At 45.5% G+C, this 57,671-nt stretch carries 55 protein-coding genes and 1 pseudogene (1 of these 56 running past the window's edge); 36 read left to right on the top strand and 20 right to left on the bottom strand.

The window, feature by feature from the left end:
- Nucleotides 1-1,212, top strand: partial view of an efflux RND transporter permease subunit gene (locus tag DPF93_RS03795; RefSeq protein WP_114764897.1) — the 3' end only. It extends 1,938 nt beyond the left edge of the window; only the last 1,212 of its 3,150 coding nucleotides appear in the window; its start codon lies beyond the left edge, outside the window; it ends in the stop codon at nt 1,210-1,212.
- 70 nt (nt 1,213-1,282) lie between these two features.
- Here the strand turns inward: DPF93_RS03795 and DPF93_RS03790 are convergent, their stop codons facing one another.
- The 3 genes from DPF93_RS03790 to DPF93_RS03780 all read right to left on the bottom strand — a co-directional run bounded on the left by DPF93_RS03790 (nt 1,283) and on the right by DPF93_RS03780 (nt 3,629).
- Nucleotides 1,283-1,903, bottom strand: a complete 621-nt coding sequence (locus tag DPF93_RS03790) for a glutathione S-transferase family protein (protein WP_114764896.1) — start codon at nt 1,901-1,903, stop codon at nt 1,283-1,285.
- 9 nt (nt 1,904-1,912) lie between these two features.
- Nucleotides 1,913-2,944, bottom strand: a complete 1,032-nt coding sequence (locus tag DPF93_RS03785; protein WP_114764895.1) for an NADP-dependent oxidoreductase — start codon at nt 2,942-2,944, stop codon at nt 1,913-1,915.
- Between the two features lie 100 nt (nt 2,945-3,044).
- Nucleotides 3,045-3,629, bottom strand: a complete 585-nt coding sequence (locus DPF93_RS03780) for a TetR/AcrR family transcriptional regulator (protein WP_114764894.1) — start codon at nt 3,627-3,629, stop codon at nt 3,045-3,047.
- Nucleotides 3,630-3,885: 256 nt separating this feature from the next.
- Here DPF93_RS03780 and DPF93_RS03775 point away from each other — a divergent pair, with 256 nt between their 5' ends.
- A complete protein-coding gene (locus DPF93_RS03775; RefSeq protein WP_114764893.1) occupies nt 3,886-4,215 on the top strand; it encodes a hypothetical protein in 330 nt (109 codons plus the stop codon).
- Between the two features lie 2 nt (nt 4,216-4,217).
- Nucleotides 4,218-4,712: a GNAT family N-acetyltransferase gene (locus DPF93_RS03770; protein WP_114764892.1), complete on the top strand. Its 495-nt coding sequence runs from the start codon at nt 4,218-4,220 to the stop codon at nt 4,710-4,712.
- Nucleotides 4,713-4,796: 84 nt separating this feature from the next.
- Here DPF93_RS03770 and DPF93_RS03765 read toward each other — a convergent pair whose 3' ends face one another.
- Complete coding sequence (locus DPF93_RS03765; protein WP_114764891.1) at nt 4,797-5,465, bottom strand: CatA-like O-acetyltransferase; 669 nt, start codon at nt 5,463-5,465, stop codon at nt 4,797-4,799.
- A gap of 48 nt (nt 5,466-5,513) precedes the next feature.
- Complete coding sequence (locus DPF93_RS03760) at nt 5,514-6,404, bottom strand: LysR family transcriptional regulator (protein ID WP_114764890.1); 891 nt, start codon at nt 6,402-6,404, stop codon at nt 5,514-5,516.
- Nucleotides 6,405-6,538: 134 nt separating this feature from the next.
- Here DPF93_RS03760 and DPF93_RS21260 point away from each other — a divergent pair, with 134 nt between their 5' ends.
- The 8 genes from DPF93_RS21260 to DPF93_RS03720 all read left to right on the top strand — a co-directional run bounded on the left by DPF93_RS21260 (nt 6,539) and on the right by DPF93_RS03720 (nt 15,258).
- Complete coding sequence (locus DPF93_RS21260) at nt 6,539-6,793, top strand: DUF1656 domain-containing protein (protein WP_279628044.1); 255 nt, start codon at nt 6,539-6,541, stop codon at nt 6,791-6,793.
- Nucleotides 6,794-6,811: 18 nt separating this feature from the next.
- Nucleotides 6,812-7,717, top strand: a complete 906-nt coding sequence (locus DPF93_RS03750) for an HlyD family secretion protein (protein WP_114764888.1) — start codon at nt 6,812-6,814, stop codon at nt 7,715-7,717.
- Nucleotides 7,718-7,719: 2 nt separating this feature from the next.
- The gene (locus tag DPF93_RS03745) at nt 7,720-9,930 is read left to right on the top strand and encodes an FUSC family protein (protein ID WP_114764887.1); all 2,211 of its coding nucleotides are present in this window, start codon (nt 7,720-7,722) and stop codon (nt 9,928-9,930) included.
- 268 nt (nt 9,931-10,198) lie between these two features.
- Nucleotides 10,199-11,008 carry a sugar-phosphatase gene (gene yidA / locus DPF93_RS03740; RefSeq protein WP_114764886.1) on the top strand — a complete coding sequence of 270 codons (810 nt, stop codon included), beginning with the start codon at nt 10,199-10,201 and terminating at the stop codon, nt 11,006-11,008.
- Between the two features lie 567 nt (nt 11,009-11,575).
- Nucleotides 11,576-11,872: a 2TM domain-containing protein gene (locus DPF93_RS03735; protein WP_244204668.1), complete on the top strand. Its 297-nt coding sequence runs from the start codon at nt 11,576-11,578 to the stop codon at nt 11,870-11,872.
- Between the two features lie 520 nt (nt 11,873-12,392).
- Nucleotides 12,393-13,280, top strand: a complete 888-nt coding sequence (locus tag DPF93_RS03730) for a DUF4238 domain-containing protein (protein WP_164675309.1) — start codon at nt 12,393-12,395, stop codon at nt 13,278-13,280.
- 589 nt (nt 13,281-13,869) lie between these two features.
- Entirely contained in the window at nt 13,870-14,517 is a 648-nt protein-coding gene (locus DPF93_RS03725) for a LysE family translocator (protein ID WP_114764884.1), read from the top strand.
- 24 nt (nt 14,518-14,541) lie between these two features.
- Complete coding sequence (locus tag DPF93_RS03720; protein ID WP_114764883.1) at nt 14,542-15,258, top strand: class I SAM-dependent methyltransferase; 717 nt, start codon at nt 14,542-14,544, stop codon at nt 15,256-15,258.
- Nucleotides 15,259-15,311: 53 nt separating this feature from the next.
- On the opposite strand, the gene DPF93_RS03715 is transcribed toward DPF93_RS03720, so the two are convergent.
- The 3 genes from DPF93_RS03715 to DPF93_RS03705 form a co-directional block, all read right to left on the bottom strand.
- Complete coding sequence (locus DPF93_RS03715; RefSeq protein WP_244204667.1) at nt 15,312-16,637, bottom strand: sensor domain-containing diguanylate cyclase; 1,326 nt, start codon at nt 16,635-16,637, stop codon at nt 15,312-15,314.
- A gap of 556 nt (nt 16,638-17,193) precedes the next feature.
- Nucleotides 17,194-19,092, bottom strand: coding sequence for a PhoX family protein (locus tag DPF93_RS03710; RefSeq protein ID WP_114764881.1), 1,899 nt, complete (start codon nt 19,090-19,092; stop codon nt 17,194-17,196).
- Nucleotides 19,093-19,336: 244 nt separating this feature from the next.
- Nucleotides 19,337-20,965, bottom strand: a complete 1,629-nt coding sequence (locus tag DPF93_RS03705; protein ID WP_114764880.1) for a methyl-accepting chemotaxis protein — start codon at nt 20,963-20,965, stop codon at nt 19,337-19,339.
- A 323-nt stretch (nt 20,966-21,288) separates the two neighbouring features.
- On the opposite strand from DPF93_RS03705, the gene DPF93_RS03700 reads away from it, so the two are divergent.
- The 6 genes from DPF93_RS03700 (at nt 21,289) to DPF93_RS03675 (ending at nt 26,237) form a co-directional block, all read left to right on the top strand.
- A complete protein-coding gene (locus tag DPF93_RS03700) occupies nt 21,289-21,714 on the top strand; it encodes a hypothetical protein (RefSeq protein ID WP_114764879.1) in 426 nt (141 codons plus the stop codon).
- Nucleotides 21,715-21,881: 167 nt separating this feature from the next.
- Complete coding sequence (locus tag DPF93_RS03695; protein WP_114764878.1) at nt 21,882-22,499, top strand: LysE family translocator; 618 nt, start codon at nt 21,882-21,884, stop codon at nt 22,497-22,499.
- Between the two features lie 11 nt (nt 22,500-22,510).
- Nucleotides 22,511-22,861 carry a Rid family hydrolase gene (locus DPF93_RS03690; RefSeq protein ID WP_114764877.1) on the top strand — a complete coding sequence of 117 codons (351 nt, stop codon included), beginning with the start codon at nt 22,511-22,513 and terminating at the stop codon, nt 22,859-22,861.
- A 337-nt stretch (nt 22,862-23,198) separates the two neighbouring features.
- The gene (locus DPF93_RS03685; RefSeq protein ID WP_114764876.1) at nt 23,199-24,035 is read left to right on the top strand and encodes a TonB-dependent receptor; all 837 of its coding nucleotides are present in this window, start codon (nt 23,199-23,201) and stop codon (nt 24,033-24,035) included.
- 12 nt (nt 24,036-24,047) lie between these two features.
- A complete protein-coding gene (locus tag DPF93_RS03680; protein WP_114764875.1) occupies nt 24,048-25,166 on the top strand; it encodes a BamA/TamA family outer membrane protein in 1,119 nt (372 codons plus the stop codon).
- A gap of 9 nt (nt 25,167-25,175) precedes the next feature.
- Nucleotides 25,176-26,237: a DUF4056 domain-containing protein gene (locus DPF93_RS03675; RefSeq protein WP_114764874.1), complete on the top strand. Its 1,062-nt coding sequence runs from the start codon at nt 25,176-25,178 to the stop codon at nt 26,235-26,237.
- A gap of 90 nt (nt 26,238-26,327) precedes the next feature.
- Here the strand turns inward: DPF93_RS03675 and DPF93_RS03670 are convergent, their stop codons facing one another.
- Nucleotides 26,328-27,074 (bottom strand): phosphatase, encoded by a 747-nt coding sequence (locus tag DPF93_RS03670; RefSeq protein ID WP_114764873.1) that lies wholly within the window; start codon nt 27,072-27,074, stop codon nt 26,328-26,330.
- A 312-nt stretch (nt 27,075-27,386) separates the two neighbouring features.
- On the opposite strand from DPF93_RS03670, the gene DPF93_RS03665 reads away from it, so the two are divergent.
- Nucleotides 27,387-28,892, top strand: a complete 1,506-nt coding sequence (locus tag DPF93_RS03665; protein WP_114764872.1) for a glutathione synthase — start codon at nt 27,387-27,389, stop codon at nt 28,890-28,892.
- Nucleotides 28,893-29,131: 239 nt separating this feature from the next.
- On the opposite strand, the gene DPF93_RS03660 is transcribed toward DPF93_RS03665, so the two are convergent.
- Nucleotides 29,132-29,560, bottom strand: a complete 429-nt coding sequence (locus DPF93_RS03660; RefSeq protein ID WP_114764871.1) for a PACE efflux transporter — start codon at nt 29,558-29,560, stop codon at nt 29,132-29,134.
- Nucleotides 29,561-29,676: 116 nt separating this feature from the next.
- Here DPF93_RS03660 and DPF93_RS03655 point away from each other — a divergent pair, with 116 nt between their 5' ends.
- Nucleotides 29,677-30,555, top strand: a complete 879-nt coding sequence (locus DPF93_RS03655; protein WP_114765149.1) for a LysR family transcriptional regulator — start codon at nt 29,677-29,679, stop codon at nt 30,553-30,555.
- A gap of 84 nt (nt 30,556-30,639) precedes the next feature.
- Here DPF93_RS03655 and DPF93_RS03650 read toward each other — a convergent pair whose 3' ends face one another.
- The 4 genes from DPF93_RS03650 to DPF93_RS03635 all read right to left on the bottom strand — a co-directional run bounded on the left by DPF93_RS03650 (nt 30,640) and on the right by DPF93_RS03635 (nt 34,263).
- Nucleotides 30,640-31,305, bottom strand: a complete 666-nt coding sequence (locus DPF93_RS03650) for a GntR family transcriptional regulator (RefSeq protein ID WP_164675308.1) — start codon at nt 31,303-31,305, stop codon at nt 30,640-30,642.
- Nucleotides 31,306-31,400: 95 nt separating this feature from the next.
- Entirely contained in the window at nt 31,401-32,399 is a 999-nt protein-coding gene (locus tag DPF93_RS03645; protein WP_114764869.1) for a TRAP transporter substrate-binding protein, read from the bottom strand.
- 95 nt (nt 32,400-32,494) lie between these two features.
- A complete protein-coding gene (locus tag DPF93_RS03640) occupies nt 32,495-33,781 on the bottom strand; it encodes a TRAP transporter large permease (protein ID WP_114764868.1) in 1,287 nt (428 codons plus the stop codon).
- A gap of 2 nt (nt 33,782-33,783) precedes the next feature.
- The gene (locus DPF93_RS03635) at nt 33,784-34,263 is read right to left on the bottom strand and encodes a TRAP transporter small permease (RefSeq protein ID WP_114765148.1); all 480 of its coding nucleotides are present in this window, start codon (nt 34,261-34,263) and stop codon (nt 33,784-33,786) included.
- A gap of 209 nt (nt 34,264-34,472) precedes the next feature.
- Between DPF93_RS03635 and DPF93_RS03630 the strand changes: the two genes are divergently transcribed.
- Genes DPF93_RS03630 through DPF93_RS03615 form a run of 4 tightly spaced genes read left to right on the top strand, consistent with a single transcriptional unit; the run spans nt 34,473 to nt 37,878 of the window.
- Entirely contained in the window at nt 34,473-35,489 is a 1,017-nt protein-coding gene (locus DPF93_RS03630) for a C-terminal binding protein (protein WP_164675307.1), read from the top strand.
- Nucleotides 35,489-36,145: a bifunctional 4-hydroxy-2-oxoglutarate aldolase/2-dehydro-3-deoxy-phosphogluconate aldolase gene (locus tag DPF93_RS03625; protein WP_114764866.1), complete on the top strand. Its 657-nt coding sequence runs from the start codon at nt 35,489-35,491 to the stop codon at nt 36,143-36,145. Before DPF93_RS03630 ends, DPF93_RS03625 begins: the two co-directional genes overlap by 1 nt.
- Nucleotides 36,146-36,147: 2 nt before the next feature.
- A complete protein-coding gene (locus tag DPF93_RS03620) occupies nt 36,148-36,837 on the top strand; it encodes an RraA family protein (protein WP_114764865.1) in 690 nt (229 codons plus the stop codon).
- A 57-nt stretch (nt 36,838-36,894) separates the two neighbouring features.
- Complete coding sequence (locus DPF93_RS03615; protein WP_164675306.1) at nt 36,895-37,878, top strand: 2-dehydro-3-deoxygalactonokinase; 984 nt, start codon at nt 36,895-36,897, stop codon at nt 37,876-37,878.
- 81 nt (nt 37,879-37,959) lie between these two features.
- On the opposite strand, the gene sodC is transcribed toward DPF93_RS03615, so the two are convergent.
- Together sodC and DPF93_RS03605 are read right to left on the bottom strand one after the other, a co-directional pair.
- Nucleotides 37,960-38,472: a superoxide dismutase family protein gene (gene sodC / locus DPF93_RS03610; RefSeq protein WP_114764863.1), complete on the bottom strand. Its 513-nt coding sequence runs from the start codon at nt 38,470-38,472 to the stop codon at nt 37,960-37,962.
- Nucleotides 38,473-38,600: 128 nt separating this feature from the next.
- Entirely contained in the window at nt 38,601-40,091 is a 1,491-nt protein-coding gene (locus DPF93_RS03605; RefSeq protein WP_114764862.1) for a UxaA family hydrolase, read from the bottom strand.
- Between the two features lie 333 nt (nt 40,092-40,424).
- Here DPF93_RS03605 and DPF93_RS03600 point away from each other — a divergent pair, with 333 nt between their 5' ends.
- From DPF93_RS03600 to DPF93_RS03575, 6 genes are read left to right on the top strand one after another with little or no spacing between them, the layout of a single operon-like run.
- Complete coding sequence (locus DPF93_RS03600; protein WP_114764861.1) at nt 40,425-41,858, top strand: tagaturonate reductase; 1,434 nt, start codon at nt 40,425-40,427, stop codon at nt 41,856-41,858.
- A gap of 36 nt (nt 41,859-41,894) precedes the next feature.
- Nucleotides 41,895-42,887 carry a C4-dicarboxylate TRAP transporter substrate-binding protein gene (locus tag DPF93_RS03595; protein WP_114764860.1) on the top strand — a complete coding sequence of 331 codons (993 nt, stop codon included), beginning with the start codon at nt 41,895-41,897 and terminating at the stop codon, nt 42,885-42,887.
- 54 nt (nt 42,888-42,941) lie between these two features.
- Nucleotides 42,942-43,472 (top strand): TRAP transporter small permease, encoded by a 531-nt coding sequence (locus DPF93_RS03590; RefSeq protein WP_114764859.1) that lies wholly within the window; start codon nt 42,942-42,944, stop codon nt 43,470-43,472.
- A gap of 2 nt (nt 43,473-43,474) precedes the next feature.
- A complete protein-coding gene (locus DPF93_RS03585; protein WP_114764858.1) occupies nt 43,475-44,761 on the top strand; it encodes a TRAP transporter large permease in 1,287 nt (428 codons plus the stop codon).
- A gap of 10 nt (nt 44,762-44,771) precedes the next feature.
- The gene (locus tag DPF93_RS03580) at nt 44,772-45,731 is read left to right on the top strand and encodes a sugar kinase (RefSeq protein WP_114764857.1); all 960 of its coding nucleotides are present in this window, start codon (nt 44,772-44,774) and stop codon (nt 45,729-45,731) included.
- Entirely contained in the window at nt 45,728-46,357 is a 630-nt protein-coding gene (locus tag DPF93_RS03575) for a bifunctional 4-hydroxy-2-oxoglutarate aldolase/2-dehydro-3-deoxy-phosphogluconate aldolase (protein WP_114764856.1), read from the top strand. Before DPF93_RS03580 ends, DPF93_RS03575 begins: the two co-directional genes overlap by 4 nt.
- 60 nt (nt 46,358-46,417) lie before the next feature.
- Here DPF93_RS03575 and DPF93_RS03570 read toward each other — a convergent pair whose 3' ends face one another.
- Nucleotides 46,418-47,326 carry a GntR family transcriptional regulator gene (locus tag DPF93_RS03570; RefSeq protein ID WP_114764855.1) on the bottom strand — a complete coding sequence of 303 codons (909 nt, stop codon included), beginning with the start codon at nt 47,324-47,326 and terminating at the stop codon, nt 46,418-46,420.
- 137 nt (nt 47,327-47,463) lie between these two features.
- Here DPF93_RS03570 and DPF93_RS03565 point away from each other — a divergent pair, with 137 nt between their 5' ends.
- The 4 genes from DPF93_RS03565 (at nt 47,464) to DPF93_RS03550 (ending at nt 51,713) form a co-directional block, all read left to right on the top strand.
- A complete protein-coding gene (locus tag DPF93_RS03565; protein WP_114764854.1) occupies nt 47,464-48,483 on the top strand; it encodes a zinc-binding alcohol dehydrogenase family protein in 1,020 nt (339 codons plus the stop codon).
- Nucleotides 48,484-48,633: 150 nt separating this feature from the next.
- On the top strand, nt 48,634-49,797 hold the full coding sequence (locus tag DPF93_RS03560; protein ID WP_114764853.1) for a MerR family transcriptional regulator: 1,164 nt from the start codon (nt 48,634-48,636) through the stop codon (nt 49,795-49,797).
- 27 nt (nt 49,798-49,824) lie between these two features.
- On the top strand, nt 49,825-50,364 hold the full coding sequence (locus DPF93_RS03555) for a GNAT family N-acetyltransferase (protein ID WP_114764852.1): 540 nt from the start codon (nt 49,825-49,827) through the stop codon (nt 50,362-50,364).
- Nucleotides 50,365-50,726: 362 nt separating this feature from the next.
- A complete protein-coding gene (locus DPF93_RS03550; protein ID WP_075650234.1) occupies nt 50,727-51,713 on the top strand; it encodes a cytochrome-c peroxidase in 987 nt (328 codons plus the stop codon).
- Between the two features lie 79 nt (nt 51,714-51,792).
- Here the strand turns inward: DPF93_RS03550 and DPF93_RS03545 are convergent, their stop codons facing one another.
- From DPF93_RS03545 to DPF93_RS03535, 3 genes are all read right to left on the bottom strand, one after another.
- A complete protein-coding gene (locus DPF93_RS03545; RefSeq protein WP_114764851.1) occupies nt 51,793-53,151 on the bottom strand; it encodes a ferredoxin reductase family protein in 1,359 nt (452 codons plus the stop codon).
- 183 nt (nt 53,152-53,334) lie between these two features.
- Nucleotides 53,335-54,732 carry a glycoside hydrolase family 1 protein gene (locus DPF93_RS03540; RefSeq protein WP_114764850.1) on the bottom strand — a complete coding sequence of 466 codons (1,398 nt, stop codon included), beginning with the start codon at nt 54,730-54,732 and terminating at the stop codon, nt 53,335-53,337.
- Nucleotides 54,733-54,764: 32 nt separating this feature from the next.
- Nucleotides 54,765-55,058 carry a PTS sugar transporter subunit IIB gene (locus tag DPF93_RS03535; RefSeq protein WP_114764849.1) on the bottom strand — a complete coding sequence of 98 codons (294 nt, stop codon included), beginning with the start codon at nt 55,056-55,058 and terminating at the stop codon, nt 54,765-54,767.
- A gap of 336 nt (nt 55,059-55,394) precedes the next feature.
- Between DPF93_RS03535 and DPF93_RS03530 the strand changes: the two genes are divergently transcribed.
- The 3 genes and pseudogenes from DPF93_RS03530 to DPF93_RS21255 form a co-directional block, all read left to right on the top strand.
- Nucleotides 55,395-56,378, top strand: coding sequence for a 3',5'-cyclic-nucleotide phosphodiesterase (locus DPF93_RS03530; protein ID WP_164675305.1), 984 nt, complete (start codon nt 55,395-55,397; stop codon nt 56,376-56,378).
- Nucleotides 56,379-56,469: 91 nt separating this feature from the next.
- The gene (locus DPF93_RS03525; protein ID WP_123777507.1) at nt 56,470-56,736 is read left to right on the top strand and encodes a hypothetical protein; all 267 of its coding nucleotides are present in this window, start codon (nt 56,470-56,472) and stop codon (nt 56,734-56,736) included.
- A 13-nt stretch (nt 56,737-56,749) separates the two neighbouring features.
- Nucleotides 56,750-57,671, top strand: a pseudogene (locus tag DPF93_RS21255) (IS3 family transposase); the annotation flags it as partial.

Below are 57,671 nucleotides of genomic sequence, written 5' to 3'. Positions count from 1 at the left end.
GCGGGTCGCACAATGGCTGCGTTTATGCAGATCAAAGAAGCGATGGTATTTGCGTTTGTACCGCCAGCGGTAATGGAACTGGGTACAGCAGGTGGTTTTGATTTCTACTTACAAGACCGTAGTGGTCATGGTCACGAAGCGCTAATCGCAGCTCGTAACCAAATGCTAGGTATGGCAGCGCAAGATCCGAACCTTGTCGGTGTACGTCCAAATGGTCAAGAAGATGCACCAATTTACCAATTGTACATCGACCATTCTAAACTGCGTGCGCTTAACCTAAACATTGCCGAAGTAAACTCTGTGTTGGCTTCTGCGTGGGGTGGCTCTTACGTTAACGACTTTATCGACCGTGGTCGTATCAAGAAAGTAATGGTGCAAGGTGAAGATCAATACCGCATGCAACCAGAAGACCTTGATAAGTGGTTCGTACGTAACAGCATGGGTGAGATGGTGCCATTCTCTGCATTCGCAACCGGTTCATGGGAATATGGTCCACCACGTCTAGAGCGTTTCAACGGTCTACCAGCGGTGAACATCCAAGGTGCGCCAGTTCCGGGTTACAGTACCGGTGCGGCGATGACTGACATCGAAAATATGGCGGCGAAATTGCCAACAGGCTTTGGTATCGAATGGAACGGTCTATCTTATGAAGAACGTCTATCTGGTAACCAAGCACCAGCGCTTTACGCTCTATCAATCCTAGTTGTATTCCTAGTATTGGCGGCGCTATACGAGAGCTGGTCAGTGCCTATCGCGGTAATTCTGGTTGTGCCTCTAGGTGTAATCGGTGCAATCGTCGCGATGAACGCACGTGGTCTGCCAAATGACGTATTCTTCCAAGTAGGTCTTCTAACGACTGTTGGTCTAGCGACTAAGAACGCGATCCTAATCGTTGAGTTTGCGAAAGAGTACTACGAGAAAGGTGCAAGCCTACGTGATGCAACATTGCACGCTGTACGTGTTCGTCTGCGTCCGATCCTAATGACATCACTAGCGTTCGGTCTTGGTGTTGTGCCACTAGCGATCAGCTCGGGCGTAGGTTCTGGTGCACAAAATGCTATCGGTACTGGTGTACTAGGTGGCATGGTGGGCTCTACCTTCCTAGGCATCTTCTTTGTACCGCTATTCTTCGTTGTGGTTGAGCGCTTGTTTAGTAAGCGTGAGCGCGAAGAGTACCGCCAAAGTAAACTGGAAAAAGCTGAAGCGAAATAATCTTTAGTTAACAGCAAAGTAAAAGGGTCGACACTGTCGACCCTTTTTTATGCGTGAAAACAAAACCCGTTTACATGTCGTATTGTGCTTCTAGCTGTTGTGCTTTTTGATAAGCCGGATGGCTTGCTAGTTGCTTGGCATAGCGGCTGATATGGGCATAGCGCTCAAGAGCATTGAACTTGGCTAAAATATCAATGATAAATGACATCATAATATCGGCACCGGTGAGCTTGTCTGCGACTAAGTAGCGCTTACCCGCCAAACGTGCGTCAACATAGCTCATCACTTTATCTAGCTCTGCTTCTGCGTAATCAGCCAAGAAATTGGTTGGCGCGCCATCTTTGGCGATAAACACTTTGAGCAATAGCGGTAGTGCAGCCGAGCTTTCGGCAAAATGCAGCCATTGCAGGTACTCAGTGTAGTCTTCGCTATCTCGCTCAGGCGCGAGTTCGTTCGGCGCGTATTTAGCAATTAAGTGCTCGGTAATCGCGCCAGATTCGGCAATCACTACGCCATCCTCTTCAATCACCGGAGATTTGCCTAATGGGTGGACCGCTTTAAGCTCTGGCGGAGCAAGGAAGGTCACTTTGTCTCTCAGATATGGGGTAATTTGGTACTCGATATTGAGTTCTTCTAGCAGCCAAATAATGCGCTTTGAGCGCGATTGATTTAAGTGATGTAAGGTGATCATTTGGCACTCCTAAAGTGGTTGATTGGTTTGGATAACGAGCTTGCCAAAGTTCTTACCTTCCAGCAGACCGATGAAAGCTTGGGGCGCATTTTCCAGTCCTTCCACAAGATGCTCACGGTAGTGAATTTTGCCCTCAGCTAGCCATTTCGACATATCAGCCGCAAATTCGCCGTAGCGGTGTGCGTAGTCATCAAAGATGATAAAGCCTTGCATCTTGATGCGTTTGATCAGCAGTTGCGCCATCAGCATCGACATGCGATCTGGACCATCAGGAAGCGCAGTAGCGTTGTATTGTGAGATTAACCCACATAGAGGAATACGCGCGCCAGTATTAAGTAGTGGCATCACAGCATCAAACACTTTGCCGCCAACGTTCTCATAATAGATATCAATGCCGTTCTCACATGCAGCGGCGAGCTGCTCGGCAAAGTTATCGGCTTTGTGGTCGATACAATGATCAAAGCCAAGTTGTTCAACCGCATAGCGGCATTTATCTTCACCGCCAGCCACGCCGATGACACGACAGCCCTTAAGCTTACCGATTTGACCCACCATAGAGCCTACCGCGCCCGTTGCAGCTGCAACCACTAATGTGTCACCTTGCTTTGGCTGACCGATATCTAATAGCCCCATATAGGCAGTAAAACCTGGCATACCCATGACGCCCAGTGCGTAGGAAGGATGGGTTGGGTTCATACCGAGCTTAATCAATCCTTCGCCATTTGAGATGCCGTAATCTTGCCAGCCTGTGTAGGCAAGTACCCACTCGCCTTGCTCAAAATCGGCGTGTTTAGATTCAACCACTTGGCACACTGTGCCGCCGACCATGACCTCATCCAGCTCGACAGGATCGGCGTAAGATTTGGTATCGCTCATGCGTCCACGCATGTATGGATCAAGTGAGAGGTAAACGCTGCGCAGTAACATTTCGCCATTATTTGGGCTTGGTCTCGCTGCATCTTCGAGGCGAAAATTCTCTTCAACAGGCGCTCCAACTGGGCGAGAGGCGAGTACGATACGGCGATTTACTGGGTCTGTCATTTGAGTTTACTCCATGTCATTAACTGTAAAATAGACCAGTCGTCTAGTTTTCAATTCAAAAAAATCCCGCCACACAAACTGAGGTTATGGCGGGAGGGTTTTAAGCTTTGAGTAGCTGTTTGGTGGTGATCAAACTTAGCTCAAGGTGGGCTTGATCAGGCATCAGTTTGTTAAGCAGGCTCGCGCCTAACCACTGTTGATACAGCTGGGAAGCAATCTGATTACTGTTTGGTACGTTAATAGAGCCATCTTGGATCCCTTGCTCAATACAGTTTTCAAGTGCTTGGATTATTTGCGAAGCACCATTGGCTAGCGAGATGCGCATGGCATCAGAGAGATCGGACACCTCGGCGCTTAATTTCACTACCAAGCATTTATTGGCATTGCAGACACCGTTGTTTACTTCTAGCCACATCGAGAAGTAGTTAATCAGGCGTTGGTAAGCGGGCAATTCAGGGTTGTTGAACAAGCCATCAATACGCTGCAAATAGCTACGGAAGTACTCTTCGATCAGCGCTTCACCAAATTGCTCTTTGGATTTGAAGTAGTGATAGAAGGAACCTTTAGGTACATCAGCCGCTTTGAGCAGCTCGGACAATCCGACTGCGGTAAAGCCTTTGTTGACGATAAGTTGATAGCCAACCTCTAAGATATGTTGGCGTGTGTCGTTTGTTTTTGCGTTCATGCCCAATACCATACAATCAATTAGACCAGTCGTCTAGTCTTGAATTGGTGGTGGCAGGAGGGGAGGTATTGATTTGGACTTGCTCGCTGGCTAAAACAGTAAGTCGTTCATCTTGCGAGTACGGCTTGCAAATATTGATGAAGATCTCTGAATTAAGATTTTGTTATGTAAGTTATTGAATAATTTAAGCTGTTCTATTGTTGCTTGGGGGCTTTCGTGCTCATATAAGTTTTGCCTAAATTAGGAGCTTTACTTGATGTCTAAAGAAAATGCGGTGCTTAACGAGTTAACTGAACTCAAGTCTAAATTTGATAGAGTGATGGACAAACTGACACTCACGGATATGGATCTTACCGTTATCTCGGCGGAATATGGTCAGTTGAAAAAGCGAGTCAAATCACGACTTGATGAGCTTCAGCAAGCTGCTGCGATAAATGTTGATGAGCAGAACTATTTGTTGCCAGCATTAAGAGAGGTTCATTTACATTGTGTGGCGAGAGGCAATACTCAAAATCGCCAAACGCTGTCTGACTCGCTTGGTGATGCGCAAGATTATCTGAGTCATTACTTGAGCCAAAAACGCTAAGGATGAAAACCATACGCACCCAACTTAGAGCCTTCACTACAACGGATTATCAGTGTCTAGTTGATTGGATTGATAGCGATGAGCTCAATTACCTTTGGGGTGGTCCTAAATTCTGTTTTCCACTAACTCAACAGCAATTGGATGAACACTACGCCAACCCTGACGTTTATGCCTATCTGTTTTGTGTTGATCAAGCCAACGCGGGGTATGTAGAGCTGTATCGAGAATCTCTCAATAGCTTTAAGATTTGCCGCGTATTTATCAGCAAAGAATTTCGTGGTCAGCAGCTATCGCAAGTGATGCTGACACAATTGATGCAAAAGGCGCAAAGTGAGTTTAATGCCACTTCATTGTATCTTGCGGTGTTTAGTCACAATCAAGTGGCAAAACGTTGTTATCAGTCGCTGGGTTTTACCACCACAACGGTTGAGCAGGGAATACGTCAGTTCAAAGGTCAGCAATGGGATCTAGAGATGATGCATAAAGCACTAGGTTAAGTGACATTGTCACTTGTTGCTCGTCTAAGATCCCATTTCTAATCGTGAATTTCGAGTATTGGTTGCCAGCACTAGTTGCCAGAATTAGCCATCAGAGTTGTCGTCGAGCAACTGAGGATTATTGAATAGCGATTGCAGAGTATGGATGAACTGACCGACATGCAAACCATCCATCAAACCATGATGCACTTCGAGTGACAGTGGCATACGCCAACCTTCACCTTCTTGGGTTAACTTGCCATACGCCATTTTAGGCACACTATCGGGAAAGTTGGTATCTCGCGCATGGCTCATACTAGTGAAATCAACCCATGGCAGAACCGTCAGATGAATGGTGTTTTGCACCATCTCTTGACCAATAAACTGCTCTAAAATGAACGGCGTGTTTTTCACTCGCTGCTCGGTTTCAGTCGCGCTGTGGCAGAATTCCGCGAACTTAGGTTGATAAGGCAGGTCACAAAAACGCACCGTATCATCGTCAGCAAGAATCGCGACGCTAACATGCATCGTTGAGTAGATGCGCACTTCATCCCCAACCAAGCGCGTTGCCATAGGTTCACTCTTATTAAGCGCCTGCTGAGTTAGATAGAGATAAGCATGGAAGAATCGATGTCCGTGCTGCTTACAATATCGATAAAGCTCACTGACATCGAGGTTGCTACAGATATTGTACCAAGGGTGGCTAAAGCCTTGGTAAAACTTGAAGTGTTCAGCGCGCGCCCATTGAGCGACATCCAGCACTGTATATGCCATGTTTATAGTCCTAGTGTATCCCTTTTGCTCCGAGAGCGCAGGAACCGTTTATACGTATTGTTTTAGGGTTTGTTGTAGATGTTCTTTAAGCAAGGTTAATCTGGCGGTATTGCGTAAAGAGGGCAGGTAAATCATGTATAGGCTAACCTCTGGCAATTGATAATCCGCGAGCACTTGAACCAAGCGCCCATCTTTTAGCGCATTATTGACTTGAAAGATAGGTTGCATCGTAATGCCAGCGCCTTCAATTGCTGCGCTCATCATCGCTTGACCGCTATTGATGGTGAGTTTAGAGGATACCTCGGGCTTAAAGTGTTGTTTACCATCAAAAAAGCTCCAGTTATGGTTTAAATAGAGCAAGCTCGATTGTAAACATTGGTGATCGCTTAACTCATCTGGATGGTTTGGTGTGCCGTGCTGCTGCAAATACTCAGGTGAGGCGCAAACAATCATCTCAAAGCTTTTCAGTTTGTGGGCGATGAGGTTTTCATAGCCATCCACTTTGTCGCGGAAAATCACTTCAAAGCCATCTTTCTTAATATCAGGCAGGCGATTGTCGACCACCAGATCAATCTCTAACTTTGGGTAGCGCTGCATAAAGCGTGCAAGGCTTGGCGCTAATACCTTGATGCCGACATTCACACCAGTGCAAATCTTAAGCGTGCCACTGGGCTCGTTCATGTTGCGGTAGATGTCTTCTTCTGCGGCTTTGAGCTCGGCTAGGATAGTTAAACAGCGTTGGTAGTAGCGTTCTCCTGCGGCAGTGACCTTTTGAAAACGGGTCGATTTAGCCAGCAGCTTAGTGCCTAGTCCTGCCTCTAAGCCTCGAACATGTTTGCCGACCATTTGTGCGCTAATGCCACGTTCGTCCGCAACGGCGGCAAAGGAGCCAAGTTGTACCGCGCGCACGAAAATTTCCATGCTGGTAATTCGATCCATATTCGCCTCAATTAAAAACCTAAAGTGGTTTTTAGTTATCTTTATTCGAAACTATTGGTTGTTAGTGTAATCCCTTTGCGTGCATTTATCTCTCGGTTATTTGTGATTAACATCACGTCGAAATCATTCCGATTGTGTTCCAACCGATTTTAATTTCCCTGCGAGGCTCTGCATTGCTCACTGCTATTCCCCAAGAAACTGCCATTGGAGATATCTATTTGCCACCGTTATTAGTGGCGGGTTTCTTCGGTGTCATTTGTACCTCACTGACTACGCGGCTTCTCAATCGCTTGCGTTGGCATCGCTATGTTGTCAGCCCGCCATTGGTCGAGATGTCGATGGCGATTATTTATACCGTGCTGATTGGTACGTTTGTTTTTCCTAGTTGATTAAGTGAGAGTGAAACAGTGAAGAAGCGAGTTTTTGTAACCGGTTTAATTGTCGTATTGGCGTTGTTGGCGATCGGTTGGAAGTATCAACAGTACATCACCAATCCTTGGACGCGTGATGGGCAAGTACGCGCGCAAATTGTGCAAGTCACCCCACGTGTCACCGGACCATTAGTTGCGATTCATGTGACAGATAACAGCGAAGTCAAAGCTGGGCAACTGTTGTTTGAAGTCGACCAGCGTACTTATCAAGCTGCGCTTGCCAAAGCACAGGCAAGCCTTGTTCAGGCAGAGACATTATTGAAACGTGCCACGGATGAATCTCATCGCGGGCATTCTCTTGCTCGTAAGCAGCCGGGTTCAATTTCACAACTGATGCTGACACAACAAGCCAATGCGGTTGAGTCGGCTAAAGCGGGTGTGATGGTGGCGAAAGCCGCACTTGAAGAGGCGCAACTGAACTTAAGCTTTACCCAAATTACGGCGCCAGTGGATGGCTACATCACCAACTTGAATCTGCGCGTTGGTAGCCAAGTGGTAGCGAACCAACCGATGGTTGCTTTGGTGGATAAAAACAGCTTCTGGATTGAAGGCTTTTTCAAAGAGACTGATATCAATGATGTGATTTCTGGTGCGCCAGCCACGGTTACCTTGATGTCCTATCACGGTCAACCTTTGCAAGCGCAAGTGGACAGCATTGGCTACGGTATTGCACATAAAGATGGCAGTACCGGTGTTTCGCTGCTACCCAATGTTAGCCCGACTTTTCAATGGATTCGACTGGCGCAACGCATTCCTGTACGCGTACGTTTAGAGACGCTACCTAGCGATATACAGTTGCGTGTTGGCTCAAGTGCTACCATTGTGATCCACAAACACCCTCAGCTCGATTTGGAGTCATTCATCGCTAATCTTGCGGAGTAAGCATGATGGTTGGTCTTCGATATCGCTTGCCGCTCAAAGTGGCTTTAGCACTGACGTTAGCTATCGTTACTGCGCTTTGGTTAGGTTGGGAGAAGCCGTACTGGGCGGCATTCTCTGTTGTGGTGATGGCGGTGACAGAGTCAACCGGTCACTCACTCAAGAAAGGACGCCAACGTATCGTCGGCACTTTTTTCGGCGTGTTGGTCGCGTTTGTTATGATTGGGCTCTATGCCCAGCAGCCAGTCGAATTGCTCGCTTGCTATAGTCTGTTTGCCGCGCTTTGTGTTTATCACCAGACCAACCCACGTAACGGTTACGCTTGGTCTATCGCGATGATGGTCGCCACGTTAGTGATGGTGATGGGTGGTTTTTCCGGCACACAAACATTCACCGTTGCGGTGTTACGTATTCAAGAAACGATTCTTGGCGTGGTCTGTTTTTCTCTGGTGTTCAGTTTGTTGTGGCCGGCATCAAGCCGCAGGCTATTACTGCAAACGCTGCAAAGCTACTTTGATCAGCAAGCAGCATTAGTGGCTGAAATCATCTCAGACTTGGAGCAAACTGGGCATCTACGCCGTGATTACTCGTTAGGCAACAGTATTAAACGCTTGAGCCGTTTAGAAGACTTGATTCATGCGGCGATGGCGGACAGCTATGAGTTAAGCAGTGCAGAGCAAAAATGGCAGCAACTGCTGAAACAGCAAAATCAGTGGACTCTGCTTTGCGGTCATTTGTATGAAGCGACACGATTAGTCGATAAGCCATTTAGCCAAACTCAGCAAGATGAAATTAAGCGAGTGCTCGACCATTTGTTACTGCGTCCTCAGCGAGCATCTACGTTGCTACAAACTCGCCTTGCTCAAGACCCTTGGGTTGAGTGTGAGCAGTTGGCAGAGAAATTAGATAACCCAGTCGCAGCGAGTATCAATCTTCAGCCACAACCTGATGATAAGGGGCATTCTCATGGCGCACTAAAGGCGATGGAGAAGATCCTCAATCAAATGGACGCTTACCATCATAAAATGCACGCTACCTTGCTGGAGGCGCTGGGTTTTACGCATCATTCACTGGCTACTGAGCAAGAAGAGAAAACCCAGTTTCAAGCCAACCTGAGTGCTCAAAAGCGCCCATGGTTGAGTATTGATCCTGAGCGCGCGATTAATGCGCTTAAAGTCTCCATCATGTTGTGGATCTCAATCGCGCTGTGGCTCTATGTGCCAACGCCCGGTGGACCGATGATTGTTCTGTTTGGGGGCGCTTTTGGTGCTGTAGTGCTGTCGATGCCGTTTGCGAGTACTCGCTCGTTGCTGTTTTACATGCTCGGTTGGGCGGGCGTTGTGTTGCTGCAATACATCTTCATCTTGCCGCACTTGAGTGAAATCTGGCAGCTAGGAGGCTTTTACTTTATCAATAGTTTTGTGATTTGGTTTGTCTTCAATCAGCCGCAGCAGATTTTCCATCGCTTACTTGGCACGATGAACTTAGTGTTGATGACCAACAGTGCGATGCAACTGACGCCCACTTATGACATTCAATATTCGCTACTGGTGTTAATGCTGTTTACCTTTGGCATGTTGGTGATTTTCTTTGTCAATCATGGGGTGTTTTCAGCCAACCCAGAGCGCGTATTTTTGCGTCAATTAGGGCATTTTCGTCGCAGCTTGCAGGCAAACTTACAGAGTTTATTAACCTCGCAACGTCAACCCTGGGTAACCTTTGTTAGCCCCGTTGCGGTAAAAGCAGTGGCGGGTGCAGAGGCGGCGATTAATGTGATCAATTGGCAGATGTATCCAGAACTGGATAAAGCCGAAGCCGAACAGTTGATCGCTCGAGCCTATAGCTTGTGTTTGCATTATCGCGCGTTTGCTGACAGTTATCGTCAATGGCAGCAAAGCAGTTTCCATGCAGGTATCGATAGATTGATTCAACGCTCGATAGCTGAAATGACCAAATTGCTCGATACCAGCATGATTAGCGAAGATAACCGACATCATGCCATTGTGTTACGCCAGTTGCAGCAGCAACTACAGCACTATTTGTATGGCTTTGAGGGGAGTTCTCCGCTGCAAATTGCGTTTAGTCAGCCGCAAGCGGATCAGAGCTATCAGCTATTGGTGTCGATGCAAATCTTGGTTGAATCTTTACAGCAATTGCAGCAAGACACCAGTGTGAAGGACTTTTATCAACTGCGCTTATCGCCGTTTACGATTTAGCCAGTACTATCTATAGCAAGGGCTGTTGATAGGCATCAATCTTGGGTGAGAATTTGTTATTTTGTCATCAATTGTTGTCGAGTTAGTCACAAAAATTCTTTAAGATGCGCTATCCCCAAGCAACTTGAAGATGCAGGTAGGCGACAAAGGAACAAAGCCTCTGAGCATAGATGATCTATGTGATGAGGTTTGTGAGTGCCAGTCAACACCGCTGCAACTTCAAGTAGGACGGGTATATCAAAATTTGTCGTTAGCCATGGAATCTCACATGTACAAACTGGTTGCCTTAGATATGGATGGCACACTGCTTAACTCGCAAAAAGCCATCACCCCTCGTACCAAGCAAGCCATTCAAGCCGCGCGTGATAAAGGCGTGGTCGTGGTGCTTGCATCCGGCCGACCTCTAGAAGGTATGCTGAACTCATTGTCTGAGCTGGAAATGCACAGCGATCAAGATTACGTGTTGAGCTATAACGCGTCACTGGTGCAGCGCGTGGCAAGCAAAGAGGTGATTCGCAAACAAATTCTAACCGGATTGGATGCAAAAAATATCGCCAGCCTTGCTCGTGATTTAGGTACATTTGTGCATGCTTTCTCACCTGAGCGCGGTTTGATCACAGAAGCGGATAACCCGTACACCAAGCACGAATCTGATATCAACGGCGTACCAAGCACCGTGATGGATTTCGCTGAGCTTTCTGATGATGAAGAGATCATCAAAGTTATGATGGTAGCAGAAGCATCAATTCTAACGAGTGCGATTGAACAGCTACCAGCGGAGCTTTACCAGCAATACACAGTTGTACAAAGCGCGCCATTCTTCCTTGAAATCATGAATGCCAACAGTAACAAAGGCACTGGCGTTGCCATGCTTGCCGAGCATCTAGGTTTTGATGCAAGTGAAGTGATTTGTATGGGTGATGCAGGTAACGATCACCATATGATTAAGTACGCCGGTCTTGGCGTTGCGATGGGTAACGCAACGGATGATATTAAAGCGTTGGCGAATCATATTACCCTTAGCAACGATGAAGATGGTGTAGCGGTAGTGATTGAAGATTTTATTCTTAATGTTTAATTAAGTTTTTGTCTTTGTTGAATAAGTGGCTGTTCATGGTGGTGAATGGCCATTTTTTTATGTTGGACTCAAATTTTGTCATTCTCTCGCTTTCGCGCACAAGACTTAAACTTTGTCATTCCACGCGAAGGCGGGGAATCTTGGTTTTTGTTTTTTTGATTCGGTGACTTAGTGAGTGGGTATGTCCCGCTTAATAGTGTGTTGGTTTCTTTACCTCTACGACAAGCGGTCCAATTACTCTTTGTCTTGCCAAAGAGTAATCAGAAAGGCGCTTTAGTGTCTTTGGAGTTGTCCGGTCGGTTTTAGGCGTTCCCGACGCCGAAAACCTAAAAATTCTGTCCTGAATTTTTACCTAGTGTTGTGGTTGTATCGGCTAGGGCGTTTGGGGATAGAAAGGTTTAAGAGCTTTTTTGTGAGCATTACTTCGTTATAGGCGTAGGCGCTTTATCCTAGTTATCGACACTTCATCTCCCATTTCTGGCAGTTCGTCGCACAGGAATTTTTGACCCCATAACTTCAATTATTATTACCACATCAAACGACAACGTTAACAGAAAGGGTAATAAGATGAATCAAGCAATGCACACAACCGAGCAGCAGGAACACGTACTGGCTCAAGTAAAGAAAATCAAAGAGTTTTACTCGCATCTAACTCACTACTTGTCGGTAATATGCCTATTGTTTGTCATTAATTTCGTGACTGGTACAGAGGATCTTTGGGCAATTTATCCCGCCTTAGGTTGGGGGATCTTTATCGTTTCACATGCAATTAAGGCATTTGAGCCGTTCAATTTCTTGGGTTATGACTGGGAGAAAAAGGAAGTAGAGAAGCGGTTAACTAAGTTAAGTAACCGTGATGCTTAGCTTGAGTATTGCTGTATGTCCCGCTTAATAGTCTGCCGCTTTCTTTTACCATGCGACAAGCGGCCCAATTACTCTTTGTCTTGCCAAAGAGTAATCAGAAAGGCGCTTTAGTCTGCTGATGTGGTCCGGTCGGTTTTAGGCGTTCCCGACGCCGAAAACCTAAAAATACGTCCTGTATTTTTGCCTCATGTGAGTTTTATCTTCAGTTGACTCTGAAAGCCTTCTTTAATATCAAAATTGCTGTGATTACCGAATTAGCTCTAACTTGATTTTGCCCCAAAGCTTTTCAGACCAAATGAATCGACGACCTATCCAATACACTAATAGACCAAGTTAATCTAATCCGTACTTTAGTCTCGTCTTCGGAATTTTTCCGTAGTTCACCATCCGTGACTATATACAGATTCACACAACAGATTGATAACAGTTGAGTTTCATAAAAAATGGCAGCAACATAGACGAAATGCAAAGACGGAAAACATATGTCTATAAAGTGTTATGTGACTCTAATGAGGTGATTTTGAAGCAAGTTAAAGCGAGGAATGTAATTCGAGGTGAAAAGCATCACTGGTGGCCTAAATCGCTATCTAAGTCGTGGCTAGATCGAAACGGAATGGTTTCTCGAATTGACAGTAAGGGAGTTGTAATTCGCTCTAATCCAAAAGAGTTTGGCCATATTTCGGATGGGCATAATATGTTTTTCAACAAAGAGAGTGCATGGAACACGACCATTGAAAATTATTTTGACTATCCCGATAACGCGATGCCTCAACTGGTAAATGCGGTTGAGAATTTTGTAGAAGCAGCTGATCCAAATATAGGCTGTGTCGAAAATCCTATTCAAATCGACATACTACGTGAGTGCTTGTTATCGCTTATAGTAAGGTCTCCAATGTATAGAAGCTCAATCACAAATATGCTCGAAAATTTTAGAGGATCTCTTGATAAGCCAGAGACTAAACGGTTAGTAGCAGCAAACATCCGCCAGAAGTATCACTCGTTAGTAAAGAGTTCGAAAAATGCTGGGCGATTGGTAATACTGTGTTCAAATGATGCAGAATTTGTTTTTGGCGATGGCTTTTATACTACTCTGTCTTCGAATCATGAGAGTCTGAGCCACTTTAAAGCAGTCATACCGTTCACACCCCAAATCGCAATAGTATGGTCATGTCCCTCGGCTTACAATCCGAATCCACCAATAGCGAAAATGGCAGTAACCGAAAGACTTGTAACTATGGTCAATGAAGCAACCCAAGTTTATTCAAAAGACTACTTGTTCTTTAGTAACGATCAGCCAGTGCTCATAGAAGGATTTACTTGTAATCAACATATGCAGTATGTTGATCATGAAGGGGATGTCTGCCAATTTGTGCGAGAACTAGTGCCAGAATTTAACTTGGGGCGATAAACCTACATGTAACAAAGCGTTAGCTAGTAACAATCAAATGCCCCAAACCTTCTTACGACCAGTTTGCTCTCCTATAAAGTGAGCTATGTAGTGGCCAAAAATATTTGGTCACTAACTTAGAGGCCCACATACCTAAACTAATCCGTATTCCGCTAATTTAGCAAAACCCCTGACACGTTTGTGTCCAAAAACGATTCAGTTAACATTGCCACATCATTAAGCAAAAATGCAGGACAGCATTTTTAGGTTTTCGGCGTCGGGAACGCCTAAAACCGGCTGGACAACGCGCGCGATACAAAAGCGCCTTTCTGGTTACTCTTTGGTAAGACAAAGAGTAACTGGACCGCTTTCAGTAAACTCAAAGAAACCCTCACCGCGTTGAGCGGTACATACAGACAAAGCGAACTTTAAACGGAACATACAGCAACACTAAACCAAGAAATGATCCACCTCCGATATTTACAAATTCCCCAATAAGATTCTCATTTGCTGCAATAGTCGCCTCGAATAGATAGCATCATTGTGTAACCATGCACCGCTCAACAAGATAACTATTTTTGTCTCTGAACGTTCAAATAGGAAAGATGAGATGGATCTTATTGCGATATCGAGTTTCTTATTTTTAGCGGCATTGCTGGTGATTTCTCCAGGCCCAAACGGCGTATTGATTGTCCGAACAGCAACACTTTACGGCTCGAAGGAAGCCTACTTCAATATTTTGGGTTTTCTCGGGGCATTCTATATTCACGGCACGCTTTCTATATTAGGTATCTCTCTGCTATTGGTGCAGTCTGCGCAGGCTTTCTTGGTGTTTAAAGTGCTGGGGGCAGCGTATCTTTGCTGGATGGGGATTCAGTCCATTTTGGCGGCGCGCAAAAAAACACTGACAATTGATGACTCAGTGGCGAGCGAAGCAAAACGAGCCTTGTCGTTTAGGGAAGCGTGGCTGCAAGGGTTTATTACCAATGTACTTAACCCTAAAGTGTCGATGTTCTACCTCGCGGTGTTTCCGCAATTTATTTCATTAAGTCAAAGCCCTCAAAATGCTTATTTGTTGGTAACCTTACATGCTTGTGTGAACTTTTTGTGGTTTGCAGGGGTGATCACTTTGCTGTCTAAAGTGGGGCAAAAAGTGCGTCAAGGTAGAGCCAATAATTGGCTGAAATCTGTTACCGGAGTGGTGTTTGTCGGTTTTGGGCTTAAGCTACTTTTCCTAAAATCCGTGGTAAGCCAATAGTCTGTTTAATTTGGAGTATTTATTGTGAACGAACAATACAATGATGAAGTGTCAAAACATTATGCCGCTTACCGTCCACCTATCCACCAAATGATCCTTAAATCGCTCTTGGATAATAAGCCTATATTTAAGTTTGGATTAGATATTGGTTGTGGCACTGGTGTGTCAACGCTCGCACTAAGCCCATATTGCACCGAGGTGCTCGGTGTTGAACCTAGTGAGGCGATGCTTAACCAGGTTCAAACTATCGCCAATGCACGCTACTTAGTTGGAGATGGGGAAAATATTCCGCTTTCCGATAACACAGCCGATGTCATTACCTTCGCTGGCTCACTTTACTACGCTAAATCTGCTGCGTTAGTTAAAGAGCTGCAACGTGTTGGTGCTGATAAGGCTTTAGTCATCGCGTATGACTTCGAGGTGCAACTGGCTAAGTTCATGCAGCACTTGGGCATTGAGATAGCCTCAAGCTCATCGGGTTACGATCATGCCATCAACTTTAGTGATTGCGAGTCACTGCAAGAGCTTGCTTGTGAGCAGGGTTGTATTGAGCTTGGGTTGGATAGTCAGCAATTGGCACATGTGTTGTTTTCATCTTCTACCCGCTACCAAAAATTGGTAGAGAAATTTGGCGCTGATGGCGTGTTTGATTTGGTGGTTGAGCAATTGAATGATTGGTCAAGTCAGCATCGGGTAGAGGTTTTAACTTATCAATCGAGCTACTGTTTAAGTTCTCAATGATAGGGTGAATCTGAGCGGGTTAATCGATGCCCGCTCATCTTTATGTTGCTTACTTAGTTAATGCACACTCGATTGCGTCCGGTTCTTTTCGCAAGGTAAAGCGCCTTATCGGCAAAGGCGACGGCAGTTTCCAGTTTGTCTGTGCTGGTGAAATTGGATATTCCGATACTTACAGTGATATTGATGTTCTGCCGTTTAACAAAGATGGGCGCTTTGGCGACAGCTTCTCTTAAGCTCTCGCAGATTATTTTGGCTTGGCTTTTACTAATATCTGGCATCAGCAGCATGAACTCCTCACCGCCAGTGCGCGACAAAATAAATTCATCATGAATGAGGGCGTCGCAGATTTTTGAAAATTGAATTAGCACCATGTCACCCACGTCATGTCCGTAGTTGTCATTGATGTTTTTGAAAAAATCGATATCAAAAACCGCAATAGCACCTGCTTGCTGGTTATCTTTGACCTTATCAAATTTAAATTCAAAACCTCTGCGGTTGAGGAGCCCGGTTAGAAAATCCGTATGTGCCTCTTTTTGTAGATGGTTTCTTTGCTTTTCCGAGTCTTGGTATTTTCTAAAATATCGTACTGGAGCCGCGAGAATTAAAATCGTAACCACGAGCGTGCATAACACCAATAACCTTGGTATTAAGTTGCTGCTATCTGGATAGATAGCGATATCCCACTTGGTTTCAAATACCTGTATTTCACCCTTGTGTGGTGTACTCGTTAAATCCCCACCGGATATGATAACTCTCTCTGCTGGGTTTGCGGTGTCAGGGTTATAGCCAGAGATAGAATAGTTTTTTACATCATGTTGTTTCAGCTGGTTTTCAATCACCCGTAATATTGAATCGAGATAGATAACGGATGAAGATAATCCGATGAAGCCTTTTTCATCGGATACGCTTTTGCGTAGCACAAAGGCCTGTCGCCCATTTTGGACAAGCTTTATTGGTCCGACTATGGTCGTTTCTTTATAGGTAATTGATTCATTTGCGCCACGTTTACGCTTTTCATCGGATAAAACGTTGTGACCAATGGCGAGCTTATGTTCTTGATATGGATACGCTAATTCAACAATACCATTGGGTAGGTATAACAAAGCATCGACATTAATGTAGGTTTCTAACAGCTTTTTGCTGGCTTTATTGAAGTGCTCTAAGCTAATTGAGCGCTCGTTAGAAAGTAAAACCATCTCTTTGATAACTTCAGACGTGATCAGAGCATCGTTAAAAATGGATTTTATTTCTTTGTTTAATTTACTGATTGCTTGGTTAGAGTGTTGCTCATGATTGATGCCTGTGAGTTTCGATGTTAGCAGTTCCGTGACTATAAACAGTGAAGTAATAATCAGGATCACTTTCGTTAATTTCACCACGCACATTTTTCCCTAAAAAGATAAGCCACTCCTGTTTCCATACTTGTTTGTGAAATATCCATATCAATTACGCGCCGAATATTGCCTTTTTAATCGAGTAAAAATACGAACTTCAACCAAGAGATCTGCTTGGTGGAAGTAAGAAAAGGCTCAGGTAAACGGCTTGAAAAGCATCTTAGTGGTGTGTTTGTAAGTAAATTCCCACAAGATTTGCGAAATTATACGCATATTAATCATTTAATCGATGATTATCACAACTTGTTTTGATTGAAATTATTTATCGTTCGAAGGTTTGCGTTTATCGATCGATGAGATTGATCGAGACGATCGAGGATGTTGATTAAAAAAAGTAGTCGATAAGGTAAATTTAAATCCGCATTTGGCGTAGAGTGATTTTTAATCAATAACTTAAGTGTAGGTATTAAACATGACTGTATTTTAGGTGATTTGAGAAAGGGTATGTTTGAAGAAGGAAGTGGCACTGTGGGTAACGAAAAAGCCCAACTTAGTATCAGCTGGGCTTATGAACGAGTTGGGCGTGTGCATAAGTAGGGGGCTACGCGCCTATTACGCCGCCATCTTCGCGAGTGATCATAATCACCGATGAGCGGGGGATAGCATTGCCACCTTGTGGGAAGTGCGACGGAGCCAGATCTTCACCCGGGTGCTGAACACCAACAAACATGGTTTTGTAATCTGGTGAGAAAGTTAACCCTGTAATTTCGCAAGCAATTGGTCCGGTCAGGAAACGGCGGATTTCGCCACTTGCGGGGTCGCTACATAACATCTGGTTGTTGCCCATGCCGGCAAAGTTGCCTTTATTAGAGTATTTGCCATCGGTTTGAATCCACAAACGACCCGCTTTATCAAAGCCAATACCATCTGGGCTGTTGAACATGTTGTCTTTGTTTATGTTATCGCTACCCGCCATTAGGCTATCAGGGTGCACTTCTGGGTTGCCAGCGAGAACGTAGATATCCCACTCGAATGTGTCAGCGTTGTGGTTGCCTTGAGTAGGACGCCAGCGAACAATATGACCATACGGGTTTTTCTCTCGAGGGCTGACCACATTAAGTGGTTGAGACTCTTTAACGCCGCGATGTTTATTGTTAGTTAGGGTGCAAAATACCGATTGGTTGTCTGGATGAACTGCAACCCACTCAGGTCTGTCCATGGTGGTTGCGCCTACTTGTGTAGCTGCCAGTCGAGCGAAGATCAGCACTGATGCTTGATCGGCAAAGCCGTTTTCTGGAGTTAAACCATTTTTACCCCAAGTGAGCTCTAGCCACTTACCTTGACCTTTTAACTCACCCTCTGTGCCAGTAAACTTGGCTACATAGAGAGTGCCTTCTTCAAGTAGGTCTCGGTTTGAATCAGCACCAGGGCGGTACTTGTTCTTGGAGACAAATTTGTAAAGGTGCTCACCGCGTTCATCATCGCCTAGATAGACCACAACATGCCCGTCGTCATTAATGGTGAGGGCGGCATTTTCATGCTTGAAGCGACCTAATGCGGTGCGTTTTTTCGGTGTTGAATTTGGATTCATTGGGTCGATTTCTACCACCCAGCCGTGGCGATGTGGCTCGTTTGGCTCTTTTGCCATATCGAAGCGCTCTTGGTGTTTATACCAATCGTAGCCGCGATCTTGATTGTTTAGACCGTAGCGCGCGTAGGTATCATCGAGTTTGGTGCCGGCAGAGTTGGCAAAGTAACCGTTAAAGTTTTCCTCACAGGTGAGGTAAGTGCCCCAAGGGGTTTGCCCATTCGCGCAGTTGTTAAAGGTGCCAAGTACTTGTTTACCTGATGGGTCAGCTTTGGTCTGTAGGTGTTGATGACCTGCGGCAATGCCAGTGATTTCCATTTCCGTATAGGCTGTGACGCGGCGATTAAGGCGACCGTCTACATTCACCTGCCATTTACCATCGACTTTGCTAAGTTCAATGATGGAAACGCCATGGGCTGCTTGCGCCTTGCGTGCGTCATCGGCAGAGATCTGTTTGCCTTGATGTGAGTAGAGATATTCATTGTTGGTGTATTCATTGTTGACCACCAACACTGCACGCTGATCAGAGATGGGAAAAAAACTCATGCCGTCATTATTGTCACCAAACTGCATCTCCTGCGCTTTAGCGTTGTTACTCTGTGCAAAATCAGGCGCACCTTTGATAACCGCATCGCCCCATGAGATCAAAACATCGGCTTTATAGCCTTCAGGGACGACAACCGTATCAGCGGTTGAAATTGGGATCGCTGTAAAGCCAAGTAAGTTCGGCGAGCTTGATGTGGTTTTCGCGATGGCTTGGCTGATCGGGCTGGCAGCAAAAAAGCCCACTGTGCCAGCGGCACCTGTCAGTTGTAAGAAGCGGCGGCGAGATACCGCAGCATCAACAAATTGATTAAATTCTGGCTCTTTATCAAGAGGGCGCTGATCAGGATTTGGCTTAGAGTACGTCACGATGGCTTCCTTTTGCTTACCGTTCTGATTGAACGGTTTTATGAATTAGATGGCTATCATGCTAGGTAGATATGACGGCTTGGTTACATTTTGTTAACAGTAATATTATCTTCGATGTTTTAGGTTGCTTTGCCTAATAGTTGTACTAGGGCGGAGGCTGAGAGAGTGGTGTTGGCAACGAGAGAGTTGGTAAATTTTGAGTAGGGGCTAAAAAAGCGCCTACAAAAGAGGCGCTTGAGTTGGGCTATTTGACAGTAAAGAACGACAACATAGTCTGTTGTGACTCAGACAATTGGGATAACTCATCGGAAGCTTGCGAGATTTGCCCTGACGCTTCGACATTCTGATTGACGAGTGTTGAGGTCGAATCGATATGCTGTGAGATATCAGCACTGGTCGCCGCTTGCTCTTCAGAGGCAGCAGCCACCATCGCATTTTGTTCTGAGATCTGTACTACGGCTTGCTGAATATCGTCAAAAGCCGCTTTTAAGGCTTGCTGACATTGATTGTTTTGCTCAATCAAAGTCATGTTATTTTGCATCGAGGTTTCCGCGACACGAGACTGCTGCTGCAAGCTTTGAATGATCGTTGAAATATCGACAGTTGCTGATTGGGTTTTCGCGGCGAGGTTACGTACCTCATCGGCAACAACGGCAAAACCTCGACCTTGCTCACCCGCTCGAGCCGCTTCAATGGCTGCATTTAGTGCCAGCAAGTTGGTTTGCTCTGAAACATCATTAATAAGGTTGATAACGGCGCTTATCTGCTCAACCTGTGAACGCAGCTCTCCCATAATGCCACTGGTTTCATCAATCGACTGCGTCATTTGTGCTGATAGAGTTTGAGATTGGGTGAGGGACATACTGCCTTGCTCAACATTTTGTGTTGCTTGCTGTGCGGCGTTTTCTGCTAAATCAGCATTTTGACTCACTTCAGTTGCCGTTGATGCCATTTCGGTAGAGGCGGTTGCAATTTGTTCGACACGGGAGAGCTCATCTTGAGCATTTTGCATGGATTGGGTGGTAATTACCGCCAGCTCTGTTGCTGCAGTTGCAACACTATTACTAACGTTCGTTAACTCACGCATGGTGTGGTTAAGTTTATTATTTGATTGGTTGAATTGTTCTGCCAGTAAACCCAGTTCATTTTTACCCAAGTCTGGTAATTGAGCGGTTAAGTCACCACTGGCTAGAGCATGAATGCCAGTTTGTACCGCTTTAATAGCGTTGACAATATTGCGAACGATGATAAGCGCAATAAACACCAGAACCACCGCTGTAATTGCTGTGGCGATTAAGATGTTGATGAGTGATTGTCGCAGTGCATCATCGCTTTCTGCGATTCTTTGATCAGCATAGTCATGAGCTGTATCGGAAAGGCTTTGAATCGCATTAATGAGTTCAAGACCGTTGACGGCGTTGACTTGCATCCATTGTTGGCGCTCAGCTAACGATATTTCTCCCCGGTCGAATTGGTCGAAAACCCTCTTCGCTTGTTTGATATGGTCGTAATATTCTTTGCTACTGGTGGCGATGCTATCGAGGATCTCTGGCTGTGGAAAGGAAGAGAAATCGCTTTTGATTTGTTGGTTGATTTGCTGATACCAACTGTCCAGCTTTTTGCTGTATTCGTCTCGGTCAGTTTGAGAGTAAACAGAACGAAAGTAATCAACTCGAACTTGCCAAAGTTCGTTATTGATTGCTGCGCTATTCATAGAATATTGATAGTTGCTTTGAATACGTTGATTTAAGTAGCTTTGGGTCGATTGTAGGTAACTCAAAAAGAAGACAATGAGCAAGGAGAAACTGACAATGGAAAAAGCGGCGAGGAAGAAGAGTTGAGTTTTTATTGTTATATCTTTAATGCGAATCATGACTTTATCTCGATGTATAATTTAATCGCATAAAGTACTGATTAAAAATTTTGATTGCTGCGATAATCTTCACGCTCGCTTGGTTTTCAAACCATATGCAACATTAATTGGAATGAAGTACGGTTTTTAAAATATTCAGCATTGCATCTGCTGTTATTTTGATCATGGTTACATTTCTTGTTGAAACTGTCGGCGGTCTTTCATCATGCGAGCGGTCGTGTTGGTGAGAATTTAGTTACAGACCGTGACGATATTAAAGTTTCGTATCTGGGCTGCTTGTCTTATTATGCGTGGCTATAGCGAGTTTCGTTTGAGGGTTACCCATGAAAAAAACCATAACAGCATTAGCACTGGTCGCTGCATTGGCAGGCTGTGAAGATGCAACTAAAGCCATTGACCAAGCTCAAGAAGCAGCAAATAGTGCTGTGGATAGTCTGCAAGAGAAGATGGAGTCTTTTGACCCAAGCAGCCTGAATTTAGAACAGTTTGGCGCGGCGACAGAGTCAGCCAAAGAGTTTGCCGCTTCAATTGAAGATGCGATGAATGCTGACTTTTCAAATCCTGAAATCCTTACGGAAGTTCAAGATAAAATTGCCAATACATACAGCTGCTTAGTTGATGCGACGTCTGAATCAACCGCAGAAAAGCTACTAGATAAAGTGTTAACAGCTATCGGCAGCGAAGAAACTCAGTCAGTGATTGAGCAAGGGATTGAGAAAGCAAAAGCTGCACAAGAGTGTGTGATGTAAGCGACCGATTGGTTTCGAAAATTTTAAAGCCCACAGTTAAACCGCTGCGGGCTTTTTTGTTGGACATAGTCATTCTTTCGATAGACCTCTAACTCTGTTGAGTTTTTGCGCGTATTTTGTGGCACGTAAGGTACCTTTGAGCACAGTCGAAAACAATGGAGGTTCTCGTGACTGTTGCAGCAATACTGTCTCTTTTTGTCGCTATGGCGATTTCAGCACTGATCCCAGGTCCAAGCGTCTTGGCTGTGGTCTCGCGCTCAATGACGCATGGTTTGCAACAAGGCTTGTTAACGCTTGCCGGGATCATGCTTGGTGACTACATCTTTATCTTTCTCGCCCTGTCAGGATTAACGGCTGCAGCTGCGGTGATGGGGGAGTTTGCCTCTTGGGTTAAATACTTCGGGATTGCTTACTTGCTGTGGCTTGCTTACCAAACTTGGAATGCGAGCACACAGACGACCCTATCCGATGCTGAGCAACCGAAAACCAAACATGCATCATGCGTACTAAGTGGTCTGGTGGTAGGTTTAGCCAATCCTAAAGCCATCTTGTTTTATATGGGCTTTTTCCCTGTGTTTGTGGATATTACAACCATTGGTATGTTCGATGTGGTAACGATTATTTTAACGTCGACATTATCGGTTGGAGGTGTGTTGGCTACGTACGCCTATTTTGCCGCTAGGTCTCGCGTGATGTTGCAAAGTAACCGTGCGAGGCAGTGGCTAAATCGTTGTTCAGCCAGCATCTTAGCCTCATGTGGCGTTATGTTGGCTGTCAGAAATTAGGAGGGGTAGAGATGATAGAAAGGATTCGTGGCGCCTATCAAGGTCGTAATAAATCTTCGGCTTATAAAGATCTTGTTTGGACGGTGGCAACATCATCGGATGTGACTTTAGATATCGTTGGTCAAACTCAATTGACACTAGAAACCATACAAGCAAACCTTATCCAGCTGGGGTCGCACAAGCACCGAATTGTCAGTGCTAAAGTCTATATTGCAGACATGAAGGATAAGGCATTGATGGATCGTGTTTGGTGTGACTGGTTGGGAGAAGATGAAAATCATTGGCCCCAGCGTGCCTGTTTAGGCGTTGATCTAGAGGGTGATGTTTTGATTGAAGTGACAGTTACTGCCATAAGGGAATAACAGCAAAGCATTAGCGATCAAGTTTCCAAGGCAGCAGGCGAGTAGCCGCTGCCTTGTTACGTTGGTGAATAGCGTACAGCTGAGCGTCACTATTGAGGCTGTTTTTTATTCGTTATTTTACATAAGTAAACTCTGTAGTTTACATTTTGTACATCACAGGATATGATTCCGCACACTTACGTGAGAATGCTTAAAATAACAACAATCCTTACCTGTCTCACACAATACAGTGGTGCTTTATTGCCCAAATAAAGCGTGTATTAATTTTTGGCTACGGACTTGGATCGATGATAACTGTCGGCAAAGTCTAGATCGCCACGCATTTCGATATTTACTAATGAAATTACGCTCGTTGTTGTTTGCAACCTCTTGTTTATTTGCTGCTGGTGCAAATGCAGAATCCTTCTCTTTACCGATCTGGAAAGAAGAAGCCGAAGCCCTTGGCTACAAGTTACCCAAAGCGTTTGGTTTAAATTTGAGCTATATGAGCATGGAGCAGGGGATCAATGTTGAATCTATTGCGTTGCAAGGGTTAAACCTAGGCCCATTTGGTGTCGAAATGGAAGCTGAGCCGGGTAAGCAAGTCACAGATGTCATTACTTTGCGTGCTGATATGTGGTTATTCCCTTTCCTAAACCTTTATGCATTGGTTGGAAAACTGGAAGGGTATTCAGAGACCTCGGTTGACTACACCGTTGGTATCAAGGGTAAAAATAAATTTATTCCTATTTATAAAGACAAAATTGAGAAATTTAGTCTTGATCTAGATGGAGATATTTTGGGCGCAGGTTTTGTCCTAGCTGGGGGATACGAGCAGTGGTTTGCTCTTGTTGATGCGAGCTATACGCAGACAAAGCTTACAGTGATTGATGGCGCTATTGATGCTTATGTAGTGTCGCCGCGCGTTGGGTATGACTTTCATCGCAATGGTGTGCCATTGCGGGTTTGGGTCGGAGCCATGTATCAAGACGTAGAGCAGCAGTTGTCTGGTTCGCTTGATGACCTACTCAACATGCCTCTTGATGGCTCCTTTGAAGTAAAACAAAGCCTTGCCTCAGAATGGAATACACTCGCGGGCATGCAGTATCAAATTAACGATAGCCTCTATTTACTAGGGGAAATGGGGTTTGGAGAGCGAGAAAGCTTGTTCTTCTCGTTTGATTACCGCTTTTAGGGAGTAGTGGTGATGAAAGCTGTCTGTGTTGCTATCTGTTCAACGGTTTTCGCCTCTTCGGCAGTGCTTGCTCAAGAGGAGCAGGGCTGGATGGATGAGTTGCTAACAAAACTGGGTTCCAGTGAAACTGTTGATGAATCAAAGCTGATTGATTGGGGCGTGTTACCTGGTCCATTTGTAAACCCTGAGCAGGGCTTTGGTATTGGCGTGGCGGCAGTCGGTCTTTATACCCCTTATGATTGGCACAAAGGCGACCCTTATTCGACGTTAACCGTCACCTCTTATGCATCCACTTCAGGCTCATATGGGCTTGGAGTGAATAACCGCACCTATCTCAATAACGATAAAGTCCGTCTGCTCGGCGAAGCTTGGATTAGCCATACGCCCGGTTATTACTGGGGTATCGGCACTCGTGCTGCAGAAAATGACAGCCAGAAAGTTCAGTATGAAGCGCAGCGCCTGCAATTTAATCCCAAACTCGCCGCTGAAGTGTTACCTGATACCTACCTTAAAGCGGGTTGGCAATGGCAGTCTTATAGCGAGTTAAAAGGCGTTGATGGCGATATTCTACCAACCGAAATGCAAGATGCGACCTCAAGCGGTAGCGTGATTGGTTTTGAATACGATACCCGCGACTTTGAGCCTAACCCTATGCATGGCCAGTTTATTGATATCGAATGGACGGCAAACCGCGAAAGCCTTGGCAGTGACAGCAACTACGACAATTTGATTGCTAACATTCGCCATTATCAGCCTTGGTCAGATGCCACCATCATTGCGATGGAAGTCTACTCTCAATCGATTATCGGTGAAGCGCCTTGGTTTGACTACGCACAGTTGGGTGATGATCAACGTATGCGCGGCTACTACCAAGGGCAGTACCGCGATAAACACCAGCTCTCTACACAAGTCGAAGTGCGTCATACCATCTCCGGGCGTCATGGAGTGGTGACATGGTTAGGTATGGGTAACGTCGCGCCTAGTTATGGCGAGTTATTTGAAAGCGATTGGTTACCAAGCGTTGGCCTTGGTTATCGCTTTGCCTTTAAAGCGCGCATTAATGTGCGCGTTGATTTAGCTGTTGGTAAAGAGAGTACGGGTTTCTACTTCCAAATTAACGAAGCATTCTAGAGGTGGTGAGTGAAGAAAGTCGCATTGTTATTGTTGAGCTTGGTGGGGGGATTCACTCAAGCCGACGAGCTTAAAGCGCCAGTGGGAGTTAGACCTTGTTGTGCCTTTGGTATGGATCTTAAAGCGCAACTCGGCAGTGTTCCGGTGCCCTTTTTTTCTCTTGAAAACGTTTTAGCCGCAGATGAAGTGGGTACGCATCGCTACAACGATGGGAGTGAGTCCGTATCAGGCAGCCTGTTTGGTTTTAATGATGAAGTAAACGGCATTATATTTACTAAGTTGGGTGGCTTTATTGATACTGCCCATGTGCGCGATACCGCGGATTACACTTACTATCTCTATCAGCTCAACCGAGATAATTTAGGTTTGGATGTGCAGGTCGATTTGCCCGTAGAGCTGCGAGTACGCACCATTCGCTGGACTAAGCAAGATACAGCACTAACCGAGCAACAGCGCCTCCAATACTCCGCCCAAGCGGCGGCTCTCACCGCCTACCGACTTGCCCAGTGGCATGAAATAGCACAGTGGTTTGGCATGGTTTCGGTCACCGGTTTTAAAGAGTACGCCTCGGCTTTTTCTTCTGAAGATCTTTACTCCAATATGCTGGGGGCAATGTTAGCTCGAGATATTTTGCTCAAGCAGCCAGACGCCTGCCCTGAGGGTTTTGCTCAGGCGATGGATAGTGTTTTTCAGCAAGCGTTAGAGGCGCTAGCAGTGCAGCCCAAAGCGGTGACTCGTGATGTTATGCAGCAGCTCGATGGTGTCTGGTGGGACAGCAGTCGCCGTTTGCCGGATAAATGGGTGGTGCTGTTTCGTGACTACCATTTAGGTCTAGAGCTTAAACCCAACTACCCAACCGCTAACCAAGCGTTGAGCCTTGATGCCCATTTTGCCAATCAGCAAGTGATAGAAGATTGGGTGTCGCTTGAATTGCATGCCAGCACAAAAGAGAAATCCTTTTCCGAGCTGCCTCAGGATCTAACGACTATGCCGATTTGGCGCGCAGAACAGTTCCAGACGATTGCTGATTTTGCCAAACAGAATGATCAACGCACTCACCCAGATAAGTAATGGCATGGAAAAAGCCCTTGGTTTATTCATCAAGGGCTTACTTGTAAATAGCTAGATTCTCATTCTGTCTAAGATCAAATTCGCTTTGGCTTAATAGAGGTGTTCGAACTCAGTGATACGCTCTCTACCGCGCAGCAACAAGAAGTTGAGGAAGCGGCTGGTGCTTGAGGTGATCACTTTCTCTTCTGCCACATTGTGTTTATTTAGTAAAGTTACCGCATGATCTAGATTGGCAATGTCTTCGCAGAAATGGGCATCGGAGCCGGTCGTGAAAAATACGCCAATCTCAGCGCCGATTCGTACAATCTCATCACAACGTACATCACTGCCCTTACGGCTTTTGCCAGTTAACGAGGAGTTATTCACTTCAATCGCGACATTGTGCTGTTTAGCGCACTCTAGTACGGTTTTGATATCAAACTTGAAGTTAGGGTTACCCAAATGACCAAGCGCATCGACTTTGCCATTTTTGATCACGTTTAACAGGGCTTGAGTGTGTTCTTCTTCACTGGCGGGACGAAAAACAGGCTCATGAAAACTCGCCATCACCCAATCGAGGTATTGGAACGAATCATCGTAGAGATCGATTTCGCCGTCAGTGTTTAAGGTGTTTGCTTCAACACCGCGAATAATCCCCACTTCGCTGAGAAAACGAGGTAATACAATTTGGTTGTGGAAAAACCAGTAGTGAGGAGCGCCCGGCATTTTTGGTGCATGGTCGGTATTGCAAAGCAGTTTAAGCCCTTTGCGCTGCGCGGCTGCCGCATTTTCTATGATTGTGCTGTAAGCGTGCCCACTTGCAAGCGTATGTGTATGAGTATCAACCACTATATCCATTTTCCCTCCCGAAAAACGCAAAATAGATAACAAAGAGAATGCTTACTGCCTCTCTTGTATATCTACTAACAACAACTGACAAAATGTTCAATTATTCTGCGATTTAACGCTAGGGCTTGCAAGGAATTCCCGCTGGAAAAAGCGGTCAATTATGCTGCTTAGCATTTCCTCCTTTCCCTTAAATCGCTTTCGTTACCGGCGATGAAAATTTTGCTATCCAGTCAGGCAAAATATTTTTAAACTCGCGCCGTCTTTTTCAGACTTTGTTCGTCTTAGTAGTTAGACGATGATTAACTTTGCGTAACTGAATAAATGAAAAACACCCCAGAAACTTTGGAACAGATTAAACCCTTGCTTTCTCAACAGCTGATTGAAGATGTGAGTGAGTGGGCAATCATGCATGGAGTTGCTTTTAAACAGGCGGATAATACCGCAAGGCACTGTCCGTTTAGCATTGCGCCAACCACATTAGAGCGCCACATGTATCAACATCTGTTAAAGGTGACGCCATTAATCGCCAAGTTGATCAGCAATGTCTCTGAAGACCATGCGTTCTTGCGTCAATCGCTCGCTAAAATGTCCCAAGCCGAGCCATTTTTTGCTTTGTTGATGTCAATGCATCAGCAACTGCATGGAAAGGCTGAACAAGCTCAGAACGAAAGTGAAGGTGGCGTATTGCTAGCGCCTGCGCGCGAGCCGCTATTGTTGATGCGCACAGACTTTATGGATGATCGTGAATTGGGCGCCAAAGTGATTGAGTTTAACGGTATTGCAGCTGGCATGGCACCGTTTGGACAGCGTGCGACTCAGCTTCATCGCTATATTGAGCAACAGTGGCCAATGCAGTTCCAACAATGGTCTGTTACCCAAGCCGCAACGCCTGCGGATAACCTTGGTATGGAGCAGTTAGCGCTGGGTATTGCGACGGCGGCAAAGAGCATTAAACAAGAGTTCGATGATGAAGGTCGAGCGACGTTTTTGATGGTGGTTCAGCCCAATGAAGACAATGTTTATGATCAGCATTTGTTGGAAGTTGCATTGCAACATCTTGGCGTGCGAACAGTTAGACGTACCTTTGCTCAGCTAAGTTACCAGCTATCAAGTGGCGAAAATCAACGCTTGATGCTGCAAGACGTTGGCGCGATTGATGCGGTGTATCTGCGCGCCGGTTATCAACATTCTGACTACTGCGATCCTGAGATTGTTGAAGCGCAGTGCTGTCATACTCTGAGCCAAACTCGTGTGTTTATCGAGCAACATAAAGTGGCAATGAACGCTACTATCAGTCAGCAACTGGCGACGAGTAAATCGATGCAAATGATACTGACTATGTTGCCTGCTGAGCAATACCTGCGTTGGGGATTAACCCTTGAAGAAGCAGAGCTAGTTAAAAGCGTGCTGGCGGAAATGAAGCCAGTAAATTTAGCCAATATCGAATGGTTTAATCGCCATGCCGACAAATCTCAGTGGGTACTTAAAAACCAAGGCGAGGGTGGTGGTCACTGTATTTTTGCTGATGACATCGGCATAAAACTGGCGCAATTGAAACCGGAAGAGTACGACGCGTGGGCGTTGATGCAGCGTTTGTATCCCCATGAGCGTGAAAAACCAACCGTCGCAGTTCGTGATGCTAAGCAGACCATCGTCGATGATTTGATCAGTGAAATTGGTTTATTTACCGCGCACTATAAAAGGCAAGCAGTGACGGAATTTGATGGTTATGCGGGCTATTTAATTCGCAGCAAACCCTCAAGTGAAAACGAAGGTGGTATCCACAGTGGTAAAGGCATACTTGATTCCTTGATGCTGGTGGATTAAGCCTTTTCCAACTTTGCAAGTTGATGTTAATACCAATCATCATAAGTCTTTGATCATTCTTGCTGATTAAAATCGCTGATAACGTTGTTGCAGATTTTGTAATTAGAATAACTAGTTAGCGGCAATCTGCGCCTAGTTCTAAGCGATTTTTCTTGCGCAATTTTCTGACCACTTACTTATCCTGATTGGTATAAGAAGCCGAGCATTGCTCGGCTTCGTCGTTTTTGTACTGGTAAGTATCAAGCTACTGCAGGAGAGCGACGCTCAACGAGCCATGCGCGAATATGATCATAAGCGAGGTTAAACACAAAGGCATAAATGGTGATAAAAATGGTGACGCCGATGTCCATAACTAACGCTTCCCAAAGGCTCACTTGCAGTATGTAAGCCATTACAGGTACGGTAAAGAACAGCAAACCTGCTTCAAACAAAACCACATGATTGATGCGCGTCATCAAAGAGCGTTGTTCTTTTTTGCCGGTTACAAATTTATCGAACACCCAGTTAAAAAATACATTCCAAATCATCGCGATGGTCGCTACGACTATCATGGTTCCTGATAGATGCGCCACTTCATGATCGGTAAAAATAGCCAAACCTGTAATCGCTAGCGAAATTGCTAACACTTCAAATAGTACTGCGTGAAATACGCGTTCTAAACGACTCACTCAATAGTCCTCATAACTAAAAACAGGCGGCGATTATGCGGTTTTGAGATTAGAATGAAAGTTAGCAGCTATCACATATCGTGATGGCTTGGTTGATGGCAGCTTCAGAGTCCTTTATGTACAGTCTTGAACAACTCAAAATCTTTGTCACCGTGTGTGAATGCGGCACGGTGTCTGCGGCAGCTCGTAAGTTGAAACGCGCTCAATCTGGGGTAAGCCAGTCCATTGCGAACCTAGAGGTGGCGATTAATAAAGACTTGTTCAGCCGGGAAAAGAATGCGCTTAGCTTAACGGCAACGGGGCTTGCCTTGCTGCCGATTGCCCGATCGATTCTTGGGCAGCAGCAATTGTTCGATCAAAAGGTCGAGTCTTTAGAACAGAGCATTGAAAACACCCTCGCGATTGCGGTTGATGAATGTTTGGTGACGGATGAGTTATTAGCGGTCCTTTCTCGTCTAGCGCAAGCATTTCCGGTAACCAATATTGAGCTGATCACGGTATCGACGTTTGATGTGGAAGAGTTAGTACGTAGTAACAAAGCGCAAGTCGGTATCATTTTCGCGGATGGCGAGTTAAGAGAAGATATGGACTTTTTTACGCTCGGACAGATGCGCTTTGTGACCGTTGCGGCGAGTGAGCACCACCTTGCCAGTTTGGTGGAGGTACGCGACTCAGACTTAAAAGCCCATCGCCAAATTGTTCACCGCAGCGCCAGCGAAAAGGAGCTGTGGTTTAGCTATGGCATTAGCTCCAATTATTGGCATGCCAACAGTCACCAAATGATGGTGACGCTCGCCAGCCAAGGCATCGGTTGGGCATTGGTACCCGAGGTAATGGCAAGCCCAATGATTGAGCAAGGCAAACTTGCCAAGTTGCCGGTTGCCCATGAAAAAGAGGGTTGGCTAACCACCACAGGCTGCCTTGTATCACGCAGCCAAGCGTCAGGTCCGGTGCGCGAGAAGTTGATTGAGCTGCTGCAAGCCAGCGGTATGTAATGGGGTTTAAGAGTCACTAGCGTGCGAGCAGGCATCTTGTATAGGCTGGCTGGAGCACGCTAATTGGTGAGGTTAAAGCGGGTATTAGCCCGCTTTTTGTGACAATACACAAGCTTCGATAAGTGTTTTTATATCAAGCACATGGCTACGCAGTGTCGCTTGCGCGGTTTCAAGTTCGCCAGCGCTTAGCATTTCATATATTTTGCGATGATCCTGTAGGATTTCTTCCATCGCTTCATCAGTGCTCGTAAGGTGACTACGAATAGCACCGATATGGTACTGCACTAATTGATAGCTTTTTTGCAGGAACGAGTTTTGACAGAAATGGAAGAAACTCTCGTGGAACTCACCATCAAGCAGCAAGAATGCTTTGTAATCTTTGTTTCTTAACTTGTGCTCCATTTTCACGATGCAGATTTCCAGTGATTCTAGAAATTCCTCGCGAGAATTACGCATCGATTCTTCAACCGCAACCGGCTCAAGATAACTGCGGAAGTTGCAAAGCTCGACAATCGATTTTTCATCTGGCTTAAAAACAAAGCTGCCTTTTTGGGGAATGATATCAATTAAGCCTTCTTGCTTAAGCATGAATAGGGCTTCTCGAACGGGCGTTTTACTCACCCCAAAAGCTTCTGATAGCGAAGCCTCAGATAAAGGCTGACCCAGTGTTAGTTCACCGCTAACAATCGAGAGACGTAAGTTTTCTGCTACGTTCTCAGTCAGGCTTTTTGGTCGCGTGATGCTTTTCAACTTAGTTACCATATCTATATGAATCTACTCAAAAGTTATTTTACCCTAATTCGAACGGTTTGCAGAGTCCCCCTCCCGTAAGAGGGGGGAAATCTTTAAAGTGCAGCTTTGGCTTTTGCAGACCATTCGTCGTAAAGATCTTCACCGATCTTAGAGCGGTATTTTTCACGAACCGGTTGAGTTTGATCGACCAGCACCTGCATCGCTTCAGGAGTCAGTTCATTCACCTCTAAGCCTGCTTCAATCATTTCTGCAAGCTGTTGTTTATCTTCGGCTTCAACGATTTTGTTCTGGAAAGCAACGGCATGGTCAAATGCATCTGTGATCAGTTTTTGATCTTCAGGTGATAGCATCATCCAAAATTCATAGTTCATGACCGGTAAGTAGAAAGTTACTACGTGGTTGGTAAGAGACATGTACTTTTGAACTTCGTAAAAGCGCTGTGAGTAGATGATGGATGTTGGGTTCTCTTGCCCATCGATAACTTTTTGTTGCAGCGCTGAGTAGACTTCACCAAAGTTCATTGGTGTTGCTGAAGCGCCAACGCTGTTAAAGGTATCAAGGTGTGATGGCACCTTCATGGTACGGATCTTAATATCGTTTAAATCATCAGTGGTTTTGATTGGGCGCTTGTTGTTGGTGATATGGCGAACACCACTCTCCATGTAACCAAGACCTTTTAGGTTCATACTGTCGAGTCTTTGTAGCAATTTATCACCCACTTCACTGTTAACCACGTTAAACGCAGCCTGTTTGCTTGGGTAAATAAATGGCAATTCAATCACGTCAAAAGAAGGGTCCCAGCTAGCAAGAATTGATGACGGCGGTACCGCGATTTGCAACATGCCAGATTGCGTTGCTTCTACCATCTCGCGGTCTGGACCCATTTGTGATTGTGGGAAAATTTGTACTTCATAGCGACCGTCAGAATTTTTTTCGATTTCATTTTTAAATTCGAGTAGCGCACGATGTAGATGGAAGCTTTCGTTAGTGCCGTGACCGATGCGAATGATGTCTGCTGCAACAGAGATGCTAGAGGCAAAAGCGGTCGATAGCCCAAGAGCTGCAACAAGTAGAGATTTTTTCAATTTCATCGTTATTAACCTTTTGTTTAATCGAATTAATGTAGGGTGAATATTTTTAGTAAGTTATTTGGGAGTCGCGAGTTGGGCGACTCCGTGTCGTCGAGTTAGCCAACTAAATCTGTTAGCGCTAATGAAATACTTGGAATAAAGGTTACTGCCATAAGTAGCACTAGCATGATGGCAAGGAACGGAACCAAGGCTTTGGATATCTTCTCTATCGAGATATTCGACACTTGGCTGGCAACAAATATGTTTACGCCAAGCGGTGGGGTACAGAAACCAATCGCTAAGTTCACCGTTAGAATCACACCGAATACAATTGGGTCGACACCGATTTTAATGATCACTGGCAGTAGGATTGGCGTCAGGATGATGATGGCGGAAATCGTCTCCATGAACATACCGATAAACAGCAGTAATAGGTTGATCAATAGTAAGATCACGATTGGATTATCAGAGAGACTGATTAGCGCATTAGCAACCGCGCCAGGGATCTGTTCAAACGTGACCAAGCGACCAAATGCAGCAGCAAAGACAACCAGTACTAAGATCGTGGCTGACGTTAGTGTTGAACGAGCAAATACTTTTGGAAGATCTTTAAGCGAGATTTCTTTGTAGATAAATAGACCACAAAGGATCGCATAAACCACAGCTACCGCGCCCGCTTCAGTCGGAGTGAAGACACCACCGTAAATACCACCAAGAATGATGCCAGGGACGATTAGAGCCCAAATTGAAGAGCGGAATTCTTTCGCCACGTTTGACCAGCTAAATGGCGTAAGTTCAAGATTCATGACTGGGTGATGGCGAACCACAAAGCGGCTCATGACCATAAATGCTAAGCCAAACAGTAAGCCTGGGATAATGCCTGCGAGGAAAAGTTTACCGATTGAAACTTCAGCAGATACACCATAAATGATAAATGGAATACTTGGCGGGATCATTACCCCAATCATACCGGCAGAAGCAGTTAGTGCTGATGAAAAATCATCCTTGTAACCTTGCTTATTCATCGCTGGGATGATGTTTGAGCCGATGGCAGCAACGGTCGCAGGCGCTGACCCAGAGATCGCAGCAAAGAACATCGACGCGATAACGTTAACATAACAAAGTGAAGCGCGAATATGACCAACCAGCGATGAGGCAAACGCGATAATGCGTTTTGATAGCCCACCTACCTGCATTAAGTCACCGGCAAGAATAAACAGCGGTACTGCGATCAATGGGAAAGAGTCGGCGCCAGTTACGATAGAACGAGCCATTAAGCTGATTGGTGGAGTGCCATCAACAAATGTCATCACAAACAGCGAGCTCATACCTAAGCTCATCGCGATCGGCATACCGACCAGCAGTAACAGACCGAGAGCGGCAAATAAAACAATTCCAGACATGGTTAAACCTCCAAAGGAACTGCTGATGTTTGCAGTGCTTTAGAATAGTGTTGAACGATACGAAATACCGAAAGTAAAGAACCTATCGGTGCTGACGCGTACAGAAGCGGTATTGGTAGATTGAGTACAACTGAGGTTTGACTCATCACGTAAGGCAATGTCATCAACTTATACGATTCGTAAGTCATCATCAGTAGGAAGATCACGATAGTGACGTCGATAATGATATCGAGATACTTGCGGATCTTTTCTGGCAAAAGATCTTGGAAAAAAGTCACGCGAACATGCTTTCTTTCCTTGAATGCATAAGAGATCCCGAACCAAATAAACCAAATAAAACACCACAAGGTCAGCTCTTCTGACCATGACAATGAGTTTTGGAATACGTATCGCATCACCACCTGCACAGTGATCAATCCCACCACACCTGCGAGCAATAAACCTCCGAGAGCAGCTTCAAGATTTCTATCTATCCACCTCATGATATTTCCCATATAAATTTTCCCGTAACATCTGATATGTCAGTGGAGTTAATCAGTTAATTGTTAATAAAAAAGCGATGTTAGTCACACTAAGGTCGATAAAATTGCGATTTTTGCGAAAGATCACAGAAGGAAAAGATTTGGATTTTAAAAATCAATTCAACTGATATGTTAGATATCAGATTTCACAGATTGAAATGAGTATTGCTATGGAAACTGAAAAAAAGTTTAAGGTTTACGTATCGGATTACGATTATCCGAACCTAGATATCGAGCGTTCTGTATTAGAGCCAATCGGTGCAGAAGTGATTGGTTTGAAGTGTAAAACAGGCATTGGGCTGGGCGAGCTAGCGCGAGATGCGGATGCGATTTTGCAGCAATACGCCAAGATCCCACGCAAGACCATTGAGCAGCTAGAGAAGTGTAAGATCATTTGTCGTTACGGCATTGGCGTCGACATTTTGGACGTTGAAGCGTGTTATGACCACGGAATCAAGGTGTCAAACGTGCCTGATTACTGCTTGGATGAAGTGGCTGACCATTCGATCACGCTAGGTTTGACCATGTTCCGTCGAATTCCTGAGTACAACCAGTTTACCCATCAAGGTAAATGGCATTGGGATATGGATGGTCGCGTGCCAAAACGCTTCCGCTCATCTACTTGGGCTTTAATTGGCTTTGGGCGCATTGCTCAGAATATCGCTAAAAAAGTCTCAGCGCTTGGTTTTAGCGTGATTGCCTTTGACCCTTATGTCTCAGAATCTTTTATGAACACCTTTGGTGTGAAGAAAGTCTCCCTTGATGACGTGATCTCACAAGGCGATGTGGTCAACGTGATGTGTCCACACACACCAGAGACCGACCGCCTAATTAACGAAGAGCGCTTAAGAGCGATGAAACCAAATGCGGTGCTGGTTAACGGTGCTCGCGGCAAAGTGGTTGATAACGCTGCGCTTTACAAAGCTTTGGTTGAAGGTTGGATTGCAGGTGCAGGTTTAGATGATCCAGAAGAAGAGCCAGCTAAGTTGGACAACTGGAATCCAAATGACAACCCAATTTTCACTTTGGACAACTGCGTGGTAACGCCGCACGTGGCGTATGTTTCTGAGGAAGCGTTCCAAGAGTGTCGCCGTATTGCTGCAGAAAATGCGAAAGCGGTTCTATTGGGCGGTGAGCCGCTAGATCCGGTTGCTCGAGTGAAAACACCACTTTCGGAGCAAGCGTAATGGCTAGGCATGATGTGATTGCTGCGATTGAAGAGCATCAGGTATTTGCCATTGTTCGTGGTATTTCAGCCGACAAAATTCGCCCAACAATGGATGCCCTATACGAAGGGGGGATTCGTTTAGTTGAAGTGACATTCGACCGTAAAAATGGCGATGAAAACACCTTAAACGCATTAAAGATTCTTGCTCAAGAATACCAAGGCAAACTCATTTTTGGCGCAGGGACAGTGACGACACAGCAGCAGGTAGAGCAAGTTCATGCTTGTGGAGGGCAGTTTATTGTCTCGCCAGATCTGAATCCTGAAGTGGTCAAAGCAACTTTGGAACATGAATTAGTTTCACTACCGGGTGTGATGACGGCAACGGAAGCGCTGCAAGCTCATCAATTGGGTGCGGATTTTATCAAATTATTTCCCGGCGCATTGCTAGGACCGGCTTACTTGCAAGCCTTATGTGCACCGTTATCAGATTTGAAATTTATTGCTGTCGGCGGGGTAGATTCTGACAACTTAGCTGATTTTGCCAAAGCTGGCGCAATTGGCTTCGGTATTGGCTCCAATTTAGTGAACAACAAGTTGGTTGAAGCCAACCAATTTGCAGACATTTATGAAAACGCTTGTCGATACAAACAAGCCATTAAACAACTTAGGAAGTAAACATGAAATACGAAAAGAAAATCATCAACCCTGGTCGTCAAGATTTAGATGTAGAACTTATTGCTAACTGTGTGGAAATGAAAGACACGCTAAGTGTCAGTGCAGTATTCAGTGATGCCTACAAGCGTGACGGTGTGATGGATCATGAAATCAAATTCCGTACCGTTAACAAGCCATTTATCGGCACGGCGTTGACAGTAAAACTTAAGCCAGGCGACATCGTTGATTGTTTACCTATTTTTGATATTGCCAAGCCAGGTGACGTGGTGGTGATCGATGCAAACGGTACGCCGAATACTTCAATCTGGGGTGGTTTGATGTCAGGTTTGGCACGCGCTGCAGGTGTGGCAGGTGCGGTTGTTGATGGCTCTGTGCGTGATACTGATGAATCTAAGTTGCTTGAATTCCCAGTGGCTTCTCGCTCAGTTTCTCCACGTGCTGCGCATTCAGCAGAAACTGGTCGTACTGAGCCGATTGAAATCAACGTACCAATCGTTTGTGGTGGCATCATTGTTAACCCAGGCGATTTGATTGTTGCTGATGAGCTAGGCGTAACAGCGATCCCTTACGATGTGTTGGCAGAAGTGTACCCGGCAGCGAAAGAACAAGCTGCTAAAGAAGAGGCGACACGCGCTGAAATCTTAAATGGTGCAACCGTTGAGCAGTTACTGGCGAAATTTGGTCGTATTTAATCGATTCAGTTTTAATTAATGCCTGCCTTCGGGCAGGCTTTTTTAAAGGTATTACAGATGATCATTACCATAGATACCGGAACCACTAATACTCGCGTTAGTCTATTTCAGCAAGGCACAAGAATAGACATGATTAAATCGGACGTTGGGGTAAGAAATACCAGCATTGATGGCAACAATCGTCGACTCGTTGAAACTATTGCCAGTGCGATTAGCCAACTTAAAGAGCAGCACCAATTACAAGATCAAGATATTGAAGCGATTCTTGCTGCGGGCATGATTACATCCAACTTAGGTTTATATGAAGTCCCTCATCTTATTGCGCCAGTTTCGCTACAAGATTTCACGGCAAATATATGTACTGTGGTGCTAGAAGAGATTTCACCGCTGCCTATCCATTTTATTCCTGGGGTTAAGAATATCGACACCAGCAATCTAAGCTCTATCGAAGGGTTGGATATTATGCGTGGTGAAGAGGTTGAAGCATTAGCGATAGCGGCTTTGCTCAATATTGACCATGATGCCATTATCGCCTTGCCAGGATCGCATTCGAAGTTTGTTGCAATGGATGCTAAGCAAACAATTTTAGGATGTTGCACAACATTAGCGGGTGAGCTTAATGCAATCATCACTAACCATACTATCTTGACCAACTCGTTACAGGGGCGTTTTTCAGAAACGCTGTGTCGTGATTCTTTGCTCGACGGTTATCAAGCGGCGGAAAAATATGGCATGGGTCATGCGCTATTTTCCATCCGTCTGAATGAGCAATTTGGTGGTAAGAGCCACGAACAATTGGCAAGTTTTTTAGTTGGGGTGATTCTTCACTCAGATATAAAAGCACTAAGCTCAACCCCACAAATGCACTTTAGTGGAAGCACGAGTATCTATGTTGGTGGTAATGGTTTGCTTTGCGATGCGACCGCCACCCTGCTCTCACATTACTTCCCTGAAAATCAGGTTATTCAATGCAGTGAGATAAAGGATTTATCGGCAAAAGGCTCGATTTATATCGCTAAGCAAGCCGGCATTATTCAATAAACCACGCGAGTATTTACACAATAACAATCGTCAGTCCTTGGCTTAGAACGATGACTTTAGCCCTCAGCTCTGAGGGCTTTTTTATTTTATCACCCCACATACCACACGAGCACCGCCACCACCCAGTGGGGCTGGGTGATCGGAGTGATTGTCGCCGCCTGCGTGAATCATTAATGCACGTCCGCTTAAATCACTGAGTTTAATTCTAGGGGCGAGCACCGGTTGAGTTGCGCTGCCATCTTTTGCGACATACAGCGCAGGCAGATCGCCAAGGTGGTTGTCATCTGTCCATGGTAGACCATGTTTACCGGTATTGGCTGGGTCATAGTGCCCACCCGCCGCGCCACCAAGGATGGTTTTGCCCTCTTTTTCTATGCTGTCACACGAAGGGTTAGTGTGCACATGAAAACCATGTATGCCCTCGCTTAAACCTTGCAGTTTTGGCGTAAAGACAGTGCCATATTGGTTTTCACTGATGGTGATGGTGCCAGCTGAATTACCGCTGGCTAGCTCAATCATTTCTACTTTAAGTTCTGATGCTAACGCCGAGGTCGAGGCGAGGCATAGTGCTGCCAATAATAGAGTATGTTTCATCGTTATTTCCTTAGTTGCCGCAGTGCATTGAAAAGGCATTACCTAAGTATGGCGATAAAACGAGAAAATGAGCAGTGAATGGTGGTAATGAAGTGAAACTCGCTGCCCAAAGGCAGCGAGCAAAGGCATTACAGGGTTACGCCAGATTTAAAGATCGCCAGTTCGCGAATACCGTTTAGTTCGTTTTTGGTCGGTTGACCGCTCGCGATGGCAGCAACATGGTCGATAAAGGTTTCTAACAAGCTTTCCATCTCTACCCCTTCAACTAGGGTGCCAGCATTGAAATCAATCCAGTGTGGTTTGTTATTCGCGAGCTCTGAGTTGGTTGAGAGTTTCATGGTTGGCACAAAGCCACCATAAGGGGTGCCGCGCCCAGTCGTAAACAGCACGATATGACAGCCACTCGCCGCCAATGCCGATGTGGCGACCGCATCGTTACCTGGAGCGCTGAGTAGGTTCAGACCCGGCGTGGTCAAGCGTTCACCATACTTCAATACTCCTAACACAGGGCTAGTGCCCGCTTTTTGCGTGCAACCCATGGATTTATCTTCAAGAGTTGAGATGCCGCCTTTTTTGTTACCCGGCGATGGGTTTTCGTAGATCGGCTGATGGTGATCGATAAAGTACTGTTTGAAATCGTTCACCATATCAACCGCTTTATCAAAAGTTGCCTCATCGATGCAGCGCTCAAACAGTAAATGTTCCGCACCAAACATCTCTGGTACTTCGGTTAATACGGATGTGCCGCCAAGAGCGATAAGGTAATCAGAAAACTCGCCAAGCAGTGGGTTAGCGGTAATGCCGGATAGACCATCAGAGCCGCCGCATTCAAGACCAACCCGCAATTTGCCAATGCTAATATCAGTGCGCGTATCTTGCTTAACGGTTTGGTAAATCTCTTCGAGATGAGCTACTGCGACTTCAATTTCGTCTTGCTCATTTTGCGCAATCATAAAGCGCACACGGGCATCATCCACTTCACCGACATGTTCTTTAAATGGTCCAATTTGGTTGTTTTCACAACCTAAGCCAATAACTAAAGCGCCGCCAGCGTTAGGGTGGGTCACCATATTGGCTAAGATTTGCTTGGTATTGTCGTGATCGTCACCCAGTTGTGAGCAACCATAGTTGTGTGGAAATAGATGTACGCCATCGCACTGCAGGTTCGGGTTACGTTGCATAAAGCGATTGATCGCCTGTTGAGCAATACCATTGACGCAGCCGACAGTTGGGATCACCCAAATTTCGTTGCGAATAGCCACTTCCCCATTGCTGCGTTGATAGCCTTGGAAGAAGCGCTCAACAAGATCAGAAGGCTTGAGAGGGCTAAAGTTTGGTAGATACTGATAGCTGTCGGTATCGGAGAGCTTGGTTTTGATATTGTGCGTATGTACCCACTCACCGACGGCAATATCTGCCGTGGCATAACCAATCGAGCCACCATACTTAATGATATCGCTATTTGCCGCAATTGCAGTCAGGGCGACTTTACTGCCGCGCTCGACATCTTGGGCGAGGAGAATAGCTTGCCCGTCTACATTGATTGACTCACCAGCCTTGATGGCTTGCAAGCAGACGAACACATTGTCTTTACTATTGATTTTTATGAACTGTTTCATGGGTATCCCAATTAAGTGACCCCGTCCGACGATTAGATTCTATATTGCGATCTGTATTTTAATCAATAAAAAACAATAAAATTTGTTTTTTATCTGCTTCTTTACGCTTTGTAATCGGTTTCTTTGCCTCTTTAGTGGTATTTTACGGTTCTTTAGATGATTAAATACCGATAAAAAACAGTTAAAGATGATCGTTTACACGTTTGAGTAGATTCATCGTTCTTTCTTTTTTCCCTAGGCATAGACTCGCCACATATTCGATAACACCTGTCCGACAAACAGTGCTTACCTGCCATTTAGCTATCGATTAGAGATCGGTAAAAAGGGATAAAAATGGAACAACTAACAAGAAACCTATCACAGCAACCTTGCTACCCTGAAAAGATCATTCAGTTTGGTGAAGGTAATTTTTTACGCGCATTTTTTGATTGGCAGATTGACCTATTAAATGAGCACACCGATTTCAATGCCGGCATTACTATTGTTCGCCCAATCGATGCGGGTCATCCAAAACTGGATAGCCAAGGCGGCATTTATACCGCATTAGTACGCGGGATTAACGAAGCAGGCGAGAGCGTGGCAGAGCCTCGTGTGATCACTGCTGTCAATCGCGAGCTATTGGCGTATGGCGAGTATGATGAAGTACTTCGCGTTGCGGAAAACCCAGAATTGGAATGGGTGGTATCTAATACCACTGAAGCGGGTATTTGCTTTGACGAGCAGGATGAACTGGGTGCGATGCCACCAAAATCTTTCCCTGCTAAGCTGACTCAGTTCCTGTATCGTCGATACCAACACTTTGCTGGTGATAATGACAAAGGCTTGATTCTTTTGCCGTGTGAATTGATTGATTTTAACGGCGAGAAATTAAAAGAGATCGTGCTCAAATATGCACAAATTTGGCAACTTGAAGATGAGTTTTCAAACTGGATTGAGACGGCGAACACATTTTGCTCAACATTAGTTGATAGAATCGTCACCGGTTATCCAAAGGACGAAATCAAGGCAATTGAAAGCGAATTTGGTTATCAAGACAATTTCCTCGTTGCTGCTGAGTATTTTTACTTGTTCGTTATCCAAGGCCCGGATTGGCTGAAAGACAAATTCAAACTGGCACAGTGCCCGCTAAATATCGCTATTGTTGACGATATCAAACCTTACAAAGAGCGTAAGGTGGGTATTCTAAATGGCGCCCACACAGCGATGGTGCCGGTTGCTTACCTTGCAGGTATCGATACTGTGAGTGAAGCGATGCAAGATCAAGATATCTGCACTTTCTTAGATGCACTACTTGATAACGAAGTGATCCCTTCACTGGATATGGACGCGCAAGAGCTACGCTCTTTTAAAGACAGCGTGTTAAACCGCTTCCGTAACCCTTACATCAAGCACTACTTAACCTCTATCGCGTTGAACTCGTTAACCAAGTTTAAGACGCGTCTACTTCCGCAACTGATTACCTACAGCCGTGACAACGGTCAGGCACCTAAGCATATGAGCTTTAGCTTAGCGGCATTGTACTGTTTCTACTTGGGTAAACGTGGCGCGGAAGAGATTCCTCTTAGCGATGATCAACATTTGCTAGAGCTATTTACTGCATGGCGCCAAACCTCAGGCGATCACAGTGTAAACGTGGCGCAGTTCTTGGCAATGAAACATCACTGGGATGTTGACTTAACTGAGCTACCACAGCTAACAGAGTTGGTTGCACAGTACGTCAACGCTATCCAAACACTGGGTATGAAAGAAGCAATGAAGCAGCTGTAAAACAGCGAATATAACTATTATTTGAAAGGAACATCTATGAACACTCTACACTCGAAACTAAAAAAAGTATCTGCTGCAATCGGTCTTGCGATGACAGTGAGCTTCGGCGCAAACGCAGCAACAGAAGTGATGATTGCCTACGGTAACCAACCTGGTGAGCCAATCGATAAAGCGATGCACTACTGGGCGGAACAAGTTAAAGAAAAATCTAATGGTGAGATTGAGTTCCGCCTATTCCCTTCAAGCCAATTAGGTAGTGAAACAGAAGTGATGGAACAGGCTAAGTTTGGTGCCAACATCATCACAATTAGCTCTTACGGTTACTTGATGGATACTGTGCCAGATCTTGGTGTAATCAACGCGCCATACCTATCTCAATCATTCGAGAAAAAATCTAAGCTGCTTCACACTGAGTGGTTCCAAGGTCTGAACAATGAGTTGTCAGGTAAAGGTCTAACAATCGTAGTACCTGACGTGGTTTATGGTACTCGTCACCTGCTATCAAAAGGCGTGGTGAAATCGCCAGCAGACCTTGATGGTGTGAAAGTTCGTGTACAACACTCGCGCCTATTTGTGGCAACAGTCAAAGCAATGGGTGGCGTACCAACGCCAATGTCACTGGCTGATGTTTACCCAGGTCTATCACAAGGTGTGATTGAAGGCGTGGAAAACCCATCAGTTGTTCTACACGGTGGTAAGTTCCACGAAGTGGTGAAAAACCTCAACTTAACCGCGCACACCAAGCATATGTCACCGTTCGTAGCGGGTACAGCTTTCTGGAATGGTCTGTCTGCTGAAGAGCAAAAAATCATCCTAGATACAAGCCGTGACATGGTGAACTACGGTGCAACCTTAATCGCTGAAAGTGAGCAAGACGCGATTGACCAGCTAAAAGCGGAAGGCGTAACGGTGAACGAAGTGGACCTATCTGCGTTTGAAGAGGCAGCGCGTAAAGTGGTGCAAAACGAATTCCCAGAGTGGACACCAAACCTATACCAAGACACTCAAGCTAAGTTAGCTGAACTGTAATGTTCTGCGGGGCTCTTTTGAGCCCCATATTTCAGTTTTGTTGGAGCACACCACATGGAAACTCAAGTTTCACTCAATCAATTGGCAGCTAAGCCAAAAAGTAAGTTGATGGCGACGTTAGATCGCATCAGCCAACTGGATGGCATCATCGCCGCAGTTTTTCTTGCTGTGATCGTAGTCTTAATGAGCTACGGCGTTGTAACACGCTATGTTTTTAACTCACCAAGTTCATGGGTGGAAGAAGTCTGTCTAGCGCTGTTTGTTTGGATGACCTTCATGGGCTCAAGTGCCCTTATGCGCACCGATGAAGTAGTACGCATAGATTTTCTCGTCCACAAGATCCCAGCTAAAGCAGCCAATGTGCTTGATAACTTGATCAGACCGTTACTGGTTATTTTCGCGCTAGGATTTATGGTCTACTGGGGTTGGAAACTACTGCCTTTCTCTCAAGTACGTTTCACACCAGCATTGAAACTTCCTTATGTCTATATCTACGCAGCGGTTCCTGTGAGCGGCATGTTTATGCTGTATCACCAACTTAAGCATCTCTATTCATTCTTTGTTCCGTGCAATAAGGAAGATTAATCATGTCCGTTATTTTGCCTATTTCTGCGTTACTTTTGCTATTCACCCTTGGCATCCCGGTCGCGTTTTGTATTTTTATTGCTACGCTTGCTTACTTTTTAATGAACGATCACCTGCCAATGATGATGTTGGTTCAGCGTCTTGCTGGTGGTCTTGAGTCAGTGACTTTGCTGGCAATTCCGTTTTTCGTTATGGCTGGTGTATTCATGAACCACTCAGGTATCAGCCAACGTCTATTAAAGTTTTCTGAAGTGCTGACTGGTCACATGAACGGCGGTCTTGCTCAGGTTAACGTCGTTTTGAGTACCTTAATGGGCGGTCTATCTGGCTCAAACATTGCGGATGCCGCGATGAGTTCAAAACTGTTGGTACCGCAGATGGTGGCGCGTGGCTACAGTGCCTCATTTTCATCCGCAGTAACCGCAGCATCGTCTTTGATTACGCCAATCATCCCACCGGGTATCGCGCTGATCATCTACGGTTATGTCAACAACGTTTCGATTGGTAAGCTATTCTTGGCCGGTGTTGTGCCGGGTGTTATGCTCTGCTTTATGATGATGGGTCTAGTGGCGTATATTTCGAAAAAACGCAATTACGCGCCAATTCGTGAAAAGCGCGCTTCAGTCAGTGAGATTGCGCTTTCTGCTAAAGATGCTTTCCTTGCGCTACTGCTGCCTGTGATCATCATCGGTGGTATCCGCTTTGGTGTCTTTACACCAACAGAAGCGGGCGCCGCAGCAGTACTTTACGCACTTGTGCTGGGTATGTTTGTTTACAAGCAGATGAACAGCAAACTTCTTTGGAGCGCAACCAAAGAGTCGGTAATGGCGTCGGCAAACGTACTGCTGATCATCTGTGTCGCAGTTGGTTTCTCGAAATTCCTAACTTGGGAGCAAGTGCCACAAAACCTAGCGACTTGGCTAACAGGCGCGGTAGAAAGTCCATTTACTTTCCTACTGTTGGTTAACTTATTCCTGTTGATCATCGGTATGTTCCTTGAAGGTAACGCAGTAATGATCGTATTGGCGCCGCTGCTGGCACCGGTCGCTCATTCATACGGCATTGACCCTGTACACTTCGGTATCATCTTCATCTTCAACAGTGCTATCGGTACGATTACACCGCCACTTGGCACGGTAATGTTCACCACTTGTTCAATCACCAAAGTCAACATTGAGGACTTTGTGAAAGAAGTGATGCCATTCTGGATCTTGTTGATTGTGGCGCTGCTGATGATCACCTACATCCCGATGATTTCAATCGGTCTGCCAAACATGGTCTTTGGTTAAGGACTAGGTAATGACAACGAAAAAGGTCGCCATTATTGGAGAGTGCATGATTGAGCTAAGCGGAACTCCGTTTGGTGAGATGAAGCAGAGCTTTGGTGGTGACACATTAAATGCCGCGGTGTATTTAAAGCGTATGTCAGACGAGCAGGTGCAAGCCTGCTACGTCTCAGCGCTTGGTAACGACAAGCTGAGCGATATGATGCTCACGCGTTGGCAAAGTGAGCAAGTGAATACCGAGTGGGTGCTAAGAGACAGCGAGCACTCGACCGGTTTGTACATGATTCAAGTCGATGGGCAAGGTGAGCGTAGCTTTCAATACTGGCGCAATCAATCTGCGGCGAAATACATGTTACAACATGCGGACTGGGCAGCTATCGCCGACCAATTACACCAAGCTGAGCTGATCTTTTTAAGTGGTATTAGCCTTGCGATCCTATCAGAGCAAGATCGTCAAATCTTGCTGGCAGTGTTGAAAGATTGCCAAGCCAAAGGGGCTGAGATCGCGTTTGACAGTAATCATCGTCCGGCGCTGTGGCGCAGTATTGAAGCAGCACAAACCGCCTACCAGCAGCTTTTCTCGCTTGCTGATATCGCACTAGTGACCTTCGACGATGAAGCTTTGGTATGGCAAGACAGTGATCCACAAGCCACACTCGCTCGGCTGCAACAACTTGGCGTAAACAAAGTGGTGGTTAAAGTGGGCTCTGACGGCTGTTTTAGCCAAGACTTGCAAACTCAAACCGAGGCGGTGCACACGCCAGCCAACCTTGTCGCGCAAGTGGTGGATACCACTTCGGCGGGTGATTCATTTAATGGCGCATTCCTCGCGCAATATGTCACCGGAAAAACGTTGTCCGCGTGTTGTCAGGCAGGCAATTTACTCGCTAGTCAGGTTATTCAGCACCAAGGCGCGATTATCGATTTGGCTGTCACGACGCCAATCAAAGCACAGATAAAGGAGTTACAATGAGCACAATTACTGCCCAACTTGCCGAACTAAAAGTGATTCCGGTGATTGCGGTTGATAAAGCCGAAGACATTTTGCCTCTTGGCAGAGTGCTGTCTGACAATGGTTTGCCAGTGGCGGAGATCACTTTCCGTTCGGATGCGGCAGTCGAAGCGATTCGCCTGCTTAAGCAAGCGCAACCAGAGATGTTGATTGGCGCTGGTACTGTTCTTAATCGCGAGCAAGTAATGGCGGCGAAAGAGGCAGGAGCGAGTTTTATTGTCAGCCCTGGTTTTAACCCGAATACGGTAAAAGCGTGTCAGGAGCTGGATATTCCTATTGTACCGGGCATCAATAACCCAAGCACCTTGGAAGCGGCATTAGAGATGGGACTGACTACAGTGAAGTTTTTCCCAGCAGAAGCCTCAGGCGGGATCGCGATGGTTAAATCCCTCCTCGCCCCTTATGGCAATGTGCAAATCATGCCAACTGGTGGGATTAACCTTAGCAACATTCAAGACTATCTCGCCATTCCAAGAGTAATTTGTTGTGGAGGCTCTTGGATGGTCGAGAAAGCCCTGATCAACAATGGTGAGTGGGATAAGATTGCCGAGCTAACCCGCGAAGCAGTTGCTCTGGTTAATCAATAACCTCACACTCACTTGTTTGTTACGGCTAAGGCGTTAACCTTAGCCGCTCAATAGCCAGCGTTATGCTGGCTTTTCCATTATTAGGCTATTTTCCATGGTGCGTTTGGCGGTTTGTAAATGGTGGCGTAGCTCACCCATAGCGCCAATATCATCACCACTTAAGATTTTACTCAGCACCGCCATATGCTCTTCAATTGCGACCATATTTCGCTTGCGCAGATCGCTGTTATCCCACTGGTAATGGAAGTGGAAGATCACCGAAATAATATCGTAGAACTGATTCATAAACGGATTGTTCGATGCCGATAGCAGCAGTAAGTGAAAGCGATGATCCAGTTCTGAGAACGCTTGATAATCACTGACCATGGTTTCACGCAGTGCGCGGTGTTCGTGCAGTAAATACTGCGCTTTTTGCCAGCGCTCATCACTGCGCGGCAGGTTCATAAAGCGATTGAGTGCATGGCACTCTAACATTTCACGCAGCTCAAATAGGCTGGCAGCATAGCTTTTCTCAAAGCGTACCATTCGCCAGCGTCCGCGGTTGATATTCTCGATAAGGCTAAAGCGTGAAAAACGGATCAGGTGCTCACGTACTACAGTGGTTGAGCATTTAGACTGTTTTGACAGCTCCAGTTCAGTGAACTCTTGTCCCGGCATAATGCGCTTATTTTTAATCGCATCATTGAAGAAGGCTTCAAACACTTCGCTTTGGATATCGTTTTCCGACATCGGTGTCACAAAGCCATCGTCATTTTCTGGTTCGCGACAGATACACCAAGTGTCGCCTTCTTGTTCCAATACACCTTTGTCACACAAGTCGTTCATGACGTGGCGCATGGTAGTGCGGCTCACGCTAAACAGATCCGCGAGGGATGACTGAGAAGGCAAAGGGGATTCAATATGCTTAAGGCGAATGGCATCAAGCAATTGGTTGGTTGTTGTTTCACGTAGGTTTTTATTTCTGGCCATAAGGTTCCTCCACGCAGATAAAATACCATTAAAAACCAGATAAAATTGATAGATAGCACAAATTATTGCGGATTTAATCAAATAAAAAACAGCTTCAATACAATGGCGATAAGTTTACATATCCGAGAGATAAACAGATGAAATCTTTAATTTGTGAAAAGCCTTACCAACTAAATTACGTAGAACAAGATAAACCAGTGGCTAAGCCAAACGAGCTAGTGATCAAAGTTGAAGCCGTCGGTATTTGTGGTACAGATATCCATGCTTATACCGGCAACCAGCCATTTTTTAGCTACCCACGTATCCTAGGTCATGAGCTATGCGGCATTGTGTGTGAGTTGGGCAGTGAGGTTGACCAACCGTTTGTGGTGGGAGACAAAGTAGCATTGATCCCATACGTAGCGTGTTTTGAATGTGCGTCTTGTAAAAGTGGTAAAACCAACTGCTGCGAAAACATCTCTGTGATTGGCGTGCACCAAGACGGCGGCTTCCGTGAATACCTTGCGGTACCGCAAAACAACGTACTGAAAGTAAATGGTGTGGATAGCGCAACTGCGGCACTGATTGAACCTTTTGCTATCAGCGCTCACGCTGTGCGCCGTGCAGAGGTAAAAGCGGGTGATGCCGTATTGGTTGTTGGTGCAGGTCCAATTGGTTTGGGCGCGGCAGCGATTGCCAAAGCGGATGGCGCAAATGTGATTGTTGCTGATACGCAAGCTGAGCGTCGCGAGCACGCAGAAAAAGAGTTGGGTTTACCAACGCTTAACCCGCTTGACGAGAATTTCCACGAAGATCTCAAACAAGCCTTTGCTGGTTCATTGGCACAAACTGTGATTGACGCAACGGGCAACCCACATGCAATGAATGGTGCGGTTAACCATATTCGTCACGGTGGTAAGATTGTGTTTGTTGGTTTGTTTAAAGGCAACCTTGAGATCAGCGATCCTGATTTCCATAAGAAAGAAACCACGTTGATGGGTAGCCGTAACGCTACGATGGAAGACTTCAGTAAAGTTCAGCAGTTGATGGAAAAAGGCTTGTTGGGTGCCAATATGATGCTAACTCATACCTTTGATTTCGATACGGTTGGTCACGATTACGAAGAAGCGGTGGTGAACAATAAAGCGCTACTAAAAGGCGTGATTGAATTTGTTTAATGTCGCTTAAGCATCACTTAATGTCTTGTCGGCCCCGAACTTAGTTCGGGGCTTTTTATTATCTGCAAAAATAAATGTTGACCTGTCTACAGCTCTACAGTTTACGATACACCTATACTGACAAAGCAATCATGGTTTTAGGCACTGCATATGTATCGAATCTCTGAACTCGGTGAACTGGTCGGCTTATCCCGCACGACCTTGCTCTATTACGAAAAGCAGGGGCTGATCAGCGGTAAGCGGATGAGCAATGGCTATCGCACCTACAGTGAGATGGATTTGCAGCGTTTGCGCCTAATTCAGCAACTGCAAAGTGGGGGGCTGACACTCAAAGAGTGTAAAGCCTGCCTTGAAGCGAAAATTGAACGTCAGTTATTACTTGAAAGGCTCAATCAGCTCGATCAAGAGATTGCGCAAAAGCAGCTGTCTCGCGATTTGCTGGCGGCGTTACTCGGTGAAAAGCCGCTGACTGATTGGCATGAGATGTTAGATAAAGTTGCGCCAGATGCTCATATAGATTGGCTCATTAAGCAGGGGTTTAGTGAAACAGATGCGCAGCGTTTACGATGGTTATCCAAAGATATGAACACACATGAAACCTATATGGCTGACTTTTATCGCATTTTCGACCCACTCGAAAGGCGCGGTCCGGGCTCAGAAGCAGATACCTTAAAAGCATTAACCAAAGTGCCAGCAAGCTTTAGCACTGTGTTGGAAATTGGTTGTGGTTTGGGGATTGCGACTAAGTTGTTGGCGCAGCATTCCGATGCACACATTACCGCGATAGATAACGATCAAGAGGCGATTAGCGCCTTGCAAACCCAATTTTCAGCTGAGGCTGACAAAGTTAAGTTTGAATGTGCCAGCATGACGGATCTGCCTTATGCCGAGCAGTCATTCGATCTAATTTGGTCTGAGGGTAGCGCCTACATCATGGGGGTGAACAATGCCTTTGTGCAGTGGCGACCTTTACTCAAAGACGGTGGGGTTTTGGTGCTCAGTGATTTGGTGTGGGCGACCGATACGCCGAGTGAGGTTAGCCAAGCGTTTTGGGGGAGTGAATACCCAGATATGACCGACGCTAAAACTCGTATCGCGCAAGCCAAAGCCGCTGGCTATAAACTGATTGATAGCTTTGCGATTAGTGACGAGGCGTGGGACGGTTACTACCAACCACTTGCCAACCAAGTCGCAGCATTGAAAGCGGAGATGCCAGACTCACAAGCGATTAAAGATATTGAACGTGAGTTGCATGCTTACTCGCAGCGCAATGACCAATTTGACTATCAAATATTTATTTTAACGAAAGCCTAAGCCGCTTTCGCATAGAGATGAAAAACAATGAATTACTCGATCTTAGATTTAACTCAACAAGACGAAATTAAAGACTTATTCCAAGCAACGTTCAGTGACTCAGAAGGCGTGGACGAAGGCGCGGTGATTGGTGAACTTGCACACCAACTTGTAGTGACCACCAACAGCGAAGAGATGGTGATTGTTGGCGCAAGCGAGAACGACACACTAGTAGGCTGTGTGATTTTCACCAAGTTGCACTTCAAGTCCAATGGCACCAATGCTTACTTACTTTCACCAGCAGCAGTGGCGACATCGGCTCAAGGCAAAGGTATTGGTCAAAAGCTGATCACGTTTGGCTTAGAGACACTAAAAGCTCAAGGTGTCGAGCTTTTAGTGACTTATGGTGATCCTAGCTTCTACTCTAAAGTTGGCTTTGCTCAGATCACTGAAGAGCAAGTGAAAGCACCATTGGTGCTTAGCTACCCGCACGGCTGGCTAGGTCAGAAACTTGATGGCAGCGACTTAGTCGCGATTGATAGCGAAACACTATGTGCGCCAGCTCTCAACGAGCAAAAATACTGGTAAATTGCGTTGGGCGAGGCTCTGATTGAGCTGAGCTTACGGCTGATTAATATTACAAGGCGAGGGGAAACTCTCGCCTTAATTTTTTGATATTTCGCTAAATTGCAAATTGATGTAAATCAAGGAAGTGTGCAGTAAGAAAATCGCTGAAATTGTAAACAAAAAGTAACTGATATTTCTGTAAGCTAGGTGGAATAAGGCGCACAAAAACTCACCAGTTTTAACATCGATTATTGCCATAATCTTCATCGATTTTTTACATTTTATCCGTTTAAACGATTGCTCTATTTTGATTTCCAGAGCGTTTCAGTAAGAAAAACGCCACCTTAGTGAGGTTTGTTAGATCTCTGAGAGAGGAAGTCTCAATGAAAACAATCTTAGCAGTCTGTGTAATGTCGGTTTTATCGTTTGGTGCTTATGCTGAGCGACAAGATCAAGAGCCAATCAAAGTCATCGAACCCATTACGGGCTTAGATGCACAAAAAGTCGAGCTGGGCAAAACCTTATGGTTTGAGCCGCGTTTATCGGCATCCAATACTATCTCTTGTAACTCCTGCCATAACTTAGCGCGTGGCGGTGTTGATAACCTGCCAACGTCGATTGGGCATAAATGGGCAATCGGACCAATTAACTCACCAACCGTGTTTAACTCGGATCTTAACTTCGTCCAGTTTTGGAATGGTCGAGCAAAAGATCTCAAAGAGCAAGCGGCAGGTCCTATTGCTAACCCATTAGAAATGGCGCTCACTCATGAGTTGGCGATTGAGACGTTGCAGTCAATTCCCCAATATCGCGAGATGTTTAAACAAGCCTATGGCGTGAATGAAATCACGATTGAAGAAGTCACAGATGCCATCGCGATTTTTGAGAAGACTTTGCGTACACCAAACGCACCGTTTGACCAGTGGTTAAAAGGCGATGATATGGCGCTGACGCAAGTGCAAAAAGAAGGCTACGATCTGTTTAAAGCCAAGGGTTGTACGACGTGTCACGCTGGTCCATTGGCGGGTGGGCAAATGTACCAAAAAATGGGGCTAGTTAAACCATTTGCAACGGATAATCCAGATATTGGGCGCAAAGCGATCACGGGTAACGACTTTGATAAATTTGTCTTTAAAGTACCGACGCTGCGTAATATCGAATTGACCTATCCCTACTTCCACGATGGTTCCGTGTGGGATTTGGAAGAGGCGATTATGTTGATGGCGGATATCCAACTTGGTATGGGTGTTAATGAGCAAGAAGCGGTGAAAATTGCTGAATTCCTACGTTCATTGACGGGCGACTTACCACAAGTGACGTTACCGCACTTACCGCCTTCAAGTAATGAAACGGTACGTCCAAACATCTAATTTAACCTAGCGAATGCGTTAGAAGGCTAGTGAAAGGAGCTCAATAGAGCTCCTTTTTTGTGTCTGTTTACTGGGGAGATTAACGGAAGTTAAACAGCTCGCTATGAAAACCGTTCAGGTCAAAGCGTTGTTGTTTTAACTGCTGTTTGAGCGCTTGGCTAAACCCAGTTGGACCGCAGAACCAAAAACTCAGGTTATCAAGTGAGCTTGGCGCACCACCGAAAAGCTGGTTTTTGATTTTATCTATGGTCAAAAAGCGCATAGTGCGATTATCGATAATATGAAAATGCACTTTGGCTTGTTTAGCGAGGAGCTCCAATTCTGTCACTAACTCAGGTGACGGTGCTTGGGTGCAATAATATAAATGCACTGGCTTTCCTTCACGGTACTCAACATCATTTTGCTCAGCATGATTGATCGCGAGTTGTTGCAAGCGCGCTTTAAACGCCGCAATGCCAATGCCGCCAGCTATCCACACTTGCTGCTTGTCATCATCAAACTCGAAGTGACCATAAGGACCTTCAACTTCAATATCATCACCGACGGCAACGTATTGGCTGAGGTTGCCGGTGAAATCACCCAGTGCCTTAATGGTGAACTCGATATAGGGTTTGTCATTGGTTGAGCTAATGGTAAACGGATGCGCTTCTTCGCCTTTTACTTTAAGGAAGGCAAACTGCCCTGCGTTGTGCCCACACCAGTTAGGTACATTAAGGCGTAATGTCTGGGTTTGATTTGCTGCATCTAAATTTAGTGCTTCAACGTTACCTTGATAGCGGCGTTTTTTGCCGACTTTGCCAAGTAGGCTCCAGACTGCACAGGCAATACCAACCACCGCCAGTAACAGCACGATTGGAGTGATTAAGCTACTCCAATAGGCAGGCTTTAATAACACGACGGAGTGATAAGCGATCACCACAAACGCCACCGCCATTGCCTTATGCGTTAGCTTAAAGCGTTTGTACTGAATGGGTGCAAATAGGGCAATCAGAGTCAGCGCAATAAAAGCATACAGCGCCATTTCGCCAATTGATTCAGCGCCGCCACGTAAGTCCATCACCATGGCTTGGAATGATTCAGGATCGAGCTGTGGTCGAGAATGACTGCCACGCTCTAGCAAACCATATTGGACCAGTTTTTTCGGCACGATAGCCAGCAGCCAATGCACCGCACCGAGGATGACTCCGTAGATAGCGACCCATTTGTGTAAGCGGTATGACTTATCTAATCCGGCTGTGAGCCGATCGATAATTGGCAAACGTAGAGCCAACAACATCGTCAGGGTTAACAGTAACAGAGAGACAATACCAGTACCTTGAATGAGGGCGCTGCGCCACTGCATAAATTGGTCATAACTAAATAGATTTGGCTCAGCCTGTAGCCAAATCAGCATACAAGTTGCGGTAAATGCTAAAACAGTTAGGTAGAGTTTTTTCATGGTTTTGGCTCCTAGTGAGCCTGTACTTTACTGCTTGGAATGTATGCTGCGGTCAACAAGCGTAAAGCTATGTAAATGATCCATACCCGAGCACCTTGAGGCTAGTTGGTAATAGTGGCAATACTGAAAACAAAAAAGACCTCCGCAGAGGTCTTATCAATTAAGCTTAGTCTTTCATAGAGCTTAGTCTTTCAGTGAGGCACCTTGTGTCTTAATCACTTCTTGGTACCAGTAGAAGCTTTTCTTACGTAGACGAGTGAGATCGCCATTGCCTTCATTGTCGCGGTCAACGTAGATAAAGCCGTAGCGTTTGCTCATTTCAGCGGTCGAGTTTGCCACCAGGTCGATAGGTCCCCATGTGGTGTAACCCATCAGCTCAACACCATCTTCAATCGCTTCGCGCGCTTGAACAAGGTGATCGTTTAAGTAAGAGATGCGGTAATCATCGATGATTTCGCCCTCTGCAGTAATTTCGTCGCGCGCGCCTAAACCATTTTCAACAATAAAGAGTGGCTTTTGGTAACGATCGTAAAGGAAGTTAAGCAGAATGCGCAGACCTTTCGGGTCAATCAACCAGCCCCATTGGCTCTTCTCAAGGTAAGGGTTTGGTACGCCAGCCACGATGTTACCGACTTCTTTTTCTTGCTCTTTTGCGCTCGCACAGCCTGATGCGTAGTAGCTGAAAGATATGAAGTCGACACTCGCTGCGGCTAATGTTTCTAGATCGCCATCTTCCATTTCAATTGTGATGCCGTTGTCGCGGAAGTAGCGCAGCATGTAACCTGGGTAGCGTCCACGGGTTTGCACATCACCAAAGAATAGCCATTGGTTATTTTCATGCATAGTGGCGATGACATCATCCGGGTTACAGGTGTGTGGGTAAGCGATAGCACCTAGTAACATGTTGCCGATTTTGGCGTCAGGAATGATTTCATGGCAGAGTTGAACTGTTTGCGCACTTGCTACGAGTTGGTGGTGAATCGCTTGGAAGATCTCTTGTTCTGACGCTTCTTCTTGTAAACCAACACCAGTGAAAGGCGCGTGTAGTGACATGTTGATTTCGTTAAATGTCAGCCACAGTTTTACGCTGTCTTTGTAACGTTCAAACACGGTGCGTGCATAACGAGTGAAGAACTCAATCAGTTTACGACTGCCCCAGCCATTGTAGTTCTCGACTAACGCATAAGGCATTTCGTAATGTGACAGCGTCACGAATGGTGTAATGTTGTGTGCTGCTAATTCTGCAAAGATCTTGTCGTAGTAATCTAAACCCGCTTGGTTTGGCTCTAGTTCGTCACCATTTGGATAGATACGTGTCCACGCGATTGAAAGGCGCAGACAGGTAAAGCCCATCTCTTTAAATAGCGCGATGTCTTCTGGGTAGCGATTGTAGAAATCGATGGCGAGATCTTTGATGCCCGGTGTGCGCTCTTTACGAGTTTGATGCGGGCTTAAGATGCCGTTAGGCAGCATGTCAGAAGTCGATAGACCTTTGCCATCCAGTGTGTGAGACCCTTCTACTTGGTTAGCAGCAATAGCGCCGCCCCATAAAAAATCATTTGGAAATGTTGTATTTGTCATTGGGAATTCCCGATTGTTCGCAAGCGAATAAATTAGCTACGTCTTAGTTCGATACATTGAGCATAGCTGTTTGCCTTCAAGCCGTAGATAATTTGAACATGGTGTTGGTCGATACGAACCACACCAATGGCTCCCGCTTGCTTAAGCGCTTTTTCATCTAACAATGAAAGCTCTTTAAGTTCGAGTCTCAATCGAGTAGCACATGCTCCACAATCCAAAATATTATGGAGTCCCCCCAATGCGCTAATGATGGTATCAACCTCTTGATCAAGGTCAGGGTTAACACGCGTGAGTAAAGCAAAAAAACGCCGCAAAAAAGTAAGCACGTTTCTATTTCTCATTATCTATACAGCTGAAAGTTGATTATGCGGATTTTACAAATTAGAGGTAGAGGGAATGTGTCAGAAAGTGAGCTAGGATGAGAATTTTGCGACTGGTTGGTTAACTTATCAGCATAGTCTGAGCTCAGTAAAGACAAGGCTTGCCGATGAAATATGCAACTGAGAATGGATTAGTTCGGTTAATGATATCGATAAAATGTTTGCGTCGAAGTCGGCAGTTTGCAACTAACTATCTGTAATACAATGACGATATCGTTTGCTGAAACGTCTCAAGATAGCTTGAGTATGACTAAGTGGCACTAAGCCGTAATAAGGATAGATATGTTAAAAACGAAACTAGCGCTATTGATTGGTTGTTTGTCTTTTGGCGTTAATGCCGCCAGTTTTGAAGCGGTGACTTTAGGTAGTAAAGGTGGCATTCAAGACGGCAACTTGACCGCATTTATGCTCAAAAGTGAGCAAGATGACAACTATGTACTGCTTGATGCTGGTTCAGTGGTTAACGGTTTGATTGTGTCTGAGCAAAAAGGCGCGTTTGATGATGTGAAAGTGCCGCAAGAGTCTAACTTAACCAAAGTTGGCTACCTGTTAAAAGAGAAAGTGAAAGGCTACTTGATCAGCCACGCTCACCTTGATCACGTCGCGGGCATGATTATCAGTTCTCCAGATGACAGCAATAAACCAATCTATGGTTTGTCTGCCACCAATGAAGCGTTGATGAATAACTATTTTAACTGGTCAGCATGGCCAAACTTCGGTAACGAAGGTAATGGTTTCAAGCTAAGTAAATACACCTACACAGATTTGCCGCAATACCAATGGCAGCCAGTAAAAGGTACCAGTATGCAAGTGATGGCGATGCCATTGGCGCACTCTGGTGGTCAATCAACGGCATTTGCGCTGAAAGATAGTGACGGCGACCTATTTGTTTACTTTGGTGATACGGGACCTGACGCGGTCGAGAAAAGCGATGCGTTGAGCAAAGTTTGGCAAACATTAGCGCCGTTTGTGAAAGAGGGGCAGCTAAAAGGTATTGTCATTGAAGTCTCCTTTACCAATAAAACGCCAGATAAAATGCTGTTTGGTCACTTAACGCCAAACTGGCTGCTAAAAGAGCTGAGGGCACTTGAGACACTTGCAGGCAAAGGTAGCCTAGAAGATCTTGATGTGGTTATTAGCCATATTAAATACAGCTTGAAGAAAGGCGAAGACCCACAAGTGGTCATTCAACGTGAATTGGAACAGGGCAATAAGCTTGGCGTGAACTTCCACTTCCCAGCCCAAGGTGATGCGTTAACCTTCTAACCTTGCCAACCAAATGATCTTTGAAGCCTCGCAACTGCGGGGCTTTTTTTATAAGGCTATTGTAGTGGCATAGTGAATTTGGTCACTTAGTTTGATTAATGTAGTGCTAAAAGATCCTGATGGTAGGAAGAGACAGGAAGAGCAGGATTTCGTTGATAATTTACCAGCGAATACTGCCACCACTGTTGCTGGAGCATGTACCGTGCTAATGGCAGGAACTTGTGCAGTAGTTGCAGGAATTGGAGAGATTACAGTTGAACTTGTAGACTATATTACAGGCGATTTATCTGATAAAGCCGCGGGAGTTATGAATAGCCACCGACTTGATAGACACCTTTTAGTTAGACAAAATGACTAATAGAGAGGTGCTTATGAGCAGTAAGAGATATCCAGAAGAATTTAAAATTGAAGCWGTCAAACAAGTGACTGAAAAAGGTCATAGCGTGGCTGATGTTGCAGCGCGACTAGGAACAACGAGCCATAGTTTGTATGCGTGGGTTAAACGCTACGGTCCCAACTCCTCACAATACCAAGCTCAATCTGATGAAAGWGCTGAAATTCGTCGACTTAAAAAGGAATTACAGCGAGTAACAGAAGAGCGAGACATACTAAAAAAAGCCGCGGTGTACTTCGCAAGCCAGTCCGACTGAGGTATGCCTTTATTAAAGCGAATCAGACAATCTGGTCTGTTCGACGYATGTGTAAGGTCTTTGGAATTCACCCAAGTGGTTATTATTCTTGGYTAAAAAATCCAGATAGTAGACAAGAAAAGCGGCGAAAATATCTTCTCGGACTGATAAAGCAATTTTGGCTGGAGTCAGGMTGTGTATACGGTTATCGAAAAATCTACAGTGACCTGCGAGATGAAGGGGAAATCTGTGGAATTAACCAASTTCATCGTCTTATGAAGCGAGAAGGAATTCAGTCGCAAAGAGGTTATCGAAAGCCCCGCCCTAAAGGTGGTGTCGAAAACATCATTGTTTCCAACAAGCTCGCCCGAGAGTTCAACCCGCATGCGCCCAATCAATCGTGGRTAACTGATATTACATATATCAAAACGCACGAAGGTTGGCTGTATCTAGCGGTAGTTGTAGACCTGTTCTCTCGGCGGGTAATTGGTTGGTCAATGAAAAGTAGAATAACCAAAGAGCTTGCCCTTGATGCTTTGCTGATGGCTATTTGGCGTCGTTCACCAATAGAAAAAGTGCTCGTTCACTCAGATCAAGGAAGCCAGTACACCAGCTACGACTGGGACAGGTTTTTGAAACAGCATGGTCTTGAATCAAGTATGAG

The sequence above is a fragment of the Vibrio rhodolitus genome (genome assembly GCF_003350325.1).
Taxonomy (GTDB): Bacteria; Pseudomonadota; Gammaproteobacteria; order Enterobacterales; family Vibrionaceae; genus Vibrio; species Vibrio rhodolitus.
This window is presented reverse-complemented; position numbering and strand designations above follow the sequence as displayed.

Excerpts from the sequence above, each read along its gene's own strand:
- DPF93_RS03790 (WP_114764896.1), bottom strand. The coding sequence starts at position 1,903 with ATGATCACCTTACATCACTTAAATCAATCGCGCTCAAAGCGCATTATT.
- DPF93_RS03785 (WP_114764895.1), bottom strand. The coding sequence starts at position 2,944 with ATGACAGACCCAGTAAATCGCCGTATCGTACTCGCCTCTCGCCCAGTT.
- DPF93_RS03780 (WP_114764894.1), bottom strand. The coding sequence starts at position 3,629 with ATGAACGCAAAAACAAACGACACACGCCAACATATCTTAGAGGTTGGC.
- DPF93_RS03775 (WP_114764893.1), top strand. The coding sequence starts at position 3,886 with ATGTCTAAAGAAAATGCGGTGCTTAACGAGTTAACTGAACTCAAGTCT.
- DPF93_RS03770 (WP_114764892.1), top strand. The coding sequence starts at position 4,218 with ATGAAAACCATACGCACCCAACTTAGAGCCTTCACTACAACGGATTAT.
- DPF93_RS03765 (WP_114764891.1), bottom strand. The coding sequence starts at position 5,465 with ATGGCATATACAGTGCTGGATGTCGCTCAATGGGCGCGCGCTGAACAC.
- DPF93_RS03760 (WP_114764890.1), bottom strand. The coding sequence starts at position 6,404 with ATGGATCGAATTACCAGCATGGAAATTTTCGTGCGCGCGGTACAACTT.
- DPF93_RS03745 (WP_114764887.1), top strand. The coding sequence starts at position 7,720 with ATGATGGTTGGTCTTCGATATCGCTTGCCGCTCAAAGTGGCTTTAGCA.
- yidA (WP_114764886.1), top strand. The coding sequence starts at position 10,199 with ATGTACAAACTGGTTGCCTTAGATATGGATGGCACACTGCTTAACTCG.
- DPF93_RS03735 (WP_244204668.1), top strand. The coding sequence starts at position 11,576 with ATGAATCAAGCAATGCACACAACCGAGCAGCAGGAACACGTACTGGCT.
- DPF93_RS03725 (WP_114764884.1), top strand. The coding sequence starts at position 13,870 with ATGGATCTTATTGCGATATCGAGTTTCTTATTTTTAGCGGCATTGCTG.
- DPF93_RS03705 (WP_114764880.1), bottom strand. The coding sequence starts at position 20,965 with ATGATTCGCATTAAAGATATAACAATAAAAACTCAACTCTTCTTCCTC.
- DPF93_RS03700 (WP_114764879.1), top strand. The coding sequence starts at position 21,289 with ATGAAAAAAACCATAACAGCATTAGCACTGGTCGCTGCATTGGCAGGC.
- DPF93_RS03690 (WP_114764877.1), top strand. The coding sequence starts at position 22,511 with ATGATAGAAAGGATTCGTGGCGCCTATCAAGGTCGTAATAAATCTTCG.
- DPF93_RS03685 (WP_114764876.1), top strand. The coding sequence starts at position 23,199 with ATGAAATTACGCTCGTTGTTGTTTGCAACCTCTTGTTTATTTGCTGCT.
- DPF93_RS03680 (WP_114764875.1), top strand. The coding sequence starts at position 24,048 with ATGAAAGCTGTCTGTGTTGCTATCTGTTCAACGGTTTTCGCCTCTTCG.
- DPF93_RS03670 (WP_114764873.1), bottom strand. The coding sequence starts at position 27,074 with ATGGATATAGTGGTTGATACTCATACACATACGCTTGCAAGTGGGCAC.
- DPF93_RS03665 (WP_114764872.1), top strand. The coding sequence starts at position 27,387 with ATGAAAAACACCCCAGAAACTTTGGAACAGATTAAACCCTTGCTTTCT.
- DPF93_RS03655 (WP_114765149.1), top strand. The coding sequence starts at position 29,677 with ATGTACAGTCTTGAACAACTCAAAATCTTTGTCACCGTGTGTGAATGC.
- DPF93_RS03645 (WP_114764869.1), bottom strand. The coding sequence starts at position 32,399 with ATGAAATTGAAAAAATCTCTACTTGTTGCAGCTCTTGGGCTATCGACC.
- DPF93_RS03640 (WP_114764868.1), bottom strand. The coding sequence starts at position 33,781 with ATGTCTGGAATTGTTTTATTTGCCGCTCTCGGTCTGTTACTGCTGGTC.
- DPF93_RS03635 (WP_114765148.1), bottom strand. The coding sequence starts at position 34,263 with ATGAGGTGGATAGATAGAAATCTTGAAGCTGCTCTCGGAGGTTTATTG.
- DPF93_RS03630 (WP_164675307.1), top strand. The coding sequence starts at position 34,473 with ATGGAAACTGAAAAAAAGTTTAAGGTTTACGTATCGGATTACGATTAT.
- DPF93_RS03625 (WP_114764866.1), top strand. The coding sequence starts at position 35,489 with ATGGCTAGGCATGATGTGATTGCTGCGATTGAAGAGCATCAGGTATTT.
- DPF93_RS03620 (WP_114764865.1), top strand. The coding sequence starts at position 36,148 with ATGAAATACGAAAAGAAAATCATCAACCCTGGTCGTCAAGATTTAGAT.
- DPF93_RS03615 (WP_164675306.1), top strand. The coding sequence starts at position 36,895 with ATGATCATTACCATAGATACCGGAACCACTAATACTCGCGTTAGTCTA.
- sodC (WP_114764863.1), bottom strand. The coding sequence starts at position 38,472 with ATGAAACATACTCTATTATTGGCAGCACTATGCCTCGCCTCGACCTCG.
- DPF93_RS03605 (WP_114764862.1), bottom strand. The coding sequence starts at position 40,091 with ATGAAACAGTTCATAAAAATCAATAGTAAAGACAATGTGTTCGTCTGC.
- DPF93_RS03600 (WP_114764861.1), top strand. The coding sequence starts at position 40,425 with ATGGAACAACTAACAAGAAACCTATCACAGCAACCTTGCTACCCTGAA.
- DPF93_RS03595 (WP_114764860.1), top strand. The coding sequence starts at position 41,895 with ATGAACACTCTACACTCGAAACTAAAAAAAGTATCTGCTGCAATCGGT.
- DPF93_RS03590 (WP_114764859.1), top strand. The coding sequence starts at position 42,942 with ATGGAAACTCAAGTTTCACTCAATCAATTGGCAGCTAAGCCAAAAAGT.
- DPF93_RS03585 (WP_114764858.1), top strand. The coding sequence starts at position 43,475 with ATGTCCGTTATTTTGCCTATTTCTGCGTTACTTTTGCTATTCACCCTT.
- DPF93_RS03580 (WP_114764857.1), top strand. The coding sequence starts at position 44,772 with ATGACAACGAAAAAGGTCGCCATTATTGGAGAGTGCATGATTGAGCTA.
- DPF93_RS03575 (WP_114764856.1), top strand. The coding sequence starts at position 45,728 with ATGAGCACAATTACTGCCCAACTTGCCGAACTAAAAGTGATTCCGGTG.
- DPF93_RS03570 (WP_114764855.1), bottom strand. The coding sequence starts at position 47,326 with ATGGCCAGAAATAAAAACCTACGTGAAACAACAACCAACCAATTGCTT.
- DPF93_RS03565 (WP_114764854.1), top strand. The coding sequence starts at position 47,464 with ATGAAATCTTTAATTTGTGAAAAGCCTTACCAACTAAATTACGTAGAA.
- DPF93_RS03560 (WP_114764853.1), top strand. The coding sequence starts at position 48,634 with ATGTATCGAATCTCTGAACTCGGTGAACTGGTCGGCTTATCCCGCACG.
- DPF93_RS03555 (WP_114764852.1), top strand. The coding sequence starts at position 49,825 with ATGAATTACTCGATCTTAGATTTAACTCAACAAGACGAAATTAAAGAC.
- DPF93_RS03550 (WP_075650234.1), top strand. The coding sequence starts at position 50,727 with ATGAAAACAATCTTAGCAGTCTGTGTAATGTCGGTTTTATCGTTTGGT.
- DPF93_RS03545 (WP_114764851.1), bottom strand. The coding sequence starts at position 53,151 with ATGAAAAAACTCTACCTAACTGTTTTAGCATTTACCGCAACTTGTATG.
- DPF93_RS03540 (WP_114764850.1), bottom strand. The coding sequence starts at position 54,732 with ATGACAAATACAACATTTCCAAATGATTTTTTATGGGGCGGCGCTATT.
- DPF93_RS03530 (WP_164675305.1), top strand. The coding sequence starts at position 55,395 with ATGTTAAAAACGAAACTAGCGCTATTGATTGGTTGTTTGTCTTTTGGC.